52 protein-coding genes and 2 tRNA genes (1 of these 54 cut by a window edge) are annotated in these 56,149 nt (G+C 62.1%); 25 read left to right on the forward strand and 29 right to left on the reverse strand.

Annotation, left to right across the window (positions count from 1 at the left end):
- Positions 1–23: 23 nt before the first annotated feature.
- The 8 genes from ACXYL9_RS10685 to ACXYL9_RS10720 form a co-directional block, all read right to left on the reverse strand.
- Positions 24–1,052: a LacI family DNA-binding transcriptional regulator gene (locus ACXYL9_RS10685; protein WP_459039478.1), complete on the reverse strand. Its 1,029-nt coding sequence runs from the start codon at positions 1,050–1,052 to the stop codon at positions 24–26.
- 68 nt (positions 1,053–1,120) lie between these two features.
- Positions 1,121–2,620, reverse strand: coding sequence for a tryptophan halogenase family protein (locus ACXYL9_RS10690; protein WP_459039479.1), 1,500 nt, complete (start codon positions 2,618–2,620; stop codon positions 1,121–1,123).
- Positions 2,617–3,474, reverse strand: a complete 858-nt coding sequence (locus ACXYL9_RS10695) for an alpha/beta hydrolase (RefSeq protein WP_459039480.1) — start codon at positions 3,472–3,474, stop codon at positions 2,617–2,619. Before ACXYL9_RS10695 ends, ACXYL9_RS10690 begins: the two co-directional genes overlap by 4 nt.
- A gap of 53 nt (positions 3,475–3,527) precedes the next feature.
- Positions 3,528–5,564: a glycoside hydrolase family 97 protein gene (locus tag ACXYL9_RS10700; protein WP_459039481.1), complete on the reverse strand. Its 2,037-nt coding sequence runs from the start codon at positions 5,562–5,564 to the stop codon at positions 3,528–3,530.
- A gap of 4 nt (positions 5,565–5,568) precedes the next feature.
- Positions 5,569–7,194, reverse strand: a complete 1,626-nt coding sequence (locus tag ACXYL9_RS10705; protein WP_459039482.1) for an alpha-amylase family glycosyl hydrolase — start codon at positions 7,192–7,194, stop codon at positions 5,569–5,571.
- Entirely contained in the window at positions 7,187–9,019 is a 1,833-nt protein-coding gene (locus ACXYL9_RS10710) for an alpha-amylase family glycosyl hydrolase (RefSeq protein WP_459039483.1), read from the reverse strand. The genes ACXYL9_RS10705 and ACXYL9_RS10710 overlap by 8 nt, the downstream gene beginning before the upstream one ends.
- Entirely contained in the window at positions 9,019–10,566 is a 1,548-nt protein-coding gene (locus tag ACXYL9_RS10715) for a tryptophan halogenase family protein (protein WP_459039484.1), read from the reverse strand. The genes ACXYL9_RS10710 and ACXYL9_RS10715 overlap by 1 nt, the downstream gene beginning before the upstream one ends.
- A gap of 112 nt (positions 10,567–10,678) precedes the next feature.
- Positions 10,679–13,393, reverse strand: a complete 2,715-nt coding sequence (locus ACXYL9_RS10720) for a TonB-dependent receptor (protein ID WP_459039892.1) — start codon at positions 13,391–13,393, stop codon at positions 10,679–10,681.
- A 326-nt stretch (positions 13,394–13,719) separates the two neighbouring features.
- Here ACXYL9_RS10720 and ACXYL9_RS10725 point away from each other — a divergent pair, with 326 nt between their 5' ends.
- From ACXYL9_RS10725 to ACXYL9_RS10740, 4 genes are all read left to right on the forward strand, one after another.
- Positions 13,720–14,751 carry a LacI family DNA-binding transcriptional regulator gene (locus ACXYL9_RS10725; protein ID WP_459039485.1) on the forward strand — a complete coding sequence of 344 codons (1,032 nt, stop codon included), beginning with the start codon at positions 13,720–13,722 and terminating at the stop codon, positions 14,749–14,751.
- 122 nt (positions 14,752–14,873) lie between these two features.
- Positions 14,874–16,412 (forward strand): MFS transporter, encoded by a 1,539-nt coding sequence (locus ACXYL9_RS10730; protein ID WP_459039486.1) that lies wholly within the window; start codon positions 14,874–14,876, stop codon positions 16,410–16,412.
- Complete coding sequence (locus tag ACXYL9_RS10735) at positions 16,405–17,811, forward strand: alpha-amylase family glycosyl hydrolase (protein ID WP_459039487.1); 1,407 nt, start codon at positions 16,405–16,407, stop codon at positions 17,809–17,811. The genes ACXYL9_RS10730 and ACXYL9_RS10735 overlap by 8 nt, the downstream gene beginning before the upstream one ends.
- A 43-nt stretch (positions 17,812–17,854) precedes the next feature.
- On the forward strand, positions 17,855–18,751 hold the full coding sequence (locus tag ACXYL9_RS10740; protein ID WP_459039488.1) for an HpcH/HpaI aldolase/citrate lyase family protein: 897 nt from the start codon (positions 17,855–17,857) through the stop codon (positions 18,749–18,751).
- Positions 18,752–18,842: 91 nt separating this feature from the next.
- Here the strand turns inward: ACXYL9_RS10740 and ACXYL9_RS10745 are convergent, their stop codons facing one another.
- Together ACXYL9_RS10745 and ACXYL9_RS10750 are read right to left on the reverse strand one after the other, a co-directional pair.
- Positions 18,843–19,187, reverse strand: coding sequence for a hypothetical protein (locus ACXYL9_RS10745; RefSeq protein ID WP_459039489.1), 345 nt, complete (start codon positions 19,185–19,187; stop codon positions 18,843–18,845).
- Between the two features lie 83 nt (positions 19,188–19,270).
- On the reverse strand, positions 19,271–19,729 hold the full coding sequence (locus ACXYL9_RS10750) for a MaoC family dehydratase (RefSeq protein WP_459039490.1): 459 nt from the start codon (positions 19,727–19,729) through the stop codon (positions 19,271–19,273).
- 127 nt (positions 19,730–19,856) lie between these two features.
- Here ACXYL9_RS10750 and ACXYL9_RS10755 point away from each other — a divergent pair, with 127 nt between their 5' ends.
- The 4 genes from ACXYL9_RS10755 (at position 19,857) to accC (ending at position 22,746) form a co-directional block, all read left to right on the forward strand.
- Positions 19,857–20,270: a holin family protein gene (locus ACXYL9_RS10755; RefSeq protein ID WP_459039491.1), complete on the forward strand. Its 414-nt coding sequence runs from the start codon at positions 19,857–19,859 to the stop codon at positions 20,268–20,270.
- Between the two features lie 81 nt (positions 20,271–20,351).
- Positions 20,352–20,783, forward strand: a complete 432-nt coding sequence (gene aroQ, locus ACXYL9_RS10760; RefSeq protein WP_459039492.1) for a type II 3-dehydroquinate dehydratase — start codon at positions 20,352–20,354, stop codon at positions 20,781–20,783.
- 143 nt (positions 20,784–20,926) lie between these two features.
- Positions 20,927–21,382 carry an acetyl-CoA carboxylase biotin carboxyl carrier protein gene (gene accB, locus ACXYL9_RS10765; RefSeq protein ID WP_459039893.1) on the forward strand — a complete coding sequence of 152 codons (456 nt, stop codon included), beginning with the start codon at positions 20,927–20,929 and terminating at the stop codon, positions 21,380–21,382.
- 11 nt (positions 21,383–21,393) lie between these two features.
- Positions 21,394–22,746, forward strand: a complete 1,353-nt coding sequence (gene accC / locus ACXYL9_RS10770) for an acetyl-CoA carboxylase biotin carboxylase subunit (protein WP_459039493.1) — start codon at positions 21,394–21,396, stop codon at positions 22,744–22,746.
- A 2-nt stretch (positions 22,747–22,748) separates the two neighbouring features.
- Here accC and ACXYL9_RS10775 read toward each other — a convergent pair whose 3' ends face one another.
- Complete coding sequence (locus ACXYL9_RS10775; protein ID WP_459039494.1) at positions 22,749–23,135, reverse strand: c-type cytochrome; 387 nt, start codon at positions 23,133–23,135, stop codon at positions 22,749–22,751.
- Between the two features lie 5 nt (positions 23,136–23,140).
- Complete coding sequence (locus tag ACXYL9_RS10780) at positions 23,141–23,605, reverse strand: Lrp/AsnC family transcriptional regulator (protein WP_459039495.1); 465 nt, start codon at positions 23,603–23,605, stop codon at positions 23,141–23,143.
- Between the two features lie 234 nt (positions 23,606–23,839).
- Here ACXYL9_RS10780 and ACXYL9_RS10785 point away from each other — a divergent pair, with 234 nt between their 5' ends.
- From ACXYL9_RS10785 to ACXYL9_RS10800, 4 genes are all read left to right on the forward strand, one after another.
- Positions 23,840–25,678: a sensor histidine kinase gene (locus tag ACXYL9_RS10785; protein WP_459039496.1), complete on the forward strand. Its 1,839-nt coding sequence runs from the start codon at positions 23,840–23,842 to the stop codon at positions 25,676–25,678.
- 37 nt (positions 25,679–25,715) lie between these two features.
- Complete coding sequence (locus ACXYL9_RS10790; protein WP_459039497.1) at positions 25,716–26,702, forward strand: polysaccharide deacetylase family protein; 987 nt, start codon at positions 25,716–25,718, stop codon at positions 26,700–26,702.
- Between the two features lie 76 nt (positions 26,703–26,778).
- Positions 26,779–26,855: transfer RNA gene (locus ACXYL9_RS10795), tRNA-Ile, on the forward strand.
- Positions 26,856–26,880: 25 nt separating this feature from the next.
- A tRNA-Pro gene (locus ACXYL9_RS10800) sits at positions 26,881–26,957 on the forward strand.
- Between the two features lie 54 nt (positions 26,958–27,011).
- Here the strand turns inward: ACXYL9_RS10800 and ACXYL9_RS10805 are convergent.
- Positions 27,012–28,394 (reverse strand): M28 family peptidase, encoded by a 1,383-nt coding sequence (locus ACXYL9_RS10805; protein WP_459039498.1) that lies wholly within the window; start codon positions 28,392–28,394, stop codon positions 27,012–27,014.
- A gap of 72 nt (positions 28,395–28,466) precedes the next feature.
- A complete protein-coding gene (locus ACXYL9_RS10810; RefSeq protein ID WP_459039499.1) occupies positions 28,467–29,582 on the reverse strand; it encodes a L,D-transpeptidase family protein in 1,116 nt (371 codons plus the stop codon).
- A 101-nt stretch (positions 29,583–29,683) separates the two neighbouring features.
- On the opposite strand from ACXYL9_RS10810, the gene ACXYL9_RS10815 reads away from it, so the two are divergent.
- Together ACXYL9_RS10815 and ettA are read left to right on the forward strand one after the other, a co-directional pair.
- Positions 29,684–29,914, forward strand: a complete 231-nt coding sequence (locus ACXYL9_RS10815; protein ID WP_459039500.1) for a hypothetical protein — start codon at positions 29,684–29,686, stop codon at positions 29,912–29,914.
- A gap of 86 nt (positions 29,915–30,000) precedes the next feature.
- The gene (ettA, locus tag ACXYL9_RS10820; RefSeq protein WP_459039501.1) at positions 30,001–31,677 is read left to right on the forward strand and encodes an energy-dependent translational throttle protein EttA; all 1,677 of its coding nucleotides are present in this window, start codon (positions 30,001–30,003) and stop codon (positions 31,675–31,677) included.
- 56 nt (positions 31,678–31,733) lie between these two features.
- On the opposite strand, the gene ACXYL9_RS10825 is transcribed toward ettA, so the two are convergent.
- Positions 31,734–32,114, reverse strand: coding sequence for a hypothetical protein (locus tag ACXYL9_RS10825; protein ID WP_459039502.1), 381 nt, complete (start codon positions 32,112–32,114; stop codon positions 31,734–31,736).
- Positions 32,115–32,217: 103 nt separating this feature from the next.
- On the opposite strand from ACXYL9_RS10825, the gene ACXYL9_RS10830 reads away from it, so the two are divergent.
- Together ACXYL9_RS10830 and ACXYL9_RS10835 are read left to right on the forward strand one after the other, a co-directional pair.
- On the forward strand, positions 32,218–32,547 hold the full coding sequence (locus tag ACXYL9_RS10830) for an acylphosphatase (protein WP_459039503.1): 330 nt from the start codon (positions 32,218–32,220) through the stop codon (positions 32,545–32,547).
- Between the two features lie 54 nt (positions 32,548–32,601).
- Positions 32,602–33,093 (forward strand): hypothetical protein, encoded by a 492-nt coding sequence (locus ACXYL9_RS10835; RefSeq protein ID WP_459039504.1) that lies wholly within the window; start codon positions 32,602–32,604, stop codon positions 33,091–33,093.
- A gap of 243 nt (positions 33,094–33,336) precedes the next feature.
- Here ACXYL9_RS10835 and ACXYL9_RS10840 read toward each other — a convergent pair whose 3' ends face one another.
- A complete protein-coding gene (locus tag ACXYL9_RS10840) occupies positions 33,337–33,624 on the reverse strand; it encodes a hypothetical protein (RefSeq protein ID WP_459039505.1) in 288 nt (95 codons plus the stop codon).
- Positions 33,625–33,660: 36 nt separating this feature from the next.
- On the opposite strand from ACXYL9_RS10840, the gene ACXYL9_RS10845 reads away from it, so the two are divergent.
- Complete coding sequence (locus tag ACXYL9_RS10845; RefSeq protein ID WP_459039506.1) at positions 33,661–34,311, forward strand: RcnB family protein; 651 nt, start codon at positions 33,661–33,663, stop codon at positions 34,309–34,311.
- A 102-nt stretch (positions 34,312–34,413) separates the two neighbouring features.
- Here the strand turns inward: ACXYL9_RS10845 and ACXYL9_RS10850 are convergent, their stop codons facing one another.
- A complete protein-coding gene (locus ACXYL9_RS10850; RefSeq protein ID WP_459039507.1) occupies positions 34,414–34,965 on the reverse strand; it encodes a cytochrome b in 552 nt (183 codons plus the stop codon).
- Between the two features lie 67 nt (positions 34,966–35,032).
- Between ACXYL9_RS10850 and ACXYL9_RS10855 the strand changes: the two genes are divergently transcribed.
- Entirely contained in the window at positions 35,033–35,701 is a 669-nt protein-coding gene (locus ACXYL9_RS10855; protein ID WP_459039508.1) for a prolyl hydroxylase family protein, read from the forward strand.
- A 3-nt stretch (positions 35,702–35,704) separates the two neighbouring features.
- On the opposite strand, the gene ACXYL9_RS10860 is transcribed toward ACXYL9_RS10855, so the two are convergent.
- Together ACXYL9_RS10860 and ACXYL9_RS10865 are read right to left on the reverse strand one after the other, a co-directional pair.
- Positions 35,705–37,330 carry a lysine--tRNA ligase gene (locus tag ACXYL9_RS10860; RefSeq protein ID WP_459039509.1) on the reverse strand — a complete coding sequence of 542 codons (1,626 nt, stop codon included), beginning with the start codon at positions 37,328–37,330 and terminating at the stop codon, positions 35,705–35,707.
- A 64-nt stretch (positions 37,331–37,394) separates the two neighbouring features.
- A complete protein-coding gene (locus tag ACXYL9_RS10865; protein WP_459039510.1) occupies positions 37,395–37,766 on the reverse strand; it encodes a VOC family protein in 372 nt (123 codons plus the stop codon).
- A gap of 138 nt (positions 37,767–37,904) precedes the next feature.
- Between ACXYL9_RS10865 and soxR the strand changes: the two genes are divergently transcribed.
- Positions 37,905–38,345: a redox-sensitive transcriptional activator SoxR gene (gene soxR, locus ACXYL9_RS10870; protein ID WP_459039511.1), complete on the forward strand. Its 441-nt coding sequence runs from the start codon at positions 37,905–37,907 to the stop codon at positions 38,343–38,345.
- Here the strand turns inward: soxR and ACXYL9_RS10875 are convergent.
- Genes ACXYL9_RS10875 through ubiA form a run of 3 tightly spaced genes read right to left on the reverse strand, consistent with a single transcriptional unit; the run spans position 38,342 to position 42,609 of the window.
- Positions 38,342–38,872 (reverse strand): SixA phosphatase family protein, encoded by a 531-nt coding sequence (locus tag ACXYL9_RS10875; RefSeq protein WP_459039512.1) that lies wholly within the window; start codon positions 38,870–38,872, stop codon positions 38,342–38,344. The genes soxR and ACXYL9_RS10875 overlap by 4 nt on opposite strands.
- The gene (locus ACXYL9_RS10880; RefSeq protein ID WP_459039513.1) at positions 38,869–41,640 is read right to left on the reverse strand and encodes an ATP-dependent DNA helicase; all 2,772 of its coding nucleotides are present in this window, start codon (positions 41,638–41,640) and stop codon (positions 38,869–38,871) included. Before ACXYL9_RS10880 ends, ACXYL9_RS10875 begins: the two co-directional genes overlap by 4 nt.
- Before the next feature lie 54 nt (positions 41,641–41,694).
- Positions 41,695–42,609, reverse strand: a complete 915-nt coding sequence (gene ubiA / locus ACXYL9_RS10885; RefSeq protein ID WP_459039514.1) for a 4-hydroxybenzoate octaprenyltransferase — start codon at positions 42,607–42,609, stop codon at positions 41,695–41,697.
- 39 nt (positions 42,610–42,648) lie between these two features.
- Between ubiA and ACXYL9_RS10890 the strand changes: the two genes are divergently transcribed.
- The 3 genes from ACXYL9_RS10890 to ACXYL9_RS10900 all read left to right on the forward strand — a co-directional run bounded on the left by ACXYL9_RS10890 (position 42,649) and on the right by ACXYL9_RS10900 (position 45,178).
- The gene (locus ACXYL9_RS10890) at positions 42,649–43,395 is read left to right on the forward strand and encodes a 16S rRNA (uracil(1498)-N(3))-methyltransferase (RefSeq protein ID WP_459039515.1); all 747 of its coding nucleotides are present in this window, start codon (positions 42,649–42,651) and stop codon (positions 43,393–43,395) included.
- Between the two features lie 88 nt (positions 43,396–43,483).
- Positions 43,484–44,854: a glutamate--cysteine ligase gene (locus ACXYL9_RS10895; RefSeq protein ID WP_459039516.1), complete on the forward strand. Its 1,371-nt coding sequence runs from the start codon at positions 43,484–43,486 to the stop codon at positions 44,852–44,854.
- A 15-nt stretch (positions 44,855–44,869) separates the two neighbouring features.
- The gene (locus ACXYL9_RS10900; protein WP_459039517.1) at positions 44,870–45,178 is read left to right on the forward strand and encodes a putative quinol monooxygenase; all 309 of its coding nucleotides are present in this window, start codon (positions 44,870–44,872) and stop codon (positions 45,176–45,178) included.
- Between the two features lie 6 nt (positions 45,179–45,184).
- Here ACXYL9_RS10900 and ACXYL9_RS10905 read toward each other — a convergent pair whose 3' ends face one another.
- The 5 genes from ACXYL9_RS10905 to ACXYL9_RS10925 all read right to left on the reverse strand — a co-directional run bounded on the left by ACXYL9_RS10905 (position 45,185) and on the right by ACXYL9_RS10925 (position 50,986).
- Positions 45,185–46,540: a methyltransferase family protein gene (locus tag ACXYL9_RS10905; RefSeq protein ID WP_459039518.1), complete on the reverse strand. Its 1,356-nt coding sequence runs from the start codon at positions 46,538–46,540 to the stop codon at positions 45,185–45,187.
- A gap of 69 nt (positions 46,541–46,609) precedes the next feature.
- A complete protein-coding gene (locus ACXYL9_RS10910) occupies positions 46,610–47,959 on the reverse strand; it encodes an outer membrane protein assembly factor BamB family protein (protein WP_459039519.1) in 1,350 nt (449 codons plus the stop codon).
- Between the two features lie 76 nt (positions 47,960–48,035).
- Positions 48,036–48,833, reverse strand: a complete 798-nt coding sequence (locus tag ACXYL9_RS10915; RefSeq protein ID WP_459039520.1) for a tetratricopeptide repeat protein — start codon at positions 48,831–48,833, stop codon at positions 48,036–48,038.
- A 144-nt stretch (positions 48,834–48,977) separates the two neighbouring features.
- On the reverse strand, positions 48,978–50,111 hold the full coding sequence (locus tag ACXYL9_RS10920; protein ID WP_459039521.1) for a glycosyltransferase family 4 protein: 1,134 nt from the start codon (positions 50,109–50,111) through the stop codon (positions 48,978–48,980).
- A complete protein-coding gene (locus tag ACXYL9_RS10925) occupies positions 50,108–50,986 on the reverse strand; it encodes an alpha/beta fold hydrolase (protein WP_459039894.1) in 879 nt (292 codons plus the stop codon). Before ACXYL9_RS10925 ends, ACXYL9_RS10920 begins: the two co-directional genes overlap by 4 nt.
- A 73-nt stretch (positions 50,987–51,059) precedes the next feature.
- Here ACXYL9_RS10925 and ACXYL9_RS10930 point away from each other — a divergent pair, with 73 nt between their 5' ends.
- Both ACXYL9_RS10930 and astD read left to right on the forward strand, forming a co-directional pair.
- Entirely contained in the window at positions 51,060–52,490 is a 1,431-nt protein-coding gene (locus ACXYL9_RS10930) for a protein adenylyltransferase SelO family protein (RefSeq protein ID WP_459039522.1), read from the forward strand.
- An 81-nt stretch (positions 52,491–52,571) separates the two neighbouring features.
- A complete protein-coding gene (gene astD / locus ACXYL9_RS10935) occupies positions 52,572–53,987 on the forward strand; it encodes a succinylglutamate-semialdehyde dehydrogenase (RefSeq protein WP_459039523.1) in 1,416 nt (471 codons plus the stop codon).
- 21 nt (positions 53,988–54,008) lie between these two features.
- Here the strand turns inward: astD and ACXYL9_RS10940 are convergent, their stop codons facing one another.
- Both ACXYL9_RS10940 and ACXYL9_RS10945 read right to left on the reverse strand, forming a co-directional pair.
- On the reverse strand, positions 54,009–54,719 hold the full coding sequence (locus tag ACXYL9_RS10940) for a hypothetical protein (RefSeq protein WP_459039524.1): 711 nt from the start codon (positions 54,717–54,719) through the stop codon (positions 54,009–54,011).
- 159 nt (positions 54,720–54,878) lie between these two features.
- A complete protein-coding gene (locus ACXYL9_RS10945) occupies positions 54,879–55,415 on the reverse strand; it encodes a glycine zipper 2TM domain-containing protein (RefSeq protein ID WP_459039525.1) in 537 nt (178 codons plus the stop codon).
- A gap of 196 nt (positions 55,416–55,611) precedes the next feature.
- On the opposite strand from ACXYL9_RS10945, the gene rarD reads away from it, so the two are divergent.
- On the forward strand, positions 55,612–56,149 hold the 5' portion of the coding sequence (gene rarD, locus ACXYL9_RS10950) for an EamA family transporter RarD (RefSeq protein WP_459039526.1). It continues 365 nt past the right edge of the window; 538 of the gene's 903 nt are visible here — the first part of the coding sequence; the start codon lies at positions 55,612–55,614; its stop codon lies beyond the right edge, outside the window.

Here is a 56,149-nt window from a genome sequence, read left to right on the forward strand (position 1 = left end):
ATTGCACCGACGGCACATTCGGCTCACGAGTGCGCGGAGCGAGCGCTTTCGCGTTCGACCAGCCGAACCGATACGCGGCGGTCCCGGTCATCATCAGCACCGCCCAGCGCCGCTTCGACCAGGTTGAGACCGGCCTCGACGAAATCCGGTTCGATCGTGGTCAGCGGAGGCGAGGAATGTTCGCCCACTCCCAACCCGTCAAATCCGATTACACCGACCATATCGGGAACTGCCATGTCCGCTTCGCGCAGTGCCGCCAATGCCCCCAAGGCCATCGCGTCGCAGGCCGAGAACACGGCATCAAAGTCTATGTTTCCACCGCGCAATGCGGCAATGGCACCGGCGCCCTGCTCCTCGCGCGTACCGCCGGGTGCTGTGACCGCATCGAGACAAGGCAAACCCGCATCCTTCAAGGCCGTGCAATAGCCGTCGTAGCGTTCCTGAAACTGGCGCTGGGCACCATCGGTCTCGCCGATAAAGGCAATCTTGCGATAGCCTCCGGCCAGCAGGCGCTCGACGGCCAGCCGCGCGCCTTCCCTGTTGTCGCTGCGAACATATCCCCGCCCTTCGAAAGGCGCGCCCCAGAATGCCAACCGATCCTGCTGCTGGCGATAATCCTCGAAATGTTGCCACGCTTCCCGGTTGGTTGCCGTACCCAGGACCACCACCGCATCGGCCTGGCCACGCTCGACAAACTGGCCAAAAAACTGCTCGGGCTCCGACTGGATCGAGACGAGCGACTGGTAGCCCAATTGTGCTGCCGCAGTGCAGACGCTGCCGAGAAGCGAGTAGTAGAAGGGATTGACAGCGGCCGCGCCCTGCCCGGCACGTCCAATCAGGACGACAGCGATCGTCCTGCTCTTGCCGCTGCGCAACCGCGCGGCACGCTCGTCGACGACATAGCCAAGCTCGCGCGCCGCTTCCATGACACGGGTGCGCGTGGCTTCGGTAATGGTGGCGGATCCCGAGAGCGCGCGCGAAACCGTCGATTGCGAAACGCCGGCCCGAGCCGCCACGTCGAAAGAGGTCAGGCGTCGTTCGTCCTTGCTCAATTCTGATTTCCTCGTCCCATAAGCCCCGTGTGCTGCTTGGCCGAACAAGGGCGCCCGCGTCAATGCGGCTACGGCAATGGATCGTAGGGTTCGAAGTTTCGCGCGCAGGTTTGCAACATCGCCTTGACCTGCGTCAGGTCGGCAGGTCGAGCCTGTGGCGGCGGAGGCTGGAGCTTCTCTGGAGGCGGAAAGGTGCCATAGCCGGCGAACAGGCAGTGCCAGCTGGCATTGGCGTAATAGCGTTTCCCGCCATAGGCCTCGTCATTTGCCGCGAGCAGGTCGGCGTGTCGGAACCACGCCGTCATCATTTTCTTGAGATTGTCCGACAGTTCGTCGTTGGCGCCGCTCTCTCGCCAGTATTGCGTGTCGCTGCGCTGGGCGAGGCGATAGTGGCCGACGACGTAATCGCGAATACCCTCGTAACGCGCTGCGATCGAAGCATTGAAGGCATCGCGGTGCTGGGCAGAAAATCCGCCTGCTTCATAGGCTTGGGCGAATTCGAGCGCGGTAGCGATGACGATGTGCAGAGCGGTCGCCTCAAGCGGTTCGATAAATCCCTGGGCAAGCCCGGCGGCCAGGCAATTGCGGTTCCAGCTGTTCTCCAGTCTTCCGACCTTCATCTTGAGAACACGCGCCTGTTGTTCGCCATTCTCCAGCCCCAACGCAGCGCGCAACTCTGCCTCGGCCTCATCATCGCTGATATGGTTTGAGGAGTAGACATAGCCATTGCCGACCCGCGTGGTCAGGGGGATTTTCCAGCGCCATCCGGCACGCATGGCGATGGCCTCGGTCTGCGGTTTGAACTTCCCGGAATGCTCGGTCGGGAGCACCACGGCCCTGTCATTGAACAGGTTCTCGCCGAAGGGGAGGAAGGTGGCCCCGAGCTCTTCTTGCGCCAGCATCGCGCGAAAGCCCGAGCAGTCGACAAACAGCTCGCCCTCGATCCGCTCGCCGCCTTCGCACTGCAACGCGGCAATATCGCCTTCGGCCGTTCGTTCGACCGATATGACCTTGAGCGGGCGATGCACCACGCCTTGTTTCACCGCCCAGTCGCGCAGGAAGGCGCCCAACGCATGGGCATCGAAATGATATCCGTAGCTGGGGGCGAAGGGGAATGTCTCAGCCGGACGCGGTCCCTTGCCTTCTTCGCTCAACAAGCTCGCCAGGTACCAGTCGTCTGGATGCGCGGGCACATCCAGCCCATGCCTTGCGAGTGTGCAATTGTGAACGAAATGCGGTTCGGAATGCATGTCCACCGGGCCGGGAAACGGGTGGTAATAGCTTTCAAACCCTCTCCGCTCGCTCCAACCGGTGAAGCGGATGCCGAGCTTGTAGGTGGCATTGCAGGCCGGCATCCAATCGGCCTCGTCAATGCCGAGCTGGTCGAAAAAACCCTTGAGCTGCGGTGTCGAACCTTCGCCGACGCCGATGATGCCGATCTCGGGACTTTCGACCACGGTGATCGAGCCCCCCTTCGCAGCCCATTGCTGGTGCAGCAGGCAGGCGGTTATCCAGCCAGCACTACCGCCACCCAGGACCACGACATTGGGCGCTTTGGCTTCGCTCATCGCTCCGAAAGTAGCCAGGTGAGCATTTCGGGCAAGCGCTCGTTCCAGGCGATCTCATCATGTTCGGCACCGACATATTCGTGGGCAACGAAATCGCGCTCCTCTTTCCAGCCCGCCACGCGGAACGCTTGGCTGACATAATCTTGCCGCGGCGGATAATGCTGGTCGAGCTTGGCCGTGCCGTGATCCATCCAGACGCGACGATTACCGGGTTCGCCCAGCCGAACGAGGATGTAATCGCGCCAGATTGCATCGGCTTCATTGGCAAAGCTCTCATTGCCCGGCTCTGCGAGCGGCCAGTGCGAGCTGACGCAGGCCGCTCGCCCAAACACGTCGGGCCGCTCGATCGCCGCATAGCAGCTCATGATCCCGCCCATGCTCGCGCCTGCAATTGCGGAATCGGAGGGTCCGGCCAGCGTGCGGTATTCGGCATCGATGCGCGGTTTCAGCTCGTCGGCGAGCCATGCGAGGTAGCGGGCCGAGATAATCGGCTTGCCGCCGGCATGCCGATCCATTGCTTCACGCAAATCGGTGCTGGCATCGTCATAGGCGAATTGCGGAAGGTACTGCCGATAACGGTCCTCCCCTGGCGACCAGATGCCCACGATAATGACCGGTTCGATTATTCCATTAGCGGCCAGTTCCGAAACGACCTCATCGGCGTGCCACACCTTGCCGTAATGGGCGTTGGCCGGATCGAACAGGTTTTGCCCGTCATTCATGTAGAGGACGCCGTAGCGCCGGTCGCTGGTATCGTAACCGGGCGGTAGCCAGATGGTAACCCGCTGGTCCGGCAAGCCGGCGACAGCGATCTGCTCGATCTCGACAAATCGTCCTGTGTCTGATGCCGGCATTTCGGCTGTCGCGCACGCAGCCAGAAGCAGCGCAAGAATTGCCGCGAGAACCCTCACGATGCGGGCTTGAATTGCATCGCCAGCCCGCCTCCGGGCGCGAGCCTAACCGTGTAGCTGTCACCCTTGCTCACGGTCAGCGATTCGTAGGCGATGTCATGTCGCTTGTCGGTCAGATAGGTCGCTTCGGGGCCGTCTTTCCACACGCGGACGGAATAGCTCTGACCGTCTTCGAGGAAATCGAAATCCAGCGTCAGGGTCCGTTCGGTCGCGTCGTTGACGCCGCCGATATACCAGTCCTCACTGTTGCGGTCCTTGCGGGCGAAAATCGCGTAGTCGCCGACTTCGCCGGCGATCAACTTGCTCTTCGCCCAATCGGCCGGCACTTCGCGAATGAATTCAAGCTCGCGCGGATGCGCGGCAAGGCTCTCGATGAAATCCGCCGCCATCTGGATCGGCGAATAGATGGCAAGATAGAGGCCCAATTGCTTGGCCTTGGTCGAGGCAATTGGCACGCCATTGTCGCCGACCAGCCCCAGCACGCCCGGCGTGTAGTCCATCGGGCCGGACAGCATCCGGGTATAGACCAGCGTGGGATCGTGTTCGGGTCCGTTGTTGAACGCCCCCCAAGCGTTGTACTCTTGGCCGCGTGCACCTTCGCGGGCGACCCAATTGGGATAGGTCCGCCTGAGACCGGTATCCTTGACCGGCTCGTGCGGGTTGACGGCGACCTGGTTCCTTGCCGCTTCCTGCACGACCTTGAGGTGGTGCTGGACCATGCGCTGGCCATCGTGCCACTCGAAAATCTCGCCCTCGCAAGGATCGTCGATGTCTGCGTTGCAAGCGATGATCCCGCCCGCATCTGCGACGTAGCCGGTCTTGACGACATCGATGCCAAGCTCGCCATAGAGCTTCATCGCGTCTGCGAGCTGCTTCTCGTAAACATCAATATTACCACCGGTTTCATGGTGGCCAACGATGTGGACGCCTTTCTCTCGGGCATAGGCGGCTACTTCCCGCAGATCGAAATCGGGATAGCCTTGGGTGAAGCTGTAGTCGCGCCCATTGCCAAACCAGTTGCCGTCCCAGCCGACGTTCCAGCCCTCGATCAGGATACCGCGAAAGCCGTTGGCAGCGGCAAAATCGATATACTCCTTGGCCCGCTCGGTCGTCGCGCCGTGACGCGGCCCCTGCGCCCAGGTCCAACGGTTTGAAATCATGCCCCACCAGATCCCGATATACTTGGCCGGTTCGAACCAGGAAACATCGCCCAGCTTGTTGGGTTCGTTGAGATTGAGCTCGAGGTCGTTCTCGACCAATCCGGCAGCGTCGTCGGCGATGCGGATGGTTCGCCACGGCGTATTGAAAGCACCCTCTCGCACGACCTTGGCACCGCGGCTCGACGGTGAGAGCGTAGCGCGGAACGCGCGGCCATCCTTGCGCTTGAGCCACATGCCCGCATAATCGACCAGCGCAGCCTCGTGGAATGACAGGTGCGTGCCGTCCTCCAGCCGCACCGTCATCGGCGTGTGCGCTACCGAGACGCCCTCGATCGGAGTCTCGTTGTAGAGATATTCATAGCGATTGAACTCGCCCGCCGGAATCCACCATGCCGTGCCCTGGGGTGCGATCACGAACTCGGTGAGTTCCTCGGCGATGCGGGTCGCCGAGCCATCGGTAGGCGCTGCGAATTCATAGCGGAAGCCGATGCCATGATCGAACACGCGCATCCGCACCGAAAGCACGCGGGTCGAAGTTTCGCGGGTTTCCTGGAAGGTGACGAACAGCTCATTGTGGTGATCGCGCACAAACTGCCGCTCGCCCCAGGGCTGCTCCCAGGTGCTGTCAGTCCCGGTCACGTTTTCGCCCACGACCACGAAATTGCGCCGCATGGGCTCGGCGTCGGTGAAGAGGAAGCCCAGGTCGCTTTCGGCGATGATTTCCTTGCCGTCGCGCTCGACGCGATAGAAGGGCACACCATCGCCATCGACATCGAGTTCGACCGTGATCCTGCCATCGGGCGAGGAGATTTCCGCTGCCGCCAGGGGAGTGGCCAGAGCGAGCGTAGATGCGGCGGCGAGGAAAAGGCGCATGGGATCAGGTCTCCAGAATCAACGCACCAAAGGGCGGCAACAGGTCGGGGGTGGCGTCATTGGCTGCGAACAATATGCTGCCTTCCGCCTGCGATAGAGGAATTGTCTGCGGGCCGAGATTGAACAGGCAGCGGACCGTCTGGCCGTCCGCCTCGCGGACGAGATCAAGCAGGTCGCCCTGTGTGCTACAGTCGCGAACTGCCCCGTGATGCAGGGCCGCGTTGGCGTTGCGCAGCGTGATGGCAGATCGCGTGTAATCGAGCATCGAGCTATCCGAGCGCTCCTGCACATCGACGGCGCGGGTGGTGTTTTCGGCCCCGAGCGGCAGCCACGGCTGGACCGAGCCGAACCCCGCGCTGGGCTCCTCCGCATTCCACGGCATAGGCGTGCGCGCACCGTCGCGTGAGAGGGTCATCGGCCAGTTGGCGATCGCTTCGGGATCGTGCAGCTGGTCGAAGGGAATATCGACCTGGGTCAGCCCCAGTTCCTCGCCGTAATAGAGGATCGCATTGCCGCGCAAGCTCATCAGCAGTGTCATCTTGAGCCGGGCGAATGCCTCGTGGTGTTCGGGAGCGCACCAGCGTGAAAGCGCGCGCGGCGCATCGTGGTTCTCGAATGCCCAGCTTGGCCAGCCCAGCCCCTCCTCGTCCGGCCATTGCGCCAGTGCAGAGCAAACAAGGGAAGGGGTCAGGCTGTCGGCATAGAGGAAATTAAAGCCATAGGCAGAATTGAGATGCGCTTCGCCCTGGGTAAAGGCCTTCATCTCCGTCTCGGCCTCGTCTCCGCCCACCTCGGCAACGGTGAAGATCGCGTCGTAGCTGTCTGTCACTTCGCGAATGCGGGCGAGGAAGCCGGGAATGTCGGGATGCGACATGTTGCGCACCTTTCGCTGGAAATCGAACGGCCGCGTGCGCGGTCGATCGCTTGGCGGCGCAGGCGGATTGTCGCGCAATTCAGGGTCGCACATCAGGAAATTGAGCGCGTCGATCCGGAAGCCGTCGACTCCTCGGTCGAGCCAGAAGCGAGCAACATCGAGCAAGGCATCCTGCACATCCGGGTTGTGCCCGTTGACCTGTGGCTGGCTGCTGAGGAAATTGTGCAGATAATACTGGCCGCGCCGGGCATCCCAGGTCCAGGCCGGCCCCCCAAAGACACTCTGCCAATTGGATGGTGGGGACCCGTCGGGCTTGGCATCGGCCCAGACGTACCAGTCGGCCTTGGGATTGTCGCGGCTCTGACGGCTTTCGACAAACCACGGGTGCTCGTCCGAAGTGTGCGAATAGACCTGGTCGATCAGGACGCGCAGGCCGAGTCCGTGCGCCCTCGCTACCATTGCATCGAAGTCTTCGAGCGTGCCGAACATCGGGTCGACATCGCAATAATCCGCCACGTCATAGCCAAAGTCCTTCATCGGCGATGTGAAGAACGGGCTGACCCAGATGGCATCGACGCCGAGCGAGGCGACATGGTCGAGTCGCGCGGTGATGCCGGGAAGATCCCCCACCCCGTCGCCATTCGTATCCTGGAAGCTGCGCGGATATATCTGATAGATGACCGCCCCCTTCCACCATTGGCGACCGGGCACGCTCTGCGCTGAAGGGTTACCGGCAGTGGCCATGGATTCAGCCATCCTCTTCCAAGGTAAGCTCGCACGCGGCGTAGCCGAAGGGCGGCAAGGTCATGACGAGACTGCCGGGCGCGGCAATGGCGTCCGGGCACGGACCAACAAGCCTGTTCGCGCCGGTAGCAGCATGGTCGATCTCGATTCCGCGGGTGATCGGTTCGCCGCTAGTGTTGAAGGCGATGAGAACACTTTGGCCCGTCTCAGGGTCTGTCCGTGTCAGCGAGAACAGCCCCGGCTCGCGGTCGAATGTGCCCAGCGTCTGGCGCCCGGTCTGCAAGGCTGGGTTCGCCCGCCGCAGCGCCGAAAGTCCTGCAATCAACCGGTAGAGCGGGTGTTGGCGGTTGAAATTCTCGTCCGCCGTGGTCGCATCGGTGCCGAGTAGGTTATTGTCGTTGTAGAGTTCGACATGGCTTGAGAACATGTTCTCGCGGGCAAGCTGGTCGTTGCCGTCTGAGATAAAGCCCTGCTCATCGCCATAGTAGATCGTCGGCACTCCGCGCAGCGTCATCAGCATGGCATGGCCGAGCATCGTGCGTGCCAGCAGTTCGCTGTTGTCGGCATCCGGATTGGCCTGCTTCACGAACATCGAGAACCGGCCCATGTCGTGGTTGCCGAGGAATGTCGGGTTCTGCAGCGCGGTCTTCTCGCCATCGGCATAGAGGATATCGCCGCGCAGCATCTCGTAGAGGACTTCGGGGCTACGATTGTTGGCGACCACTTCCTGGACCGCAGCCTGGAAAGTGAAATCGAGCACAGCGGGCATCCCGTCGCGGATGGTGTATTGGTGCAATCCGCCCGGCTGAGGGCCACCCCAGTAAACCTCGCCGAAGATGTGGAAATTGGGGATGCCATTCGCCTTCGCGCGCTCGAGCATGGCGGGGACAAAGGCCTGCCAGAATTCTGGATTGACGTGCTTGACGGTGTCGATGCGAAAGCCGTCGATGCCAAAGCGGTCGATCCAGCTGCCGAAAATGCCGATCATTCCCTCAACGACGCGCGGATGCTCGGTGAACAGATCGTCGAGCCCAGCGAAATCGCCGTAAACCGCGCTCTCGCCCCACCACTCGCTGTTGCCGCGGTTGTGGTAATAGACCGGATCATTGAGCCAGGCGGGGACCTTGGCGTTTCTCTCGGCTTTCGGGACGACCGGGGTGTAGGCATAGGCCGGATCGGTCAGTTTCGCCCAATTCGCCGCCGAAGGGTCCGCGTCCCCGGCAAATCCTTCGTTTATACGCGCCCCGTCCGGACCGCCGCGCGTCGAATAGGGAAATGCGCCCTTGCTGCGATAGGCATATTCGCCCTCGGCGTACTGGATCACGTCGGCGGTGTGGTTGGTGATGATGTCCATATAGACCTTCATCCCGCGCGCATGGGCCGCGTCGACGAAAGCCTTGAACTCCGCATTGGTGCCGAAATGCGGATCGATGCGGGTGAAATCGGTCACCCAATAGCCGTGATAGCCCGCGCTCTCGTCACCCGCGGGTCCCTGGACCGGCTTGTTCTTGAAGATCGGCGCGAACCAGATCGCGGTAACGCCCAGACCCTCGATATAGTCGAGCTTTTCGGTCAGCCCCTTCAGGTCACCGCCATGGTAGAAACCCTTGTGGGTCGGATCGTAGCCGCTCTTCAGCCGGTCGCTTTGGTAGCCGCCGAGGTCATTGCCCTTGTCGCCATTCGCGAAGCGGTCGGGCAGGACGAAATAGATGACTTCTTCGGTCGGCGCACGATCACGTACTGAAGCGAGAACTGCACTGTCGGGGGCCTGCGCCGTGAGCGGAACGGTACTGCAACCGGCGAGCGCCACGGCAAGGGCGAAAAGGGCAATGCGCATCAGGCTGGCATCCTTTGGCTGGTGAAGCCACCGTCGTCCTGCGCCTTCGTAGCGCGAGGGTCGATATAGGCGCGAAGGAACGGGGCGTGGTCGGGCATTGAATCGACAAGCTTGCCTTGCCCTTCAGCGAGGCGGGTCAGGAAGCCGTCGAGTTCGGCTTCGGGCATGGCGTCAGCGATCGAATTATAGCCTTCGGGGATGATCCCCTGACCGATCAGCACCTGTAACCAGCCCGGTTCGGTAAACAATTCCTCGTGCTCTCGGTGGATGAAGGCTTCAGCCCGGAATGCCTCGACCTTCGCATGCAGCGTGTCCGGCACGTCCATCTCACGACAACGGTCCCAGAACGGCTCGCCATGACGACCGTTGGCCCAATAGTGCAGGATCAGAAAATCGCGGATCCGGTGCCATTCGAAAGTCGCCTGCCGGTTGAATTCGTCGCGCACGGCCGGAGCGACATCCGCGCCGGGCAGCATTTGCAGAAAGCGCGCGATCGAAGCCTGGATCAGATGGATGCTGGTCGATTCAAGCGGCTCCATGAAGCCCGCCGAAAGGCCCAGCGCCAGACAGTTGCGGTGCCATTGCACGCCCCGCATGCCGGTGCTGAAGCGCAGGACACGCGGATCGCCCGTCGGCTTGCCGTCAAGATTGTCGAGCAGGATCTTGCTCGCCTCGTCCTCGCCCATGAAGTCTGAAGCAAAGACGTGGCCATTGCCGATGCGGTGTTGCAACGGAATGCGCCATTGCCAGCCGGCCGGATGGGCGGTCGCGCGGGTATAGGGAGTGAACTCGCCCTTGGTCTCACACGGCACGGTCACGGCACGGTCACAGGGCAACCAGCGCGACCAGTCGTCAAATTCCACGCCCAGCGCATCGCCCAGCAGCATGGAGCGGAAGCCCGTGCAATCGATGAAAAATCCACCCTCGATACGCCGATCGCCATCGAGCAGAAGGGCAGTGATATTTCCGCCTTCGCCGTCACGCTCGACCAAAGCGATGGTGCCTTCGATCCGCTCGACCCCGTGTGCTTCGGCGTAGCGGCGAAGATAGGCGGCATAGAGCGAGGCGTCGAAATGGTAGGCCCACGGCATGTCCGGTGCGGCCTGTCCGGCTTGGGGGCGCCATATCTGCATTTTTCCGGCCCGGGCCGCGCGGTTGTTGAGGCAATAGTCGGCCAGCGGCCCGGCTTTGCCCGCAGCACGCGCGCGCAACCAGTAGTGCTGGAAGGGCAGCAGTCCTGCACCTTGCCCGACCTGGCCAAAGGCGTGGAGATAGCTCGTGCCCTCCCCCGCCCAGCCGGCAAATTCGATGGCCAACTTGAAGGTACCGCGCGTCTCGCGCAGGAATTCGGTTTCGTCGATGCCGAGCGCGGCGTTGAAAAGACGTATCTGCGGGATCGTCGCCTCGCCCACACCGACTGCGCCGATAGCTTCGGATTCCACCAGCACTACTTTGCGTCCGGCAAAGCGTCCCAGTGCAGCGGCCGCCATCCAGCCGGCAGTCCCGCCGCCGGCGATGATAATCGGTGGGGTTTCGGTCCGGGTCATTCGCAACAGCCGCCTTGCAATGCCGGAGGATCGCCCGGCAAGGCATTGATATCAGCTTGCGGGAATGAGCGGGAGCGGACCGGCATTTCAGTCTGCTCCCGCCCAGCCATTCTTACCGGAACCGGTAGGTGAAGCCCGCCAGGAAACGACGGCCGTAGGTCTGGTAGTCGATCACCTGCAGCGGATTGCCATTGCCGTTGATCGAGACGAACGGTTCGTCGGTCAGGTTTTGTCCCTGGACATAGACCGACAGTCCCTCGAACGCTCCGCCTTCGAAATCATAGCCGATCTGCGCATCGACGATGGTTTCCGCCAGCGCGTTGCGCCGGGTCGGCGAGCCACCGAAGCCGGTGAAATCACCGAGGAAGCCCGAACGATGCCGGACGCTGCCGCGCGCATTGAACCCGCCGCGTTCGTAGTACAACGTGCCGTTGGCGACCCACTCCGAATAGCCCGGAATTTGGTCGACATTGCCAAAGGCATCTTCGATCTTGGTTTCGGTCCAGCCGAGGCCGCCGGTGAAGCCGAAACCTTCCAGCGCCGGAGTGGCGAGATCGAACGGCAGGGTCACAGCGAGCTCGGCGCCGTAAAAATCACCGCCGCCGGTATTGGTCGGCGCGTCGAGGAAACCGATCGTGCTAGGCGGGATCGGACCGGCCGGAAGCGGCAGGCCGGCGTAATCGAACACGAACCGAGCCTGGTCGATATAGCTGACGATGTCCTTGTAGAAGAACTGCGCCGCGATCACTCCGCTGGTGCCGAAGTATTTTTCGAAGGTCAGGTCGACCGCATTGGCGCGGTAGGGCCGCAGCAGAGGGTTGCCACCGCCGCCGCTGATGAACGGTGCAGTTCCGGTCGGGCTGCCACCAACATTGAAGTCGAGCCCGTAGCCGATTGCCGCGCGCATGGCGTCGAGACGCGGACGCTGGATCTGCCGGCTGGCGCCGACACGGACCACGAAATCGCTATCGAAACGCAAGGACAGGTTGAGGCTTGGCAAGACGTCCCAGTAGTCGTCGCCCAAGGCAACTTGCGTCTGGACCCCGCCCGGGAAGGCGATGCCCGACGATTGTTGGTCGGTGTTGATCGCCTGCACGCCGACATTGCCGGTCAAGTCGGCACTGCCGAGCCGGGCATTGATGTCAGCTTGGAGATACAGCGTCATCATGTCCTCGGCGATCTGATACGCCTTGGCCGGGATGTCGTTCGAGGTGTTGCGATCGAGCACATAGGTGCCGTTCTCGATCAGCTGGCGCGGATCGTAGCTGACCATGGGTCCAAGGCCGAGATAGCTCAGGTCGGTCGGGTCGAGCAGCAGGCCAGCCGGGATCGGCAGTTCCAGCGCACCACCAGCCAAGCGAATGAAGTACTCGTCCGGAACCAGCGACTTGTCGCGGTTGGTGTAGTTCATCCCCGCCTTGACGGTGCTGATGAAGCCGCTGTCCAAAGCCTTTTCGACGTGAACACGGAACTGCTTCAGCTCGTCATCGACGATGCGGTCATTGAAATAGCCCGCTTGCGTACCGCCACCCCAGCCGAGCGGATCGGTCAGGACAATGATGTTGGGGTCGGAATAGTTCAGCGTCGAATTGAAAAACGCGCCGGTCCGGTCCTGGGTGAAGGTGATGTTGTCGGTTGCGCCATTGAGAGCGCCGACACCGGTGCCGGCATAGCTTTCAAAGCTCAGTTCGCGACGATCAGTGCGCGAGTAGCCGAAGTCGAAAAACGCGCTCCAGCCGTCTTCGCCTTCATATTCAACATTGAGGCCTCCCGAGAGCAGTTCAGCCTGCTTGTTGAATACGTCGTTACGAACCACGCCTTCGACGGTCGGGAAATTACCGGCCACGACGGTGTCGTTTTCGATCTGGAACGATGCCGGATCGGCAGTCGCGCCGAAACAATAAGCGGCATTGCGGTTGAGCGGATCGCTGGGATTGACGCAGAAGCCGAGCGGAATTTCGACGCCGCGCTTGATCTGGTCATCCTCGAAATCGGAATAGAATGCGTCGAGAGTGACCATCCAGTTCGGGGACGGCTCATACTGCACCGTACCGGTCAGGCCGAAACGCTTGAGCTGGGTCGAGGTGACGTAGCTCTTCGAACCGCCGATGAGGGCCGAGTTGTTCGGTCCGCCGGCATAGCCCCAGGCGTTGTATTCCTGCAGTTGGTAAGGCTCGTCGACATAGGAAGCCGAGAGCGCGATACCGAAGCTGTCGTCGGCGAACTTGTCGGCCCAGGCTGCGTTGACGCGATAGCCGAATTCGTTCGAGCCCGAGTTGAGAGCCCCGAGGTCAGGATAGGATCCGCGCGCACCGATGGCGAAGACCGATTCGCTGATTTCCAGCGGGCGCAGCGTGCGGATGTCGATCGTGCCGACGAGGCCCTGACCGACCAGCTCTGCGGTCGGTGTCTTGTAGACCACCACCTGCTGCACGACCTCGGAAGGATACTGGTCGAATTCCACAGCGCGCGCATCGCCCAGCGAAGTCTGCTCGCGCCCGTTGAGAAGGGTCTGCGAGAAGTCTTGGCCGAAGCCGCGGATGGCGATGACATTGGCGCGGCCCGAAAGCCGCTGCGAGGTAACGCCCGGAAGGCGTGCGATCGATTCACCGATCGAGTTGTCAGGCAGCTTGCCGATATCCTCGGCCGTTACAGATTCGAGAATCTGGTCGTTGAGCTTCTTTTCCGCGACCGCCGATTCAAGCGACTGGCGGAACCCGCTGACGACGATGACAGCATCGCCCTTGTTGTTGGTGGCGGGCGTGGTTTCTTCCTCGCCCTGCTGGTCCTGGGCAAATGCCGCCTGCGGCGCGAGCGTCAGCGCCATGGCGATCCCGCTGATGCCGGCGGTCAAAATCTTGCGGTTGGTCACGATTGTGGTCTCCCCTTCACCGCCATCCGGCGGCAGTCCTGCGATTGCGTTGTTAACTGGTCCCCGACACACGTCCCCCGCGCGCCTCGACCAGGGGTGTAGTCGTGAGTTTGGCAGGCCGCATAGTCGGCATACGTATGTTTGTGCGGTGCAGCATTGCGCGGTGTCACCGAACTGCAACAGCCCTGCGAAACCGATGCAGCACTGGGCAACGGGCGCGAACGCAGGGTTACAACCCGCAACCTAGCGACTAGTCTTCTCAACAGAGAGAGAGTGTACACATGGGCCGCGCACCGACCGGCAAACCGACCAGTTTCGACATCGCCTACCGCGCCGGTGTTTCCCAGCCGACCGTGAGCCGCGCATTGCGTGGCGACAAGTCGGTGAGCGAAGCGACCCGCCTCAAGATCGAGGCCATCGCGCGCGAGCTCAACTACACTGTCGACAAGAATGCCTCGTCGCTGAGATCCCAGCGATCGAATACCGTCGCGCTGCTTTTTTTCGAGGACCCAACCTCGGACGAGAGCATGATCAACCCGTTTTTCCTCGCCATGCTCGGCTCTATTACCCGGGCAGCCGCGGCGCGCGGGCTCGACCTGCTGATCTCCTTCCAGCAGATGGAAGACAATTGGCACACCCAATACCAGGACAGCCACCGCGCCGACGGTCTGATCCTGTTGGGTTATGGCGATTACACGCTTTACGAAGAGCGGCTCCGGCAACTTGACCGCCAGGGCACGCATTTCGTGCGCTGGGGCAGCGCGCGCAAAGACAATGTCGGTGCCACCATCGGCTCCGACAATTTCGGTGCTGGCCAGCTGGCGGGCGAGCATTTGCTGGCCGTGGGATGTCGGAAAGTCGCCTTCCTCGGCCAGGCGGACGAACACTATCCCGAATTTGCCGAGCGTCATGCCGGCCTATGTGCTGCGCTCGAAGCGGTCGGGGTTCGACCCGACCCCGCCTTGCAGGCCAATGCGCTGACTGGCGAAGAAGAGGGATATTCGGCGATGCGCTCGCTGATCGACGCCGGGCTGTCTTTTGACGGTGTGTTCGCTGCCAGCGACCTGATTGCGATGGGTGCCATGCGCGCCCTTGCCGAGGCCGGTCGCAGCGTTCCAGGCGATGTCGCGGTCGTTGGCTTCGACAATATCCCCGCGTCGGCCTTGACCTCGCCTCCGCTCACCACGGTCATGCAGGATGTGCGCGGCGCCGGAGAAGCGCTGATCGCCGCGCTGACAGAGCAGATCGAAGGGAAGGACGCGCAATCGCGCACCCTACCCGCAACGCTCGTCGAACGCGGCAGCACGAAGTAGCTTCGCCGACCAAACGGGCACACACATTCGTATGCGTGTTGCGATGTGTGTCGCCGCGTGCCAGCCACGTCCGCGATAAACAGTACGAGCGCCCATTAGAGGTGCCGTGCAGGGGAGAGAACATGGCGACATCAGCGGCCAAACCGCGCCAAGGCTTTTGGGGCCTGTGGAATATCAGCTTCGGCTTTTTTGGCATCCAGATCGGCTTTGCGCTGCAGAATTCGAACATGAGCCGGGTGTTCCAGACACTGGGCGCCAGCATGGATGACCTGCCCGCACTGTGGGTCGCCGCACCGCTGACGGGGCTTGTTGTCCAGCCAATCATCGGGCACCTTTCCGACAAGACCTGGAACCGGCTTGGCCGCCGTCGACCCTATTTCCTGACCGGGGCCATCTTTGCCGCGCTGTCACTGTTCGTTATGCCGTTGAGCCCGGCTTTCGGCGCTCCGCTGCTGTTCGCCGCAGCAATGCTGTGGGTGCTCGATGCCTCGCTCAATGTCTCGATGGAGCCGTTCCGCGCATTCGTGGGCGATATGCTCGGCACCGACCAGCACAGCGCTGGCTATGCTGTGCAGACGGCCTTTATCGGCGCTGGCGCTGTGGTCGGCTCGATCTTCCCCTGGCTGCTCGAACAATGGGGCGTGGCCAATGTCGCGCCCGATGGCGGCCTTCCCGATACGGTAAAATGGAGCTTCTGGTTCGGCGCCATCGCGCTGTTCGTAGCGGTACTGTGGACGGTGGTTACGACGCGCGAATACAGCCCCGAAGAGATGGCAGCTTTCGACGGAGCACCAGTCGAAGAAAGCGACCAGCCTATCCGCGCGCTCGCGGCCAAGTCTTACCTTTCCAGCGCAGTCTGGATCGCGGCAGGCCTCGTGGTCATCGTGTCGGTCGATGCGCTGGCGCTGGAGAAGGAAGTCCTGCTGCTGGGTGCGCTGCTGGCGATCTATGGCCTGCTCAGCGCCATCGCCATCAGCATGGCCAAGGGCGGCCAGCGCGCCAACATGCTGTCCAGCATCGTCGGCGATTTTGCCGGCATGCCGGAGGTAATGAAGCGGCTCGCGCTGGTCCAGTTCTTCAGCTGGTCAGCGCTGTTCATCATGTGGATCAACACGACCCCCGTTGTCACGCAATACGTCTTTGGCAGCACGGACACCACCAGCGTGGCCTATAACGATGGCGCCAACTGGGTGAACGTGCTCTTCACCGTCTATAACGGGGTCGCCGCGATTGCTGCTCTGGCTCTTCTGCCCTGGCTGAGCCGGACCGTCGGGCAGGTGAAGACCCATTCGATCTGCCTCTCGCTCGGCGCGCTCGGCTTCCTGATGTTCTTCCTCGTTCGCGATGCGCAGACGCTGTTGCTGGCCGAAATCGGGATCGGCATTGCCTGGGCCAGCATCCTTGCCATGCCCTATGCCATCCTCGCATCGAACCTGCCGCAACAGAAACTTGGCATCTACATGGGCCTGTTCAACGTTTTCATCGTGGTGCCGCAACTGCTGGTGGCAACGGCGATGGGGTCAATCATGCAGGCATTCTTTCCGGGCGAGCCGATCTGGACGATGCTGTTTGCCGCTGCGTCATGGCTAATAGCGGCGTTCGCCATGTTGCGGGTGCAGGCGGCCCTGCCGCTGGCCAAACAGGAGACTGTGGTTGCGTAAGATCATCCTCGGCGCAGCGGCCGCCGCGTTGGTTACCGGCGGTGCGTTCGCCATGAAGTCCCCGCCCGAACTGGTCGCAGGCGAAGACCCGTGGACGCCGCGGGCTTACGTCGAACTGACCAATGCCGATTGGACGCGCGATGCCGTGCTCTACCAGATCAACACCCGCCACTTCACCCCCGAGGGGACATTTGCCTCCGCGCAGGAGCAATTGCCCCGGCTGAAGGAGCTGGGCGTCGACATCCTGTGGCTGATGCCGATCCACCCGATCGGTGAGAAGAACCGCAAGGGAACGCTCGGCAGCCCGTACTCGGTGCGAGACTATTACGCGGTAAATCCGGAGTTTGGCACGGAAGAAGAATTCCGGGCCTTCGTCGATGAAGCGCATGCGCAGGGCTTCAAGGTCATCCTCGACCTGGTGGCCAACCACACGGCGTGGGACCACCCGCTCGCCGAGGAACATCCTGACTGGTACGAGAAGACCTGGGACGGGAAATTCCGTCCGACCCCGTGGTGGGACTGGTCCGACATCATCGATCTCGACTGGTCGCAGCCGGGCGTGCGCGAACATATCGGCGGGGCGATGGAACATTGGGTCCGCGATTTCGGGATCGACGGCTACCGCGCCGATGTCGCCGGCTATGTCCCGGTCGATTTCTGGGAAGTCATGCGCACCCGGCTGACCGCGATCCGGCCGGTCTTCATGCTAGGCGAGGTGCAGCAGAGCGCGTGGCACCGCGCAGCCTTCGACGCGACCTATGCTTGGGACTGGCACAATACGTCGAAAAGCGTGGCCCAGGGCAAGGGCAATGCCACCAGCTTCTATGGCTATTACGCCGAGAACGAGAGCCTGTGGCCGCGCGAGGCCATGCGCCTGACCTATATCGAGAACCACGACAGCAATGCGTGGGAAGGCACCATGGCCGAAAATTACGGTCCCGCGCTCGAAGCTATGACCGCGCTTTCCTTCACCGGCGAGGGCCTGCCGCTGATCCATAACGGGATGGAAGCCTGCAACGCCAAGCGGCTCGAATTCTTCGAACGCGATCCCATCAACTGGGACCAGGGCAAGGACTGCCATTATGGTGAGCTGCTGAAAGACCTGATCGCCTTTCGCGATGCCAATCCGGCGCTGCATAACGGCAAATGGGGCGCGCGGATGCACAAGGTCGGCAACAGCGCGCCGGAACAGCTGTTCGGCTGGGTGCGGCAGCAGGGCGGCAACACGGTCGTCGGCCTGTTCAACATGAGCGCCAAGCCGGTGACAGCCACGCTGTCGGACGGCATCGCGGCGGGGCGCTATACGGCGTTTCGCGAGGATGCTCCGGTAACGCTCGCCGCCGGCGATACCGTCGAACTTCCGGCCTGGGGCTTCCGCTTGCTGTCGGCAAAGGAATAACGCCCGTTTGCAAGCCGTGCGCAGGCCGCTAACGCTGGTCGGCATGAGTGAAACCAACCACCACGTCACGACCGCGCGCAGCTGGCTGTTCGCTCCGGGCGACAGCGCGAAGAAGATGGGCAAGGCCGCTGCGAGCGAGGCCGATATCGCCATTTTCGACCTTGAAGATGCCGTTGCGCCCGAGGCCAAGCCCGAAGCGCGCCGAATGGTGCATGACCGGATCGCAGGCGAGAGCGAGGCCGCGCGCAAGCGGCTATGGGTACGGATCAACCCGCTCGAAACCGATATGGCGGTGCAAGACCTGGCGGCGATCATGCCGGCGAAACCGGGCGGGCTGCTGCTGCCCAAGTCGCGCGGACGCAGCGATGTCGAGCGGCTCGACCATTTCCTGACCGCACTGGAAGCTGCCAACGGTATCGCCCTGGGCCAGACCCCCGTGCTGGTGCTCGCGACCGAGACGGCGGGGGCGATGTTCCACTGCGGCGATTACGCTGGCGCGCCGCGGCTGGCCGGGCTGACCTGGGGCGCGGAGGACCTGTCCGATGCGCTTGGCGCGAGCGACAACCGCGGGCCCGACGGCACCTATGACCATCCCTATCTGCTGGCCCGCAGCCTGTGCCTGCTCGGCGCCGCCCATGCCGGGGTGCAGCCGGTCGAAACCATCCACGCCGACTTCCGCGATCTCGACGGGCTGGAGGCGCGCGCCCGCGACGTGAAGCGGCAGGGCTATACCGGGATGCTGGCGATCCACCCGGCGCAGGTCGAGGTGATCAACCGCGTCTTCACGCCGAGCGAAGAAGACCTCGCCGCCGCGCAGGCCATTGTCGATATCTTTGCCGCTAATCCGGGCGCCGGTACGATCGGCCACGAGGGCAAGATGCTCGACCGTCCGCATCTCGACCGGGCGAAGGGATTGCTACGGGCGGCGGGGAGGATGTGAAGCTTCTCGGATCAATAGCTTCGGAATGCCACGGCTGCGAGTAGACCGGTTGGCTTAATGTCTGATTGTGGGTGGAAAGCGGACGCCGCCGCTACCGGGAACCGTTGCGGTTCCCAATAAAGACCCGAACCAGATCGCCGCTCTCGCGGAATGTCAGATAAAGGAGGTAGGGTAAGAGGAACCCTGCCCCACCAAAGAAAGCGAAGATAGCAAGAAGAAGCCCGACGCCTGAGAACGCATTCCGCCATGCTGTCCACAGGGCGGACAAGACGAGGAAACACAGAAAATCGAGGTTAAATTGACCCGGCCACGCAAGCGCAGCGATGTCCCCGAAAAAAATGGGGAGCAACCCTAAGCCATAATTCGCGACAACAATCGCCGTGTATCCGGCGAGCACGATCCATAGGGCGATTAAAACGAGGCGTAGTGCAATCATGACGTTCTAGGTGCCATGCCGTGCGAACGTCTGCAATCGGGTCGTTAGCCGCCGATGATCTTCTTGACCAAGCAAACCAGTCCCTAGCCTTCCACCGGCCGCTTCATCTGCAAGCCTGACCGCTTGCAGCTACCCACCAGTTCGTCCTTCTGGTTGTAGGCGCGGTGTTCGAAGGTCACGATCCCGGCGTTGGGGCGCGACTTGCTTTCGCGCAGGGCGACGATTTCGGTCTCGATACGGATGGTGTCGCCGTGGAACAGCGGGTTGGGGAAGCGCACTTCGTCCCAGCCGAGATTGGCGACGGCGGTGCCGAGCGTAGTGTCACCCACCGAAATGCCCACCATCAAGGACAGGGTGAGGCACGAGTTGACGATCCTGGTGCCGTAATCGGTGCCCTTCATATATTCTTCGTCGAGATGCAGTTGCGCCGGATTGTGCGTCATGCAGGTGAAGAAGACATTGTCGCTTTCGGTGATCGTGCGGCGGATCGGGTGCTGGATTACCTGCCCCACTTCCATCTCGTCAAACCAGATACCGGCCATGCGTCGTCTCCCGTGAAAAGCTGTTGCACCGGGCGATAGACGCGAGGGGGCCAGTGGCACAATCGTTTTCCTACAGGAACCCTTTTGGTTAGTTCGATCCGTTTCTTCCAACCATAAAGGACAACCCATGGCCCTGCTCGACACCATCATCGGCCCCCTCGCCTCCATCATCGACAAGATCATCCCCGACAAGGAGGCGCGCGCACGGGCCAAGCTCGAATTGCTCGCCCTCGAAGGCTCTCACGAATTGAAGGCGATCGAGGCGCGGCTCGCGGCCATTGTTGCCGAGGCCCAATCGCCCGACCCGTGGACCAGCCGCGCCCGGCCGAGCTTTCTCTACGTCATGTATGTGATGCTGCTGTTCGCGCTGCCGATGGGCGTGGTGGCAGCGATTTCCCCCAGCTCCGCGACCGCGGTGGCCAATGGAATCAACGCCTATCTGGGTGGCCTGCCCGAACCGCTCTACGCGCTCTTTGGGACCGGCTATCTCGGCTACACCGCGGCGCGCCAGTGGGGCAAGGTCAGGGGTGTCGAGAAATAGACCCTGGACCGTGTTCCATGTGTTCCATCCTGTAGGATTTCACCCTTCCCGCTCCCGCTTTGACCCGATAGAGCAGAACACATGGACACGGTCTTCATCCTCAATGGCCCCAACCTCAACCTACTCGGGACACGCGAACCTGAAATCTATGGGCGCCAGACCCTCGCCGATATCGAGGCCATGTGTGCAGAGAAAGCCGGCGCGCTGGGGCTGCGGGTCGTCTTTCGGCAGACCAACCACGAGGGCCAGCTTGTCGACTGGTTGCACGAGGCGCACGAAACCGGCGCGCGCGCGGTGCTGCTCAACGCCGCGGCCTATACCCATACTTCGATTGCCCTTCTCGATGCCATCAAGGCGATCGCCGTGCCGGTTATCGAAGTCCACCTTTCAGACCCGCACGAGCGCGAGGATTTCCGCCACCGGTCCTATGTCGGCATGGCCGCCGACGCTACGGTTCAGGGACTCGGCGCGCAATCCTACATCGTCGCGCTGGATAAGGCCGCAGCTTTCTAGAAGCGGGTTTTGACCCCTTGCCAGAGCGCGCTCAGCCGCGCATAGGCCGTGGCTTCGGGATGATAACAGGGACGAATATGGCCGATAGCAAGCGCACCCCCCAAGCAAAGACGAACCAGTCCAAGCCAGGCGCCAAAAACGGAATGAATGTCGATGTCGACCTGGTCCGCGAACTCGCCGAAATGCTCGGCGATACCGGACTGACCGAAATCGAGGTCGAGGACGGCGAACGCAAGATCCGGGTCTCTCGCGGTGGCGGCATGGTCGCCGCACCCGCCGCTTATGTCGCACCCGCGGCGCCGGCAGCTTCAGCAGCGCCCGCCGCGGCACCGGCAGCCGATGCCGCCAGCGACGCGCCGGCCCATGCCGATGCGCTGAAATCTCCGATGGTGGGCACCTGCTACCTCGCCGCCGAACCGGGCGCTGACAATTTCATCAAGGTCGGCGACAAGGTCGAGCCCGGCGACACCTTGCTGATCGTCGAAGCGATGAAAGTGATGAACCCGATCACCGCCGACAAGGGCGGCACGGTCAAGGCAATCCTGGTCGAGAATGCGCAGCCGGTCGAATTCGACCAGCCGCTCGTCGTGATCTCCTGAGGGCGCGCGCCATGGGCATCAAGCGTATCCTCATCGCCAACCGCGGCGAAATCGCCCTGCGCATCCACCGCGCAGCGCATGAAATGGGCATCGAAACCGTGGCGGTCCACTCGACCGCCGATGCGGACGCCATGCATGTGCGGCTGGCCGATCATGCCGTCTGCATCGGGCCGCCGCCTGCCACCGACAGTTACCTCAACCACGCCGCGATCATTTCTGCAGCCGAAGTAACCGGTGCCGACGCGATCCATCCCGGCTATGGCTTCTTGTCCGAGAACGCCAAGTTCGCCGACATCGTCGAAGCTCACGACCTCAAGTGGATCGGCCCCAAGCCCGAACATATCCGCACGATGGGCGACAAGGTCGCGGCCAAGCAGACCGCAGGCGAACTCGGCTTGCCGCTGGTGCCCGGCAGCGCCGGTGCGGTGTCGGATTACGACGAGGCGCGCCAGATCGCTGCCGAGATCGGATACCCCGTCATCATCAAGGCGGCCAGTGGCGGCGGCGGCCGCGGGATGAAGGTGTGCGATAGCGAAGACAAGCTCGAAGGTCTGATGAAACAGGCCGGCAGCGAGGCCAAGGCCGCTTTCGGCGATGCCACCGTCTATATCGAGAAGTATCTCGGCAACCCGCGCCATATCGAGTTCCAGGTCTTCGGCGACGGCAATGGCAGCGCAATTCACCTGGGCGAACGCGATTGTTCGCTTCAGCGGCGACACCAGAAAGTGCTCGAGGAAGCGCCCTCGCCCGTGCTCGGTGCCGAAGACCGGCACCGCATGGGGGAAATCTGCGCCGACGCCATGCGCAAGATGGCCTATCGCGGCGCAGGAACGATCGAATTCCTTTGGGAAAACGGTGAATTCTACTTCATCGAGATGAACACCCGCCTGCAGGTCGAACACCCCGTGACCGAAGCGATTACCGGCGTCGATCTGGTACGGGAACAGATCCGGGTGGCAGATGGCAAGCCGCTGTCATTCCGGCAGGAGGAGATCTCATTCGCCGGCCATGCGATCGAATGTCGTATCAATGCCGAGGACCCGTTCAACTTCACGCCTTCGCCGGGTAAGGTAACCTACTACCACCCGGCTGGCGGGATGCATGTGCGCGTCGATTCAGGCCTGTACGCGGGTTATTCGATCCCGCCCTATTATGACTCCATGATCGCGAAGCTGATCGTCTATGGCCGCAACCGCGAAGGCTGCATCATGCGCCTGCGCCGCGCGCTGGAAGAAATGGTCATCGAAGGGGTGAAGACCTCGATCCCGCTGCACCAGGAACTGCTCAAGCAGGACGACGTGCTCAACGGCGACTATTCGATCAAGTGGCTGGAAGAATGGCTGGAGAAGCGCGAGGCTGACTGAGCCTACTGGATGGGCGGTTCGTAATCATCGCTGCGAAGCGTGATCATGTAAGCCGCCAGCGCTTCGCTATCTTCCGGCACAACCTCGAAGTTCATTCGTTCGGGAAAATTGTGCGAATCCCGCAGGTAATCGTCCAGGGTATCTTCCGTCAGCCCTTCGCTGTTGGCGATCAACATGAAACTGGGTGCTTGCGGATTCGGCGAAATCTGTCCTGGCGTGACGGCATGGCAGCCAGAGCACAGTGCCTCGGCCAGATTGGCACCTTCCTGAGCTTGCGGCGAGAGCGCTATCTCAGCAGCCGACACCTCTTGCGCCTGCTTGCCTGTCTGGCAGGCAGACACCGCAAGACCCACAGCCAGGGTCAGGAGCAAGGACGGTTTCACGATCATGGCGGCTATCCCAGCGGAACGCCGGGTTCGTGCTTGGCGGTACGGATTGTCAGGCTGGTCTTGACGCTCGCTACGTTCGGAGCCGGCGTCAGCTTGCTGGTCAGGAATTCCTGGAAGCTCTGCAGGTCGCGGCTGACGATCTTGAGGATGAAGTCAATCTCGCCATTAAGCATGTGCACTTCGCGCACTTCAGGCAAATCGCGCATATGATCCTCGAACTCGCGCAGCGAATCCTCGGCCTGGCTTTTCAGGCTGACCATCGCGAAGACCGTGATGGCAAACCCCAGCTTGGAAGGTTCGAGCTCTGCGTGATAGCCGCGGATGACGCCTTCGTCCTCGAGCGCGCGCACGCGGCGAAGGCATGGCGGAGCCGTAAGTCCGACGCGCTGGGCCAGCTCGACATTGGTAATACGGCCTTCCCGCTGCAATTCGGCCAGCAATCGCCTGTCGATTTCATCCAGATTTGCCATGCCGTGCCCCCTCTTCGCGGTTCTGGTCGCGGTCGGATTGTCAGTTCGATTGCGAAACTTATCGCGCAATGAAGCACCTGTCTCGCTAATATTATTGTTCATGACAGCAATTGTCCCGCTTTGCAACGCGTGACGCAGCTGTGGTTCTTAACCTTTCGGAAACTGTTAGGAAGCCGTGAGATGCCGCACTTTGCGGCCCAAATTCCGAATCTAACGGAGCCCGAGCCGCAACCCATGCACTTCGATGACCGCCTTGCCACTGTGCTGCGCCACCGCGCAACCGGCGAACGTGCGGCGCGGACGCAGTATCGACAATTGCTCGACCTGCTTGGCGAGGCCCGCGATGACGGCGATCGCAGCTTGCTGGTATCCGCCTGGCTGCGACTGGGGGCGCTGGGCGAGAAGATCCCCGCTGCTGAAAGAGCCGAAATCGTTCGCGAACACGGCAACCGCATTCGTAACCCCCAGCTCGCCGCGCACCTTGCCGAAGACGAACCCGCGGTTGCGGCCGCCGCATTGGGAACAGCACGGATGCCGGAAAGCGACTGGACTGCCCTGATCCCGCGATTGCCGGTGCGTGCCCGGGGTTTCCTGCGTTTTAGGAACGACCTGCCCGGGGGCGCAGTTCAACTGCTTGATCGTCTCGGGGTGAGCGACCGGGCCCTGCCTTTGCCGCAAGTGGATGAGCCGCTCGTCCTGACCGAGGAAATCACGCCTGAACCCGAGAAGATCGGGCGGCACGGCGATGCGGTGGTTATGCCGTTTCCTGCCAATGATTCGGCTGATGCTCCACCGAACGAGGACATCGCAGGCGATGCGGTCGATACGCCGGCTGAAACGGAAGCCGTGTCCGCACGGGCGCGGGACAATGAGCCTCGGCCTGCCAGCGAGCCGGGCACTATCGCGGCGCTGGTCGAGCGGATTGAAGCCTTCAAACGCTCTCGCAACGAAACTCGCGATGCCGACCCCGGTGACAATGGATCCGCGCCACCGCTGCCATTTGTCGAATTGCAGGATGCCCAGCGTCCGGAGGGCGAAGACGGCCTGATCTTCACCACCGATGGCGAAGGGCGGATCGACTGGACCGAGGATCGCGTCGCCCCGATGCTGCGCTATCTCAGGCTGTCTGATTGTCTTGACCGGGTACAGCAGCTGCGGTTGCAACAACACCTGCCATTGTCGGCCGTACCGGTCACGCTGGAAGGAGCCGCGCAAATTGCCGGGGATTGGTATTGCGATGCCGCGCCGAGATTCGATCCGATTGGCGGAAGGTTTGTCGGCTATGCAGGTCGCTTGCGGCGTGCAGCGGAGGATGACGGCGCCCTGGACGATCCGGCTAGCGACCGCATTCGCCAGCTTTTGCATGAGTTGCGCACCCCGGTAAACGCCATCCAGGGGTTTGCCGAAGTCATCCAGCAGCAGCTATTCGGCCCTGTTCCGCACGAATATCGCGCCCTTGCCGCTGGAATTGCCGGAGACAGTGCGCGGATGCTGGCCGGCTTCGATGAACTCGACCGGCTCGCCAAGCTCGAAAGCGGCCTGCGCGAAATGCACACCGGCGAGGCGGATATGTCAGCCATCGTTACCGGGCAGCTCGGGCAGCTCGCCGCCATCCTCAAGTCGCGCAATGCAGGCTTTGCCGTCAAACTCGCAGAGGGTTGCACAATCGCGCTGGCGCAAGCCGAAGCCGAGACCTTGAGCTGGCGCATACTAGCGGCACTGGCCGGCGCTATCGCCCCCAGCGAGACCGTTCGCGTCAAGCTTTCGATGTATCCAGACAAAGGGCACGACGCGATGCGACTCGAATGCGAATTGCCCGCCAGTCTGGCGGAACGCGACGATATCTTTGCTGCCGAAAACCAGAAGGCCGGCAGCGCAGGTATGCTGACCCCGGGTTCATTTGGCACCGGCTTTGCGCTGCGCCTTGCCCGGGCCGAGGCCCGCTCGATCGGTGGCGAGATGGAGCGGATCGAAGACAAGCTCGTGCTATCGCTCCCGCTATTGACCGAGTCCGAGGCCGCAGATAGCGCGGCAATGGGAGCGGAGGATACGGCACGGCCCGGCGTTTCCTGACGCGTTCTAAGCGGGCGAACAGGGAAAAAGCAGAGACATGCAGCGCCTGCCGCCGCCAGAAAGTTTCGCTCGTTTCCGAGATGGCTTCACCCCGCGCTCGCTGCTTACGGTCGACGCGGAGGAGGAGTTTGACTGGGACGGCGAATTTAGCGCCACCGAGCACGGGCTCGAACACGTCCGCGAACTGGGGCGTTTCCAGCAGTTCTGCGAGGGATTGGGCGTTTCGCCGGTTTATCTTGTCGATTGGCCCATCACGAATTCGCCGCTAGCGCGGGAAATTCTCGGCGATGCCTGCGCGCGCGGCAAGGCCGAGATCGGCATCCAGCTCCATCCCTGGGTCAACCCGCCGTTCGAGGAAGAGGTCGGCGCATACAACAGCTACGCGGGAAACCTGCCGCCAGCGCTCGAACGCGAAAAACTGACTCGCCTGCGCGATGCGATTGCCGCGAATTTTAACACCACACCACTGATTTATCGCGCCGGGCGTTACGGCACGGGTCCGGCTACCGCGCAGGTGCTGCGTGATCTCAGCGTGCCGGTCGACACCTCGGTTCGTTCCAAGTTCGACTATCGGCGCGGTCATGGCCCTGACTACGCCGTGCACCCACTCGAGCCATGGTGGATAGGTGATGATCGCAAACTGCTCGAATTGCCCGTCACCTCGGTGTTCTGGGGCCTGCTGCGCAAACAGGGTGACCTGCTTTATCCCCGGCTGTTCAAGCACCAGGCTGCGGTCGGAATCCTCTCGAAACTCGGCCTGCTCGAACGCATCGCCCTGACCCCCGAAGGCGTGACCGCAGAAGAAGCGCTGCGTGGTATCGACATAGCCTTGGACGACCAGTTGCCAATCCTGGTCCTGTCCTTCCACAGCCCCTCTCTTGCCGCCGGCTTCACGCCCTATGTCAAGACGGAGGCCGACGTCGAACGCTTGTACGACTGGTTCACGCAGGTTTACGCCTATCTCGATCAGCGAGGAGTGCGCCCAACAAGTGTCGAGGAAATCATGGCCCAGGTCGAACGATAGGGGACTGCGAATGCGAAGCGGCTTGCCCTTTGCGTCCAGCCAAGCTAGCGGCGCTCTGCGCTGATGCCCTTGATGGGGGCCTGTAGCTCAGTTGGTTAGAGCTGGCCGCTCATAACGGCTAGGTCGCGGGTTCGAGTCCTGCCGGGCCCACCATCCGGGATCAGCGCGAAAACAAGGTCGGGGAGTGGCGCAGCCTGGTAGCGCACCTGTTTTGGGTACAGGGGGTCGCTGGTTCGAATCCAGTCTCCCCGACCAGTTTTCACAGCAATCATATCTTAGCGAGAGCAGGCAGGGCCGCCGCCCTGCCTCCTATTTCCCGGTCTGGATGTTGCGCGTTTCGTTGGCGAGGATGCCGACAACCTGCGTCCACACCGCCACGTTCTGACGCAGTTGCACCGGATCGATCTTGTCGAGGGTATCATCTGGCGTGTGGTGGAAATCGAAATAGCGCGTGCCGTCCTGTTGCAAGTCGATGATCGCCGTTTTCTGGTCGCGGGCGATGTCAATATCCGCACCGCCCGTGGCAACATTGGTCGAATTGGCGACGCCGTATCGCGCTACCGCCGCGGCGATACGGGTGTGCAGATCGGGATTGCTCTCGCGAAAATTGCTTTCGAAGCGCCAGATCCGGTCGGCCCCGAAATCGCTCTCCAGCCCGACGGCAATCGGCTCGCCGAGATGCGCGGCGCTATAGGCTTTGCTGCCCCACAGGCCGACCTCCTCGGCCCCGGCCATAAGTACCCGAATGGTTCGCAGCGGCTGTCCCGAACTTCGCACGTTAAGGGCCGCCGCCGCCACGATCCCGCAACCCGCACCATCGTCGAAAGCACCCGGCGCGTTCCACCAGCTGTCGATATGGCAGGCAACCAGCACCGGCGGCAGCGACGGGTCACGTCCGGTAATTTGCCCTACAACATTGCCACTGTAGGTGGTTCCAAGCCATCGCGGCGTCAGCGTCAGCCTCATCGTAATGGGGCGCCCTTTGGCACGGTCAAACATGCGTTCCAGATTAGCGGCGTCGGGCAGCGTCAGCGCGCCTGCCGGAATTGGAGTGACGCCTTCGGGAAACCGCATCACGCCGGTATGCGGGTTGCGATGGTTGTCGGTCCCGATCGACTTGATGACGATCGCCGCAGCACCCTTTTGCGCCGCGATGCCCGGCCCGACGAAGCGCGCCCCTCCGAAATAGCCATATTGCGAGCCATCCTGGGTCGGCGTCATGGCGTGGGAGACATAGGCAATCTTGCCCGCGAGGGTGCCATCGGGAGCGGCAACAAGGTCCGCGAGCGTAGCGAATTCGACAACTTCGCCGGTCAGACCATCCACGCCTGTCGACGCACTGCCACCCAGCGGCTGGACCACCAAGGGCTGCGGAAACGGGCTGGTGATTTCGGCGCGGTGGAGTTCGCCCGGCACCCACGTTTCCATCTCGAACGCCTCATCGGCGACATTCCTGAAGCCATTCTGTCGCAGCCATTGCATGGCCCAAGCGCGGCCACGCGCCTCCGCCTCGGTCCCGGCCTGGCGGGGCCCCACTTCGGTGGTGATCCCCTCCACGAAGTCCCACGCCCACTGGTCACTTTCAAGCGCACGGTCAGCCTGTTCTTCCAATGTCGGAAGCGGCGGGGTCTTGGCATAGGCGGATGGGGTGGCGAGCGTAGCGGCGACAAACGCAATCAGGGCATGTTTCATGGCGCCCTCGCTAGTCAGCGATGGCCGCCTTGTCGAGTACGTGCGTCGAGTGGTGTCAGCCGCTCGTCCAGGTCAGACGAACACGACCGGTATGCCCGTGTTCACTGCCTTGGCCAGTTCGGCAACATCCCAGTTGGTCAAGCGGACGCAGCCGTGGCTGGCATTCTTGGCAACCAGTTGCGGATCTGGCGAGCCGTGAATGCCATAACCATTCTTGCCAAGATCGATCCATGTCCCGCCAACCGGGTTATTGGGCCCGGGCGGGAGGATGAACTTCTTGTCCGGACCCCACTCCTGGCTGTCCGGATCAAAGGTGTAATTGGGTTCCATCGCCAACGCCGTCACCTTCATCGACCCGCTGGGGCTGGGAAATTGCGAACTACCGATAGTGGCCGGATAGCTCACCAGCACCTTGCCTGAATCGTCGAGCCCGACGACGGTAGCCTCGCCCTTGCGGACCTCGACCTTGGCGATTTCGCTGTCGAAGGTACGGTTTCCATGACTGACAATCACCAGCTTGGTACCGGCCTTGGCGAAATCGGCATTGGGATTGAGCGCGGCCAGGAAATCCTGGTCCATGTGAAACCGCTCGGCCAGCATTTCCTGCGCGCTTTCATAACCCAGCTTGTCGACCTTGGACATCGCTTCGAAATCTGCGGGGACCTTCTTGAACGGCCCAGCAACGTCTTTTTCGGTCAATGTATAGGTGCGGAAGATATCTCCGCCGATGTCGGAATAGAGTGCGCGCAGCAATTCGGCATCGACCTGCGTGCCCTTCTTCAGCCCCTTTGCTTCGCGGTAATAGCGGATGGCGCGGTCAGTGTTACCGCCACCCAATCCATCGATCACGCCCGGCGAATGGCGGCTGCGATCGAGCATAACCTGGACCGCGATCATCTGCGTGGTGCGTTCGCCGAGCATCTTCTTCGTGACACCCTCAGGCAGGGTCACCTCAAGCTTGCCGTCCTTCTCCGTCGCTTCGGGTTGGCTGGCGGTGTCGGGATCGTCATAGCCATCGCTGCCCGAAAAATTACTGCCGATTTCCTCGCTGTCGCTGGATGCTTTTGCAGCTGCGGTCTCCGCCGCAGCGTCAGTTTCGGCCGCTGCATTGGCGTTACCGGATTCGGAGGTACAGGCGGCCAGGGCGAGGCTGGACGCGGCGAGCGGGAGAAGGATTTTAATGTTCATGGCAACCGAACCGGCCGTGGCCATCGATGTTCCGAAAATCCGAGAAGGGAACCTTTTTTCAAAGACTTGGTTGAACGGCCGGACGGGGAAAAAGGCACACGATGACGCTCTACACCCTCGTACTTCCGGCCGATGAAACCGGGACCGCGCACAGTTTCGACGTCGATGCCCCAACCCCTTGGTTGGCGGTTGAGCGCTCGATGCATCGCATCGGCCCGCATGGCGCGGAAATCTGGCAGAATTCCAAGCTGCTCGGTCGCCTGCGCAAGTGCAATTCGGGCCGCAAGACCGCCTGGGCGCTCAACCAGCCGGTGGACGAACCGCTCGACTGAGCCGCGAAGCTTGCCCCGCGCGGTCCTTGCCCCTATCTGCGCAGCGAAATCCAGCCCCAGATTCCCTGCCTTCGAAGGATCCGCCGATGTCCGCGCAATATGCCTATGTCATGAAGAACATGACCAAGAGCTTCCCCGGTGCCGCCAAGCCCGTTCTCAGCAATATCAATCTGCAGTTCTACCAGGGTTCGAAGATCGGCATTGTCGGCCCCAATGGCGCGGGCAAGTCGACCCTGATGAAGATCATGGCCGGCATCGATACCGAGTTCCAGGGCGAAGCCTGGCCGGGCGAAAACATCACCGTCGGCTATTTGCCGCAGGAACCTCATCTCGACGAGAGCAAGACCGTGCTCGAGAACGTCAAGGACGGTGCCCGCGACATCGCCGACAAGGTCGATCGTTTTAACGAGATTACCGGCCTGATGGGCGATCCGGATCGCGAAGATTTCGACGATCTGATGATGGAAATGGGCACGCTGCAGGAAGAGATCGACGCGGTCGATGGCTGGACGCTCGACAACCAGCTCGAAATCGCCATGGAGGCGCTGCGCTGCCCGCCGGGGGACTGGCCCGTCAACGACCTGTCAGGGGGCGAGAAGCGCCGTGTCGCGCTGACCCGCCTGCTGATCCAGAAGCCGTCAATCCTGCTGCTGGACGAGCCGACCAACCACCTCGATGCCGAAAGCGTCGAATGGCTCGAGAACCACCTCAAGGAATATGCCGGCGCGGTGCTTATGATCACCCATGACCGCTACTTCCTCGACAACGTCGTGGGCTGGATCCTCGAGCTCGATCGTGGTTCATACTATCCCTACGAAGGCAATTACTCGACCTATCTCGAGAAGAAGGCCAAGCGACTGGAGCAGGAAAGCCGCGAGGAATCGGGCCGCCAGAAGCAGCTCAGCCGCGAGCTGGAATGGATACGCCAGACCCCGGCCGCGCGCCAGACCAAGTCCAAGGCGCGTATCCGCAAGTTCGACCAGTTGCAGGAAGCGCAGAACGACCGCAAGCCGGGCAAGGCGCAGATCGTGATCCAGGTGCCCGAACGGCTGGGCGGCAAGGTGATCGAGGCCAAGAACATCTCCAAGGCCTATGGCGACAAGCTGTTGTTCGAAAACCTGTCCTTCATGCTGCCCCCGGGTGGCATTGTCGGTGTGATCGGGCCCAACGGTGCAGGTAAATCCACCCTTTTCCGCCTGATCACCGGGCAGGAAGAGCCCGATAGCGGCACCATCGAAATTGGCGACACCGTGCGCCTCGGCTATGTCGACCAGAGCCGCGACGACCTGACGGGCTCGAACAATGTCTGGCAGGAAATCTCCGACGGGCACGATTACATGAAGGTCAACGGCCACGACATGAGCACGCGGGCCTATGTCGGCGCGTTCAACTTTAAGGGCCAGGACCAGCAGAAGAACGTCGGCAAGCTGTCAGGCGGTGAACGCAACCGCGTGCACATGGCGAAGATGCTCAAGACCGGTGGCAACGTCCTCCTGCTCGACGAGCCGACCAACGATCTCGACGTCGAAACGCTGGGTGCACTTGAAGAAGCCATTGAGAACTTTGCCGGCTGCGCCGTGGTCATCAGCCATGACCGCTTCTTCCTCGACCGCCTCGCCACCCACATCCTCGCCTTCGAAGGCAACAGCCACGTCGAATGGTTCGAAGGCAATTTCGAATCCTACGAAGAAGACAAGCGCCGCCGCATGGGCGATGCAGCGGATCGGCCGACGAGGTTGGCGTATAAGAAGCTGACGCGGTGATTGATCTGACTGTGAACCAAAAGCGGACTTTCCGCTAACGACCCACTAGCGGACGTTCAGGTCACGATCTGGCAATTGATGGTGATGCGGCTGTGGCCGCCTTTCGGCCCCGGCGGCAAGCGAGGGATGGACCAGTGGTCGTTAGGGCCAGAGCGGCGAAAGTCGGCCGTGCATGCCAGCCTGTCTGGCGTGGACTCGCCAAGGTAGGTTGCAACACCGCCGTCCCGAAGCAGTCCGAAACGACAACGAAGGAGCGTCGCGGAGCCGCTACAAAGAAGGTCTTGGATGTGCAGCTGAGGAGGATCGTCCCGCTCGCTTCCTGCATTTGCCCAGCGTGCGGCGAGCCAGTTGCCGTTTCCGATCATGGCGTTCGACCGGAGATCGTCCCAGATTGCCGCGTAAAGTTGCCCCGCAACTTTCTTTTCAGGAGGAGCCATTCCGGTCTGTGGTGCTGGCGAGAGAGCGCATCCCGAAGCAAGGGCAGAAGCGCAAGCGATGAGGTTTAAGTTGCGGAACATTGCATGGGTTCATAGCTGACCAGTGACTGCTTTCCACCCAACTTCGGACATCAAGCACCGCGTATCGCGCATCACAAAGCAGCCGCATATAGCCACCCACCTCATCATCCACGGACGCGTCCAAGGTGTCTTATTCCGTGAGTGGACGGTCGAGACCGCGGCGTCGCTTAGAGTGTTCGGCTGGATACGCAACATGCCCGATGGCACGGTCGAGGCGCATCTCGAAGGTGAGCCGCGCAATGTCGACCGCATGATCGCGGCGCTGCATGACGGGCCGTCGCAGGCGCGGGTGGAGCGGATCGAGCAGCGCGAAGTGGTGGCCGAGGGCGCATCCGGGTTTCGCCGCCGCTAGCAATTCGGACCCATTGCCCGCCTCGCCCGTTCGATGGGCCAAGGGGCAATAGTCATGAAGAAATACACCTGGCCGATCCTGACTTTCCTTGCAGTATGCCTTGCCGGTTGGGGTGGGCGACAGGCGATCGGGACGGTCTATGGCGAGGCCGAGGCCTCTGCCCTGCTCGAAGCGCTGGCGCGCGCCGGGCTCTATCTCGGCTCGGCCATTGCCACGGCCTCCACCACTACGCTGGCACTGATGCTGACGTTGATCGGGATGATCCGGCGGATGGACGAGGATTTCGACGATGGGGTCTATGGCAGGGTCAATCTCATCGCCCGCCTGGCCACCGCTTCGCTGATGCTCAGCCTGATCGTGCTGATGGCCTATACATTGCCCGTGGGCGAGTTCGATGAGCTGCCGGGCAACTGGTACGGCACCTTGTATGAAGTGCTGTACGCCTCGACCATAATCATGGTCGCGCTGCTCGCGGCAACGGTGGCCGTGCTCTACCAAACGGTACACATGGTGATCGCCAGCATCACCCCCGGTGACGAAGTCTAGCTCCCAGACGGGACGACCACTTCGACCACTGATTGGCACCCCGTTTGCGCAATTACGGGTTGTTTAAGCTCGTCAATCCTTGGTTCATTCAGGTTTCTCTATAAGAACCTTAACAAAAGCCGTACAGGCCGGTTCAGTTCCCGGTCACTTCGCCTCGCTTAACACTTGATTCATCGTCAAGGGCCGCCGGGGTGGGCAGCGCGGCATCAGGAAGGGAATACTAGGACCATGACGTTCGCAAAATTACTTAATGCCAGTGGTCTTGGTGCGCTTGCTGCCATGATTGCGATGGGTGCATCCGCCCCAGCGCAGGCAGCCGCCGCCGAGACCGAAGATACCCAACGTGCCGAGCGCGACCGCGGTGACAAGCCCAAGGCGCGTCAGAACCGTGGTCAGCGTAAGGAGGCTCGCCAACAGCGTCGCCAGCGCCAGCAGGTCCGTCGCAATGACGGCAATCGCCAGCAGGCCCGTCAGCAGCGCCAGGCCCAACGCCCGGCTGCTCGCCAGCGTCCCGCTCGCCAGGCTGAACAACGCCAGCAGGTTCGCCGCGAGGTTGCCCGTGAACAGATGCGTCGCGGCGTAGCGCAGCGTGGCTCTGCCACTCGCCAGCGTGCCCAACGTGTCGAGCAGCAGAACCAGCAGCGCGTCCAGCGGCAGCGCGCCGTACAACAGGATCGCAATGCCTATCGCCAGGGCCGTCAGGACCAGCGCCGGGTAGAACGTCGGCAGGACCGGCGGGAAGCGCGACGGGATGGCGGCTTTGGCAGCCAGACCTATGACCGGGCCTACCGCGCCAACGACCGCGATTTCCGCCAGGAACGGCGCGAGTACCGCCGCGAGGAAGCGCGCCGTGAGGCTCGTCGCGATTATCGCCGCGACCAGCGCCGCGAAGCCCGCCGCGAGCACCGGCAGTGGGATCGCCGCTGGCGCAATTCGCACCGCTACAACTGGCGCGACTATCGCTACCAGAACCACAGCAGGTATCGTCCGGGCCGCTATTACGCACCCTATCGCCATCACCGGTACAACCGGATCAGCATCGGCTTCTTCCTGGACAACGTGTTCTTCGGCAATCGGTACTGGATCAACGATCCTTGGGATTATCGCCTGCCGGAAGTCTACGGCCCGTATCGCTGGGTCCGGTATTACGACGACGTGCTGCTGGTGAATATCTACACTGGCCAGGTGGTCGACGTGATCCACGACTTCTTCTGGTAAGCCAATCGAATAGCACTGCCGGGCCGATGGGGGTCAGCCAGGCACTGCAAACCCCCGCCCCGGCGCAATGCCAGGGCGGGGGTTTTCGCGTCTGGCGAAGGCCTAGCTTCGCCCGAAAGGCAGCATCCGCACGATGCCGCCGCCCTTGCCCGGCAGCGAGTGCCAGATAGCCGCCAGCACATGCAGGGCGATGAGGTAGAGCATGACGGTCCCCCCGGTCTTGTGCAGACCGAAGATCGCCTTGCCAACATCAGGGTTCTCACCCACCGGCAGCGCCGGGATACTGAAGACCCCGAACCAGTCGATGACATTGCCGAAATAGGAATTGGCCAACCACCCGCCGAGCGGGAGGCCAACTAGCAATACGTAGAACGTGATGTGCAGGGTGCGGGCTGCCACGCGTTCCCACCCGGGGATCGATTGCGGCAGCGGCGGCACTTTGTGCATGAGGCGCCACGCCAACCGGCCCAGTGTCAACGCAAGGATGGTGATCCCCAGCGCCTTGTGATCGACCATGATCGCGCTCGCTTCTTCGCGGCTGGCGGCGTGTTCGGCCGCTTCGGCAATGCGCCAGTTCCAGATTACGGCAATGGCAATCACCCAGTGAAACGCCATCGCCACCACCGAATATCGGCTGCGGCCTTCCTCATGCATTTTTGCTCTCCCCAATAGCACGGCTTGCATCTAGCAGCGGCGATGGCGCGCTGCTAGCAATGGCTGCATGGCTACCAAGACAATTATTCCCGACAAGGACGCATTGGCCCGCGTGGGCCGGATGGTCCGCAAGCATCTCGACGCCAATCCCAAGGCTGAGAAGATCGCCACCGACAAGGCCGAGATCTACGCGCTGCGCGAATTCGTCTCGGCCGAGGAATGCAAGAAGCTGATGATGATGATCGACGTAGTCGCTCAGCCAAGCGAGCTTTATGCCGGGACCGAGCGTGAGGGCTTTCGCACCTCCTATTCGGGCAATTTCAATGCACACGACCCGTTCGTGAAGACGATTTCCGACCGGATCGACAAGGCGCTCGGCCTGCCCAGCAAGATCGGCGAAACGATTCAGGGGCAGCGCTACATGGCCGGCCAGCAGTTCAAGCCGCACCACGACTTTTTTCATATCAGCGAAGAATACTGGCAGCAGGAACGCAAGCGCGGTGGCCAGCGCAGCTGGACCGCCATGCTGTTCATGAACAGGGTGGAGGCTGGCGGCGCGACACGCTTCGTCAATGTCGGCATCGATGTCGAGCCCAAGCCCGGCGTATTGCTGATCTGGAACAACGCCACGCCTGAAGGCCTGCCCAATGAAGACACGCTGCATGCCGGAACCCCTGTCCAGCGCGGGGTCAAATACGTCCTGACCAAGTGGTACCGGACGCGGAAGTTTACCTGAACATCAGCGCGCGAGCGCTTCGGCGATCAACTTGCGGGTGTTCTGCACGCCGTAGAGCGCGATAAAGCTGCCCATGCGCGGCCCCTGGTCACTGCCCAACAGCGTCTGGTAGAGCGCCTTGAACCAGTCGCGCAGCGAGGCGAAGCCAAACTCCTCGCGCTTGCCGATCTCATAGACCTGCGTCTGCAAATCCTCAGCGCTGGTGTCCGGATCGGCCTCGGCGAGAAACGCATCGAGCGCCTCCAGCGCCTGCGCCTCGTTGGGCTCGGGCGCCCGCTTGCTCAGCGTCGGCACGATATAGTCGCGGGTATAGGCCACGGCCGATGCGATCAGCGTGTCCAGATCCGGCCCGCGCTCCACACCGTGAAGATAGGTATCGAGGTAATCCGCCAGATTTTCCTCGGTCGCTTCGGAACCCAGTACGCTGGCAAGATTGAGTAGAAGGCCAAAGCTCACCGGCAAGCTTTCCCCTGCCCCTGGAGCTTCCTCGGCTTCCCATCCGCCATTGGCGCGCAGCAGGTTCCACACTGGATTGCCCAGTTGCTTGTCGAGCGGCTGCGAGGGGATCGACGCACGGAACTGCCAGTAATCGTCGACCGCGCGCGGGATCACGCCGACATGCAATTGCTTGGCGCTTTTGGGATTGGGGAAGATATAGAAACCGAGGCTCTCCTCGGTTCCGTAGGTGAGCCATTCTTCAATCGTCAGGCCATTGCCCTTTGACTTGGAAATCTTTTCGCCATTTTCATCGAGGAACAGTTCGTAGATCAAACCCTCGGGCTTGCGGCCGCCCAGCACCTTGACGATCCGGCCCGATTGCACGCCGCTGTCGGTAAGATCCTTGCCATACATTTCGTAATCGACGCCGAGCGCGTACCAGCGCATCGCCCAGTCGACTTTCCATTGCAGCTTGGCCTGTCCGCCCAGCGCCGACTGCTCGACAACCGAGCCGTCCTCGTCAGTGAAGCGGATCGTGCCTGCTTCGGCATCGACTATTTCGACCGGCACCTGCAATACTCGGCCGGTAGTGGGGCTGACCGGCAGGACCGGCGAATAGGTCTGTCGCCGCTCCTCGCGCAGAGTCGGCAGCATGATGTCGAGGATGTCCTGATTGCGGCGCAATACCTGCCGCAGCGCATCGTCAAACGCTCCTGAATTATACTGGTCGCTGCCTGCGACGTACTCGTAGTCGAATCCGAAACGGTCGAGAAATTCGCGGAGTTTCGAATTGTTGTGATGAGCAAAGCTCTGGTGCCCGGAATCGAACGGGTCCGGGATGCGACTAAGCGGCTTGTGCAGGTGCTTCTCCAGCATATCCCTATTTGGGACATTGTCGGGCACCTTGCGCAGGCCGTCCATATCATCGCTGAAGGCCACCAGCCGCGTCTTGCCGTCTTCGGGCCGTGCGCCGATCAATGCCTCGAAGGCACGGCGCACCAGGGTCGTGCGCAGCACCTCCTGAAAAGTACCGATATGGGGTAGTCCGCTCGGCCCATAGCCGGTTTCGAACAGCACCGGAGACCCGTCGGGCTTGGTCCCTTCGGGATAGCGTTTGAGCAGGCGCTGTGCTTCCTGAAATGGCCAGGACTTGGACACACGGGCGGCGGCGACAAGATCTTGCATGCTCATGGGAGCAGCCTTTGCGGGAGCGCCGGGATTGTTGCAAGTGCGAAGGCACGCCGCCCTACCGAACTCAGGCGTAACTCACGACTTCGAATTCGATCCCGTTCCAGTCGAAGAAATAGAACCGCTGGCCGGGATCGTATACATCGCGCTGCCCGGGTTCCAGGCCCGCCGCCTTCGCGACTTTCTCTGCCGCATCGAGATCGTCGACAACGAATGCGAGATGGTTGAGCGGCTTGCTCTTGGCATAGCGTTCACCAACCGGGCCGCCGGTATAAAGCGCAATGTAATGCGCATCGTCGCCGACATGGATAGTCTTGCCGCCAAGTCGCGACGGCCCCCTCCAGCGCTCGTGCCAGCCGCACAGGCTTTGCAGCAATTGGGACGAGCGGTCGGGATCGCTGACGGTGATGTTGGCATGTTCAAGATAGCCCTTGGGCATGATGCACTCCTTCGTGAAATGTCGCGGCCCGATGACTGAAATCCGGAAGCGAGGGTTCTGAAACGAATCTTCACGCAACAACCATGCAACCTCAAGCTAACTTGAGGTCAAAGGTTTCTTCGCGTAAGTATCAGAGCCATGCGCAGCACAGATCTATTGCCCATCGGCGAGCTCGCCAGGCGTACGGGCCTATCGGTCTCGGCAATCCGCTATTACGAAGAACAAGGCTTGGTCCAGGCGCTGCGCACCTCTGGCAACCAGCGCCGTTTCCTGCGCGGGGATATCCGCCGGCTCAGCTTCGTTTTGATCGCGCAGCGGCTGGGACTGTCCCTGCGAGAGATCGAGGCGCAGCTGGCGCGCCTGCCTCAAGGTCGCAACCCGACCGCACGCGACTGGAAGACGATCAGCACCGCTATCCGCAGCCAACTCGATTCGCGCATTGCAGAACTGGAACGCGCCCGTGACCGGCTCGATGGCTGTATCGGCTGCGGATGCCTCAGTCTGAAAACATGTGCGCTGTATAATCCCGACGATCGTCTGGGCCGCGATGGGCCAGGGCCGCGACAAGTGCTGGGCTAGCGAGTTTCTGGGCCAAGCTCGGCGTCGAGATCGCGCGGCCGCTTGAAATGGATCAACTTGCCATTCTCGCCGCCCAATTCGCTCCAGTCGTCAATATCCAGTTCGATCACGGCGAAGGAAGCGGTAGGGAATTTGGTGCTAGCTTCATCGAAAGCGATGTTCTCATTGCCGGGCGGGATCAGCTTGAGCAGCATTTCCTGCATGCCCGGATTATGCCCGCTGATGAGCACTGCGTCAGCATCACCAGCCTTTTCATGAATCACATCGACAATGGTGTCGGCACCAGAAAGATAGAGCCGCTGATCCCAGCGCGGAGCCAAGCCCAGTTGCGCTGCCTCAAGCGTGCGCTTGACCCGCTCCGCCGGACTGGCGAGCAACAGGTCCCAATGGATCCCTTCGGCGCAGATATGCTCGCCCATAAGGGCAGCGCCGCGCCGTCCGCGGGCGTTGAGGCCGCGATCGAAATCCCGGGTCGACATGTCGTCCCAGTCCGACTTGGCGTGTCTGAACAGGCCCAGCAGTTTCATTGACCTTGCGACTCCCGTGCCGTGATGCCGTCAACCTCATCATCTCTATCGACGCTAGGCGGCCCGGCGGCAACCCGCTGCAATGCCTCATCCAACGTCAATCTCCTGACAGGCGTGCCGGGCGGGAAGGCGCTGAGCAGGCGGCTCGGAAAGGCGGATGACAGGACGATGAAATGCCCCGCATCCTCGCGGCTGCGGATCAGGCGCCCAAAGGCCTGCGCCAAACGCGCACGGATGATACGGTCATCATAGGCACCGCCGCCGCCAGCTGCGCGGCGCGCGCGGTGCAGGATTGTCGGGCGCGGCCATGGCACGGCCTCGAGCACGACGCAGCGCAGACTTTCGCCCGGCACGTCGACTCCGTCGCGCAGCGCATCGGTGCCGAGCAGGCTAGCTTTGCGGTCATCCCGGAAAATGTCGGTCAGCGTGCCGGTGTCGATCGGGTCGACATGCTGGGCATAAAGCGGCAGTCCGACCCGCGCCAGCCTGTCGGCGATGCGGCCATAAACCGCGCGCAGCCGCTTGATCGCAGTGAACAGTCCCAGCACGCCGCCACCCGCCGCTTCGATCAACCGTGCATAGCCCCCGGCAAGGGCGGAAAGGTCGCCGCGTCTGATATCGGTCACGATCAGCACTTCGGCCCGTCCGGCATAGTCGAATGGGCTGTGCGCGCTGCTGGTACGCGGTTGCAATTCGATATGCGGCGCACCGCTGGCAGCGATGGCCCCCGCCCAGTCCTCAGCCGGAACCGCTTCCACCTCGCCGCTATCCGGCAGACGGTCAGTCAGCGTGGCGCTGGTCAGCATCACGCCATGGGCGGGCTCCAGCACGACATTGGCGAAGGGCTTCATCGGGTCGAGCCAGTGACGATGGATGCCGATGTCGAACTCGCGAGTGTCGTTGCGATCAACTGCAAACCAGTCGACAAAATCAGGGTCGGCCGGACCGCCCAACCGGGCCAGCAGCGATTCCCACGCGGCCAGCAAGTCGATCCGCCAGCGCAGCGAGTGACGCGCGCCCTCAATACGCGCCCGCCCCTGCCCGTCGAGCCAGTCAGGCGCATCTTCCAGCACCGCTTCCAGTCGCCCGCCCAGCTTCATCAGCGGTGCACGTATGGCGGCGAGCGCTGCCTGCGCAGCCTGCGCTGCCTCGATCAAAGAACCGGGCAAGGACGCGATTTCGGTTTCAATACCATAGCCCGCATCCTGCGCGCCGCTTTCGTCGCGGGCATAGGTCAGGTTGCGCACCTGCCCCAGCAAAGCTTCGACCGGGCCGAAGGGAGAAGCTTCCACCAATCGGGCGATCCAGCCGTCGGCCGGAAGCGCCTGTGATGCCTCAACAGCGGCCTCCACCGCTTCGCCGCCGGCATCGTCATAACTGGCAACGTCGGCCAATCGTGCCGCAAGTCCGCGCCGACGACCGCGATTGCCCTTCTCCGGCCCGACGATCCAACGCCTCAGCTCGATCGCTTCCATGCCAGTCAGAGCGGCGGAAAAGGTGCTGTCCGCGGCATCAAAGACATGATGGCCCTCGTCGAACACGATGCGCGTGGGCGGCTGCCCCTGATGGCGACCACGCGCCGCGTTGATCATCACCAGGGCGTGGTTGGCGATGACCAGGTCGGCCTGTGCGCTCGCCCGCGTGGCGCGTTCGATGAAGCATTTGCGGTAGTGTGGACAGCCGGCATAGATGCACTCACCGCGTTGGTCGGTCAGCGCAGAAATCGCGCGTTTGCGGAAGAGCGTGCCGAGCCAGCCAGGCAAATCGCCGCCGATCATGTCGCCATCGGCGCTGTAGGCTGCCCAGCGCGCAACCAGTTGTGCCAGAACTGCCGGTCGGCCGGCAAAGCCGCCCTGCAGTGCATCTTCCAGATTGAGCAGGCAGAGATAGTTTTCGCGCCCCTTGCGCACCACCACCGGTTGCGAGCCGTCGCCGCGCTGCGTTGGCCATGCCCGGCGGCTTTCGCGCCGCAACTGTCGTTGGAGGTTCTTGGTGTAGGTGCTGACCCAGACCGTCCCTTGCGCCTTCTCTACCCAGAGCGAGGCCGGCGCGAGATAGCCCAGCGTCTTGCCGATGCCGGTACCCGCCTGCGCCAACAATAAGTGGGGCCGCTTCTGCTTGTCGCGCGGTGCGAATACACCGCCCGCATCGCGGGCATAGGCGCGTTGGCCATCGCGTCGCTCGGCACCTTCGCCAGTCAACCTTTCGAGCTGCGCCTCGACCTCGAACTGGTCGATATTGACTTGTGCCGGTTGCGGACGCTCGGGTGCTTCTTCCCACTCGGGGAGCCGCGAGAACAACCACTTTTCTGCTCGCTCGGGTTTGCGGACATGAGGTGCCAGAACGCCAGCCCACGGCCAGCGCAGTCGGGCCAGCGACTGCAAGGTGCTCCACGCTCCCTCGCGCTCGGCCCAGTCGGGACTCTCACAGGTTTGCAATAACTTGCCAGCCGCTCTTTGCAGCAATTCGGGCACGTCCTGGTCGCCCTTCGCCTCGTCCAGGTCGAGAGCATGGGCCAGCCCCTTTGGCGTCGGGACGCAGAATTTTGCCGGATGAATGAAGGCGAAGAGTTCGAGCAGGTCGAGTCCCGAGAGGTCGGGATAACCCAACCGCGAGGCGACCAGCGGCGCATTGAGCAGCAGCACCGGCGTATCGGCAGCGGCGTTGATCGCCTCACCCTTGGAACAGCCGCGGGTACCGGAATTGGCTTCGCGCAGCCAGGTGCCGGCATGGCTGGCATGGAGCGCTGGAAGGGGGATCGCGGGCATTGCGATGTTCATCGCGTCAGGAGAACGAAAAGTAAACAGTCGCGCAGGAGCCCCTCATGCGTTGCCCACCAGGAAACACGCCGCCGCCATCAAGGCACCAGCCCAGCGGTTGGAGCGGAACCGCGCCAAAGGGTTGGCAGGATCGGATGGATCAAGCGTGGCGGCCTGCCATGCAAGGTGCAGCGCCACCGGCAACAGTGTCAGCAGCGCGAAGGGATCCGGACGCAGCAACCAGAAACCCAAGGCCCAAAGGCCAATGGCTCCCGCGTAGAACAGTCCGACGCCGGACCGAACATTTGCTCCTAGTCGCAGGGCGCTCGAGCGAATGCCGACCATCGCATCATCCTCGCGGTCCTGCAGGGCGTAGATCGTGTCGTAACCAATCACGTGCAGCGCCGCGCCGAGATAAAGCACTGCCAGTACAACGAGGTAATCGATGCGAAACTGCGTCCAGCCGACCAACAGCCCCCAAGTAAAGACCAGTCCGAGCCATGCCTGCGGCCACCAGGTGATCCGCTTCATGAAAGGATAGGCCGCCACCAACGCCAGGCTCGCCAGAGCGACAATCTGCGCTTCGAGACGCAACTGGAGCAGGACCACGAGCCCCAGCCCGCACAGCGCCAGTAACCAGGCCCAGGCGACCCGTTTCGAAATTCGCCCGCTCGCCACCGGACGGCTAGCGGTACGGGTCACTTTCCGGTCCAGATCGGCATCGACGATATCATTGTACACGCAGCCCGCCCCGCGCATGGCGATACTTCCGAGAAGGAGCCAGCCAAGCAGCGCCAACTGCCAACCGCTTCCGGTCAGCCACACCCCCCACGCGCAGGGCCAGAACAGCAGCCACCAGCCGATCGGCCGATCGAAGCGAGCCAGCTGTGCCAGATCGCGCGGCAGTTGCGGCAGGCGTGCAACGAGCCCGCGATGCTCACTGTCGGGGACGATTTCGGGCGGGGCCTGTTCGCTCATCTCTTGCCCCCTAACGGCCTACGTGCCACGTGCCTAGCCATGCCCGCCACGCCCGCCTGGCCCCCGCGCAGCGCACCGCGCCTGTTTGTGCCGCAACCCATTGTCGAGTGCTGGCCCGTCATGGTGGAAGGCAACGCCGCCCACTACCTCGGCAAGGTCATGCGTATCTCAGAAGGTGACGCGGTGATCCTGTGTGACGATGTGACCGGCGAATGGGCATGCACCGTAAGCAGCGTCGCCAAGCGGGTCGTCACGCTCGAACCGGTGGAAATGCTGCGCGCGCGCGAGCAGGTGCCAGATTTCTGGCTGTGCCCGGCCCTGCTCAAGAAAGATCGTTTCGACCTGGTGCTGGAAAAGGCCACCGAGCTCGGGGTGCGAGCTATCCATCCGATAATCACCCGCCGTTGCGTTGCCGACAAGCTCAACGCCGAGCGCGCACGCACCATCATCACCGAGGCCGCTGAGCAGTGTGCAAGGACCGCCCTGCCGGATCTTGCCGAGCCGATAAAGCTCGACGCCTTGCTGCGCGACTGGCCGCATGGCCGCGCCCTGTTCTTCGCCGACGAATTGGGCGGAGAGCCAGCGGAAGGGGCCTTCTCCGCCCACTCCGGACCCGCCGGTCTCCTGATCGGCCCCGAAGGAGGTTTCGACGACGCCGAGCGCGATGCCATCGGCGCCCATGCGATGGCCCGGGCAATCACCCTTGGCCCGCGTATCCTGCGCGGAGAAACCGCTGCCATTGCCGCCACCGCGCTCTGGATGGGCACGACCGGGGACTGGCAATAGTGACGCGAACGGCGCGAAAGTTCGCCCGCGCACACGGCAAGCGGATTTTCCTTTCCCTTCGCCAGATCGCATCCTAACGCCGGACACCATGAGCACGCGCGAGGAAAGCGGGGCGGAAGACCCCACCATCGAATCGCGCGACCAATTGGTCGCGCCGATGCAGGCTGGCGAAAAAGCCAAAGCTGATTGGCGAATTGGCACCGAGCACGAGAAACTGGTCTACAAGCGCGACGATCATCGCGCACCGTCCTATGATGAGGATGGAGGTATTCGCGATATCCTGCTGAATATGCAGGAATTCGGCTGGAAGCCCGTCGAAGAAAATGGCTACGTCATAGCCCTTAAGGGCGACGATGGCGCGGTCAGCCTGGAACCGGCCGGTCAGCTTGAACTGTCCGGTGCACCGCTCGAAAACCTGCACCAGACCTGCAACGAGACCGGCCGCCACCTGACCCAGGTCAAGCACGTCGGCGAGAAATGCGATGTGGGCTTTCTCGGTCTTGGCATGTGGCCTGACAAGACGCGCGCCGAGCTGCCCGTAATGCCGAAGGGGCGCTACGAGATCATGATGCGGCACATGCCAAGGGTCGGCAAACTCGGCCTCGACATGATGCTGCGGACCTGCACCATCCAGGTCAATCTCGACTATGCGTCGGAAGCCGACATGGCCAAGAAGTTTCGCGTCGGACTGGCGCTGCAGCCGCTGGCGACAGCGCTGTTTGCAAATTCGCCCTTTACCGAAGGCAAGCCCAACGGCTTCCTGTCCTACCGCAGCCATATCTGGTCGGACACCGATCCACATCGCACCGGCATGCTGCCCTTCGTGTTCGAGGACGGCTTCGGCTACGAGCGCTGGGTCGACTACATGCTCGATGTGCCGATGTACTTTGTCTACCGCGACGGGAAATATATCGACGCGGCCGGCCTATCATTCCGCGACTTCCTCGATGGAAACCTGTCGGTCCTGCCCGGCGAGAAACCCCGCGCGAGCGATTGGTGGGACCATCTCTCGACTGCCTTCCCCGAAGTCCGTCTCAAGAGCTTTCTCGAAATGCGCGGTGCCGATGGGGGGCCGTGGAGTCGGATCTGCGCGCTGCCAGCCTTCTGGGTCGGCTTGCTCTATGACGACGCGGCGCTGGATGCGGCGTGGGAACTGGTCAAGGACTGGTCGATGGAAGAGCGCGAAGATCTTCGCAATTCGGTGCCACGCCTGGCACTCGACGCGGGAATTCCCGGCGGCCACCGTTTGCATGACCTGGCCAAGGACGTCCTCGCCATCGCCCGGCAGGGTCTGACGGCGCGCGCGCGGCTGGGCGAGAGCGGCGACAACGAAACCGGTTTCCTCTCCACGCTCGATGAAATCGTTGAGAGCGGCAAAGTCCCGGCCCAGCGCTTGCTCGACATGTATAACGGCGAATGGAACGGCGATATCAGCAGGGTTTACAAATACAGCTTCTGACGCGGAGACGGATGGATGATACAGATCAACGGCACGATTACGCTTCCCCCGGGCACGGTTGCCGACAATCCGGAAACTGTCGAAGCTATCAAGACAATGGTTGCGGCCAGCCGTGCCGAAGACGGGTGCATCGACTATACTTTCGCGCAGGACCTGACCGATCCCGATACGCTGATAATCTACGAACGCTGGCACGACCAGTCGGCGGTGGCGGCGCATGGAACCTCGTCGCACATGGCCGAGTTCCAGAAAGTCATGGCTGCCAATCCGCCGATCGGGCGGGACTTGCGTATCTACGAAACTGATGACGGCAAACCGCTTTAGGCGGATCTACTCCGCAGGCGCCTGAAGCACAGGGCCACGAGGCCGCAGCTTGCGCCCCAGCCGAGTCAGCGGCGCTGTAATGAGGCCGTGCTCGCTCATCCAGTCGTAATAGGCGCGGTATTTGGGGTCTTCGCCAAGGAGGTGCGCCTCTTCGGTGCGAGCGCGCCAATAGTAGATTGCACTGACCACACCGAGGAAAAATGTGTTGCGGACAACGTCGATGGCCGAACCGTCGGCATTGACCAGGAATGGCAAGGTCGCGCACCACCAGAAGGCGTTCTTGGCCAGATATGCTGGGTGACGTGTGAAGCGATAAGGCCCGTTGGTCAGCACACCACGATAGGTGAGGTTAGAAAAGCGCAGGCCGAAGGCCACTGTTGCCCAAGCATAAACTGCGGTCAGAAAGGTCAACCACGCACCCCACAGGCCGACCAGCAAGGCATTGCCAGAGAACCAGTGAACCCAGCCCGGCGTATGGACCTCATAGGCGATGATCCCCTCGCCCCCCATGAAGCCGAAGACGAAGGGCGGGTAGCACAGCAACGCTGCAACCCAGCCGCTCAGGAACGGATTGCCGCTGCGGATATGGGCATCGAGTGGACGGAATGTGACGAGGTAGCCGACCGTACCCAGTTGCACGTCAACAACAAACAACAGGGTGATCAGGAAGAATGCGAAGCCCGCCGGGTTTGTCGCAAGCTGGGCTAGGTCGGCCTCGACCACCTCGCGAAAACCACCCGGCAGGATCGAGATCATGAAGGCGCCAAAAAAGCCCTTGATGATCCAGGCCCGCCAATGCTTCTTTACCTCGCTGGGATCATAGGCTTCGCGCCCCTGCAACATGGCACCGAAATGCCAGGCATGGTCGCGCGGCTCCTCCATCCGCCGGTCAAGCCAGAGGACATAGGGCACCGAGAACACCAGCATCGGCGCCAGCGCGACGCCCAGAACCTTCATGGCAAACAGATATTGACCGTCCCAGTACCACCGGCCGAGGCAATAAAGCCCGGCGATAATCGCCCAGGTCGCCCACAGGCCGGCGATCTTGACGGTCGAAACTTGCACGATTTCGGAAACGGGCCGCGGATCGTGCCACCTGATCCCGGTCGAGGGGCGCAGGTGAACCTTATCGACCAACAGCGACCACACCACCATCGGCAGTGCGGTAAACAGCATCGCTGCGAGTGCAGCATAGGGTCCAGACAGCGGGCCGCGCGGTCCCGGCAGCCCCAGCGATTCAGCGATCGGGGCGTAGTTGCGGCACAGCAGTATCCACAAGGCCAGCCCGAGCAGGCCGGCAACTCCGACGCCCGAGGAGACATCGCTCTTCGGCAGCGTGGGTGAAGGATTGTCCTCGCGCATGCCTGCGCCTTACCCGCAAAGGGTTAAGCGCAAGGTAAGATGTGGTCTTGGCGAGCAGCCCGTTAAACCTCAGCGGAAGGCGTGAATCCGGCCACTATCGTCGAGAACGTAGAGCATCTGGTTGGCGACGATCGGCGGGACGCTGACGGACTGGTCTATGTCCTGGAACAGCTGCGCGCTGCCTTCGCCGGTGCTGACGCGCCAGATTTCACCTTCCGAACTCGCCACGTAGAGCGTGTTTCCGGCCAGTACGGGACCGGTCCAGAAGATTGGCCCTTCCTTGTCCTTCTCGGCACGATAGCGGGGGAGCTGGCTAACCCAGCGAACCTTGCCAGTCGAACGGGCGATGGCGAGCAGGCGGGCATCGTCGGTGAGCGTGAAAATCCATTCGCCGGCAACAGCAGGGGTGGAAATCCCGGCCAGGTTCAGTTCCCAGATCCGCTGGCCGGTGACCAGTTCGTAAGCTGCCATCCGGCCACCCTGGCCCAACGCATAGACGCGGCCCGAATCGATGATCGGATCGGCATCGATATCGGTCAGCGAGCCGACCGAGGTCGAGATCGAGGTCCGCGCCAATGCGTCGGACCACAAGGTGCGGCCGTTCTCGTAGCGATAGGCCGTCAGCTCGCCCGAGCTGTATCCGGCGATAATCGACCCCTGCCCAGCGGCCGGAGAAGCAACACCGAACACTCCTGCCTGCGACTGCGAACCGGATTCCTGCCACGCAACCGAACCGTCATTGGCATTGAGTGCGAAGATCTGGTTGTCCTGCGTCATCACGATGACGAGATTGAAAGCCAGTGTCGGCGCATCGCGCAACGGACCGCCTGGTTTGACCTTCCACAGTGGCTGTCCGGTCTCAGCATTGAGAGCAACGACTTCGCCGACGCCATTGGTGGCATAAACGCGACCGGCATCATAGCTCGCGCCGCCACCGAATGCGGACTTGCGAACGCCCTTGTCGATTTCCATCCGGTGCGACCAGGCGCGTGCGCCAGTAGCGGCGTCAAAGGCGTGGACAACACTTTCAGTATCGACCGAATACAGTTTGCCGTTGGCAACAATCGGGGAAGCGCCCAACCGGACGCGGTTGCTGCCGCCAGTAATCTGCGCCGTCCACACCCGCGAAGGCGTATCACCCAGGGCAAGGTGCCCGTAACTCTTGCTCGGCGTGCCACCAGCCATCGCCCAGGTGCTGTTGACCTGCGCGGGAGGCAGCACAACTGCGGTGCCAGCGAGCGATGGATCGACCTCGGCCCCGGTTTCGATCTTGGACAGGACCGGCACCCGGTTGCCGATAGTAGGGGTCTTGTTCTTCTCGCCGCCCCCGCCGAACAATCCGCCGCTGCAGCCGGCCAGGGCCAGCGCCAAAAGGCTAGCCACGGCAATGTTTCCGGCCTTTTTCATACGTTTCGACATCAAAGGTTTCATCCCGTCAGATCTTTCGAGTGCGGACCGCGTCGACGATCCGAGAAATTCGTTTTGCCACCAAGGCTCAGCTTGCCGGAGCGGGAGCGCCGGTGGCTGTATTGCCGCCGGTGTTTGCGCCTGCTTCTTTCAGTACCTTGTCGACATCCTCGATCGCGTCGACGCCGAGAACGCCGGCCATCTGGCGCGCCCGCGAACGGATCGATTGCGGCACGTCATCTTCCTTGGCGATCTGGCTGAACAGCGCGCCAGCTTCCTTGCGCTTGCCCTGCTCGAGATAGGCCATGCCTACCAGCTCGCCGGCGCTGCCGAAATAGGCGTTGCCCGGTACCGCGATGGGCTTGAGCCGGGAAATGACTTCGGCAGGATCCATCGTATCGAACTGGACATGGACCTGCCGGATAAGCGCAAGATCGCGATAGGCGGAAGGTGCGGAGGTGTCTGTCGCCAGACGCCCGAAAACGCGTGCTGCGCCCTCGGCGTCGCCCTGTTGCGAAAGCACGCCGCCCTGTAGCAGCAAGGCCGCCGAACGGGCCCCAACATTGTCGTCGTCGACAATCGCGCCAAGCGCCTCGTTGGCAGTCTTGAGATTGCCGGCCTCGATCTGGTCCATGGCCGAAATCAACGCTTCGCCATCTTTCTCCAGCGCGCCCTCGCGCTGGCCATCCCACCAAAGATAACCGCCGAACGCCGCAAGCCCCAGAACGAGCACTGCGAGGAGGCTCACACCGTATCGGCGGCCAAATTCGCTATACTGGTCCTGTCGGACGGCATCATCGACCTCCCGCAGCAGGGCGTCATCCGCCGCAACTTTCTGGTTGGCTTTCTTGTCACTGGAAGGAGTGTTGGAAGGTGTCAGCGCCACGGGGGCTCGTCTTTCTTGAAATGGCAGTCGGGTGTGCGGGTCTTTACGGTCGGGGGCAGGTCAAATCAACCACGGCGGAACATGGACTGGGTCAATGCCCAATTCCTAGCCGTTTAAGGGGTGAACGCAGGGTGAAGCGCGGGGTCAATCCGGCAGCTCTTGCCCGACGGCATCGCCATAAAGTTGGCGGTAGGTGGCGATCATCGATTCCTGGTCATACTCCGCCCGGGCCCGCGCCAAATTGGCGGCGCCAATGGCCGCACGCCGTGCGCCGTTCGAAGCGAGATCCGTCAATGCATCGCCGAGAGCTTTTTCATCGCCTGGCGCGACGATGTGCCGGGCATTTTCGGCCGCGACCATCTCGGAAATATCGCCCACTGCAGGCGCAACAACCGGCAGCCCCGCCGCCATGGCCTCGACCACCGAGATGGGAAATTGTTCGGAATTGCTCGACAAGGCAAAGATATCGAACAGGCCAACATAGCGCGCCGGACTGGCGGCAAAACCAGGCAGCATGACCCTGTCAGCAAGGCCAAGCCGGTCAATCTCGGCACGGATGGTGCGCTCCTCAGGCCCTTCGCCAACAATAACCAGCTTCCACGGCTCGGGCAGTGCTGCAAATGCCCGCACCAATCGGGGCAGGTTCTTGACCGGCCGCAGCCCTGCCAGGGTGCCGACCCACAGTTCTCCTGTTTGTTTGAGAATTCCGCCTAGCGCATCGTGCTGCGGCGCCTGACCAAATGCTGCCGTGTCGATGCCGTTGGCAATCGTGACGACTCGAGACCTCGGCTGGGCCCAGGCCTGCAACGCAATTTTCTCCAGTGTCTGTGAGGGTACCACGAGCCGGCGCGCACGGGCCAGGGCAAGCCGGCGATAGATATTGCGGCTCAGCCTCAGGCGATGCTGCTCGTCCTCGTTGAAACCGTCCTCGTGATGGATCAGCGGCGGTAACTTCAACACGCCACTGAACAATGTGTGCGCCATCACCGCATCCATTGCCCCCCAATTGTAGCTCAGGATCAGGTCGTAACCCTGCATGGCCTTTGCCATGGTCATGAGCCGACCGGGCCAGGGGCGGCCTCGCAAGGCGGGGAAATCGCGCGGATAAGAAACGCTGGCGGTGCTCGATACGTGATGCGACGCTCCGATGGCTTCCGGCTCGCCGGATACGATCGTGTGATCGACCGCCGGGCCGAAAGCATTGATGAGTTGGACGCAGCGCAATTCCTTCCCCCCGGCCGCGAAGGTCGAGTGCAAGTGAAGGATGCGCGTACTCACGGGACCCTTGCCAACAGCCGATCGATTGCGTCCACTGCTTCGGGTTCGGTCAGCAGCGGAGCATGGCCCGTATCTCCGATAGTGACGATTTCGACCTTTGGACTGCGGGCCTGCATCTGTTGCGCGGTTCGCTCGCCGAGGATGTTGGAATGCGCCCCGCGCACGAGCAGAACCGGCTCCCGCGCCAACAATTCGAAGGCTGGCCAGAGATCGGGAGGCGCGGCATTTTCACCGCCTGCGGCAAAGGGTTCGGCCAGCCCCATGTCATAGTCGAAGGCTATCCGCCCGCCCTGCCCCAGGACCATCACCCGCTTTGCCATGTCCAGCCAGTCCTCGATGGTAAAGGTTGGATGCGCGTTGCCATGCACCTCGCGCAAGGCTCGCGCTGCGTGCATCCAAGTTTCGAAACTGCGCCCCTGCCCGACATAGCCACGAATAGCCTCCAGCCCGGCGTGCTCGACCTCGGGGCCGATATCGTTGAGAACCGCCCCCGCAATCCGCCCCGGCGTCGTCGCCGCCATCAGCATCGTCATCAATCCGCCCAGCGAGGTGCCGATGGCAACAAACCGTTCGATGCCTTCCTGAACGAGCAGCCGCTCCACATCGGCGACATACTGGGCCGGATTATAGCTTTCGTGATCACGGGCATAATCGCTCATACCGCGACCGCGCATTTCGGGCACGATGACCCTGCGCCCAGGCGCGATATGTGCGGCGAGTTCGGCGAAATCACGCGCGTTGCGGGTGAGGCCGTGCAGGCACAAGACCGGCAGGGAACTCGCATCCCCTGAATAATCGCGGAAATGCAGCGTCAGGCCGTCTTCGCTCTTCCAGTGGCGGTCGGCCGGGGCCGGTGCGGGATCAGTGGGTTCGATCAAGAAGGTTAGGCCCGGTTAAGTTTGCTGCCCCGCGCTTGCGCTGGCAAGCTCTCGTCCCCACTATCGCTGGATGCGCCCAGAACCGCAAGCCGCCAACTATCGTCCGCAGCGTGCTATCGACAGTGTCGCGAGCTGGCTTGCCGATGCCGTAACCCCGGCCGATTTCCCGCAGGCGATCTTGCGCTTTCGCAATGACCGCGCCGCTGCCGATATTGGCATCGGCACTCTTTCGGACGAGGACTGGCTCCGCCATTTCGCCCGGTTCGAACCCCTGCCCGGCTCGCTGCCCCAGCCGCTGGCGCTGCGCTATCACGGACACCAATTCCGGGTGTATAATCCCGAGATCGGCGATGGCCGCGGATTCCTGTTTGCTCAATTGCGCGATGAAGACGGCCGATTGCTTGACCTCGGCACCAAGGGTTCGGGGACCACCCCCTATAGCCGTACCGCCGACGGGCGTCTGACGCTCAAAGGCGCGGTGCGCGAGATCCTTGCCACTGAATTTCTCGAAGCTCTTGGCGTTAACACCTCGCGGACCTTATCCGTAGTCGAGACTGGTGAAGAACTGGAGCGCGGCGACGAGCCTTCACCGGCGCGCTCTGCTGTGATGGTCCGTCTCAGCCATTCGCACATCCGCATCGGCAGTTTCCAGCGGCTTTTGGTGCTGGAAGAGGCCGATCACATGGCGCAACTGGTCGACTATTGTCTCGAGCAGTTTCCCGGCCCGCCGCCGCCGTCAGACGCTCCCGGTCGCGACGAACCGGCGGTGCAACTGATGCACCAAGTCGTCGAACGGCTGGCCGACCTTGCCGCCAGCTATATGGTGGCCGGATTCGTTCACGGCGTTCTCAACACCGACAATATGAACGTGTCCGGCGAAAGCTTCGATTATGGGCCATGGCGCTGGCTGCCGGCATGGGATCCCGGCTTTACCGCCGCTTATTTCGACCAGCAGGGGCTCTATGCCTTCGGTCGCCAGCCCGAAGCACTGCACTGGAACTGCGGACAGTTGGCAGTGGCTCTGCGCGCGTTGGTTGAAGCTGAGCCCTTGATCGCAGCAATGAATCGCTTCGGCCCGCTCTATGCCGAAGCCATCGGACGCAGGTGGTGTTGGCGGCTTGGACTGGAATCGAGAGGCGTCGAGGCCGACGCCGCACTGGTCGCTGCCTGCGAGCGGAGCCTGCGCGAAGAGAAAGTCCAGCCCGACGAGTTTTTCTACCGTCACCGAGGAAGCCGCAAAGCCGACGGCGCACTGGCTGACGTCATGGCGGCATTCGAACCATCAAGCAGCGCGCTTGATCATCCCTACTGGGACGAATCCCAACCCGAATCCATGTTGATAGAAGAGGTCGAGACCCTGTGGTCGGCAATAGCTGATCGCGACGACTGGCAACCGCTCCACAACAAGATTGCGCGTCTTCGCATTGTAGCCGAAGCGCACGGGCAGCCGCCGACACCGCAGGGCCATCGGGACGATAGCTCCATTAACGCACTGAATTGACCCAGTGTGCTATTACGCTAGAACCCACCCACAGCATGAGCCGGGCGACGCCCGGCGCCGATCCAGATAGAACCGAGTCGCGTGAGCCAGAACGAAATCATCTCCCTCGATCCGGCCACGGGTGAAGAACTGTGGCGCGGGAAGGTTGGCGACGTTGAGCACGCAGTCGACCGAGCCCGCCGCGCTTGGCCCGATTGGGCTGCCAAACCGCTTGCCACCCGAATCGAGCTGTGCCGCCGCTTCGCCAATGAAGTGCGTGCCAAAAGTGACGAATTGGCGGAACTGATCTCGAAAGAGACGGGCAAACCCTTGTGGGAATCCCGGACTGAGGTCGAAGCCGTCATCAACAAGGTCGATATCTCGGTTTCCGCCTATGCCGAGCGGACCGGACAGCGCAAACTCGACAGCGCTCTAGGTGGTACGGCAGCGGTGCGGCACAAGCCGCATGGCGTGATGGCGGTGCTGGGGCCCTATAATTTCCCCGCCCATCTGCCCAACGGACACATCGTGCCTGCTCTGATCGCCGGCAACGTCGTGATTTTCAAACCTAGCGAGAAAACCCCGGCAGTTGGCGAATTGTTGATGAAGTGCTTCAACAAAGCCGGCATTTCGGCGGCGGTTGCGCAATTCCTGCCCGGTGGCCCCGCAGAGGGGCAAGCACTGGTCGCGCATCGCGGTATCGATGGAGTGCTGTTCACCGGGTCTGCCCAGGCCGGCATCGCCATCAACAAGAAGCTGGCGACCAATCCGGGCAAGATCCTGGCGCTGGAAATGGGCGGCAACAATCCGATCGTCGTCGCCGACACGCCTCTGGTGACCGATGCGGCAATCTTGATCGTGCGGTCGGCCTTCACTAGCGCCGGCCAGCGCTGCACTGCGGCGCGTCGGCTCATCGTAGTCGAAAGCATGTTCGATGCAATCGTCGAAGAAGTGAAGCGGCTGTCCGACCGATTGATAGTGGGCGAACCTTTTGCCGAACCTCAGCCCTTCATGGGTTGCGTGATCGACAACCATGCCGCCGACCAACTGGTCGAAAGCTTCCTCTATTTTCTTTCCAACGGCGGCAAGGCGATCAAGCACATGACCCGTGCCGATGACAATCTGCCGTTTCTCAGCCCGGCCATCATCGACACCACCAAGATTGAGAACCGGCCCGACGTGGAACTGTTCGGCCCCCTGTTGCAGGTTATCAAGGTCAAGAATCTCGCCGAAGGCATCGCCGAAGCCAACAATACGCGCTTCGGCCTCAGCGCATCGCTCATCGGGGGCACGCCTCAGGATTACAGTAAGTTCTGGGCCAGCATTCGTGCCGGCATAGTCAACTGGAACCAGCCGACCAATGGCGCATCGTCAAAGGCGCCCTTCGGAGGCATTGGCCTGTCCGGCAATCATCGCCCGGCTGCCTATTACGCCGCCGATTACTGCGCTTATCCGGTAGCGAGCAGCGAGCTCGACCAGCCCCGCGCAAGCGTAGGTGTCGGTTTCCGGGACGCGTGAGGATCCAGCGCTGGTTGTGCGTTACATTTCGCTAGTCACCAGCCCGACTTCGCTCAGCCCCGATGGGCGCTGACTTACGTGTACAGCGAATTGGCGCTTGCCAGCACGGCCGCGAAGTATCTCGGTATCACCTTGCAGGACATGGCTCCGGGGCAGACCGGCCTTCCTTGCCTTGGCGGCGTAGAAAGTGAGCACGGCGCGGCCATCGACCGGCGTCAGGAACCTTACGGCGCGCAAGGCACACCGAGAGTTATCGATTCCGGCGGCCTCAATAGCGTTGCCGCGAGGATAAATCGGAAACACCTCGGACATTCGCCCCGCCCACTGCGCGGTATAACTGGCAGCCTCGACACAGGCCGAAGGGGCGCCAGTGAACTTGGCGAGTTCGAGAACCGAATACCTTACATTTGCGGGTATTGGTGCCTTAACCACTCGGGGTTTGCCGAGGGGAATAAGATTACGGCTTCCACCGGCCAGGTCGGCCGCCTCTAGCTGCGCATCAGCAATCGCCTCGCGGGTCTCGACCACGGGGGGAATCGAATGATCGAATCCACCCGTAAGCGCAGCATTGGCCTCGTTCTGCCGGGCGAGGTCCGGGTCGACCATGATCTGGTCCCCCAACGCCTGGATAGTGGCGGGGTCGCGCTCGGGCACGATTTCCGGAGCCTCCGCATGTTCGGCGCAGGAAGCCGTGAAAGTAAAACAAGCAAGAACAACCGAGATACGCATCATTCGCCCATAGGCCAACGAGTGTAAAAACCACGTCAATGGCCGGCCGTGATCATTCGTATCCGGAATCGAAAACGCCCCGCCCCGGAAAATCCGTGGGCGAGGCGTCTTCCGCGGCTTGGTGGGGTGCCGCGCTCTGACCCCGAAGGGTCGAAGTCGGATTTAGCGGCAGCGCGAGTTTCCGCGGTCGATTTCGCGGCCGAGCAAAGCGCCCGCTGCACCGCCAAGGATCGCGCCGAGCGTCCGGTCACGAGCAATTTCGCGACCAGCAAGGGCGCCCACGGCACCGCCGATCAGGAGACCGGTCGTGCCATCACTCTTGCGGCAATAGTAGCTGCCGTCCTGGCCGCGCCATACGCGGGTGTCGCGGCGAACCGGCTCGCCATAATAATTCTGCGATTGATAACGACGATCATCATAACGACGATCATCATAGCGACGGTCATCATAGCGGCGGTCATCATAGCGGCGGTCGTCATAGTCGCGGTAACCGTGCTTCGCCTTCTTGCCCTTCTTGTGCCAACGACGGTGGTGCTCGGCGGTCTCGGTTTCCCAAGCCGAGTTGGCATAACCCGGTGCAGCATAGGTCGACTGGGTGACCGGGGCAGAGTGGTTGATAGGTGCCGCCGCGACCGGGGTCGCAACGACCATACCCGAAGCGGCGATAGCGAGTGCGGTGCCTGAGAACGTCTTGAACATCTTTGTAAATCCTTCTTCGAACCTGTTTCCGGTCGGGCGGCGGTAACCACGAGTCGTCCGATGCGTTCAGATTTACGCCCTGCTTTCTGAACAGAGTGCAACATCACAGTCAGAATCGAAGAATTCGATGAAGCGAATGAAATTGATGGTTGAAGCGTGGCTTGCAGGGCTTTGAGCCAGCCCCTACGGCGCGGCGATGAGCGCTGAAACCGAACACCAGCCGTCGGGCCTTCCCCCAGCGCTGGGGGCTTACGTCCTCTGGGGCTTCATGCCGCTCTACCTGATCGTGGTCGCCAGCGTTCCACCCTTTGAATTCGTCGCCTGGCGGATCGTGTGGACGCTGCCCGTTTGTCTCCTGATCGTGCTTGTGCGGCGACAGTGGCGCGACGTGCGTTCTGCCCTGTTTGATCGCCGCGCGATGACGATACTGGCTGCCAGCGCGACGCTGATCGCAATCAACTGGTTCGTCTATGTCTGGGCTATCCAGACCGGCGAGGTCTATGCCGCCAGTCTCGGATACTACATCAACCCCTTGCTCAATGTCGTGCTCGGAACATTGCTCTTGTCGGAGAAACTGAGCAGGCTGCAATGGATTGCCGTGGGCATTGCAGCAGCCGGCGTGGCGGTGCTGGCGAGTGGTGCGCTGACGACCTTGTGGATCAGCCTGACGCTGGCTTTCAGCTTCGGCACCTACGGCCTTCTGCGCAAGCGCGTGTCTGTCGGCTCACTGCCGG

The sequence above is a fragment of the Qipengyuania sp. CAU 1752 genome (assembly GCF_054482615.1).

Bases quoted from the DNA above. Each gene is read 5' to 3' on its own strand.
- ACXYL9_RS10865 (WP_459039510.1), bottom strand. From the start codon at position 37,766: ATGCCCAAGGGCTATCTTGAACATGCCAACATCACCGTCAGCGATCCC.
- ACXYL9_RS10845 (WP_459039506.1), top strand. From the start codon at position 33,661: ATGCGTCGCGGCGTAGCGCAGCGTGGCTCTGCCACTCGCCAGCGTGCC.
- ACXYL9_RS10700 (WP_459039481.1), bottom strand. From the start codon at position 5,564: ATGCGCCTTTTCCTCGCCGCCGCATCTACGCTCGCTCTGGCCACTCCC.
- ACXYL9_RS10690 (WP_459039479.1), bottom strand. From the start codon at position 2,620: ATGAGCGAAGCCAAAGCGCCCAATGTCGTGGTCCTGGGTGGCGGTAGT.
- ACXYL9_RS10860 (WP_459039509.1), bottom strand. From the start codon at position 37,330: ATGAGCATGCAAGATCTTGTCGCCGCCGCCCGTGTGTCCAAGTCCTGG.
- ACXYL9_RS10720 (WP_459039892.1), bottom strand. From the start codon at position 13,393: ATGGCGCTGACGCTCGCGCCGCAGGCGGCATTTGCCCAGGACCAGCAG.
- ACXYL9_RS10900 (WP_459039517.1), top strand. From the start codon at position 44,870: ATGATACAGATCAACGGCACGATTACGCTTCCCCCGGGCACGGTTGCC.
- ACXYL9_RS10740 (WP_459039488.1), top strand. From the start codon at position 17,855: ATGAGTGAAACCAACCACCACGTCACGACCGCGCGCAGCTGGCTGTTC.
- accC (WP_459039493.1), top strand. From the start codon at position 21,394: ATGGGCATCAAGCGTATCCTCATCGCCAACCGCGGCGAAATCGCCCTG.
- ACXYL9_RS10940 (WP_459039524.1), bottom strand. From the start codon at position 54,719: ATGATGCGTATCTCGGTTGTTCTTGCTTGTTTTACTTTCACGGCTTCC.
- ACXYL9_RS10810 (WP_459039499.1), bottom strand. From the start codon at position 29,582: ATGAACATTAAAATCCTTCTCCCGCTCGCCGCGTCCAGCCTCGCCCTG.
- ACXYL9_RS10945 (WP_459039525.1), bottom strand. From the start codon at position 55,415: ATGTTCAAGACGTTCTCAGGCACCGCACTCGCTATCGCCGCTTCGGGT.
- ACXYL9_RS10855 (WP_459039508.1), top strand. From the start codon at position 35,033: ATGGCTACCAAGACAATTATTCCCGACAAGGACGCATTGGCCCGCGTG.
- ACXYL9_RS10705 (WP_459039482.1), bottom strand. From the start codon at position 7,194: ATGGCTGAATCCATGGCCACTGCCGGTAACCCTTCAGCGCAGAGCGTG.
- ACXYL9_RS10725 (WP_459039485.1), top strand. From the start codon at position 13,720: ATGGGCCGCGCACCGACCGGCAAACCGACCAGTTTCGACATCGCCTAC.
- ACXYL9_RS10790 (WP_459039497.1), top strand. From the start codon at position 25,716: ATGCAGCGCCTGCCGCCGCCAGAAAGTTTCGCTCGTTTCCGAGATGGC.
- ettA (WP_459039501.1), top strand. From the start codon at position 30,001: ATGTCCGCGCAATATGCCTATGTCATGAAGAACATGACCAAGAGCTTC.
- ACXYL9_RS10785 (WP_459039496.1), top strand. From the start codon at position 23,840: ATGCACTTCGATGACCGCCTTGCCACTGTGCTGCGCCACCGCGCAACC.
- soxR (WP_459039511.1), top strand. From the start codon at position 37,905: ATGCGCAGCACAGATCTATTGCCCATCGGCGAGCTCGCCAGGCGTACG.
- ACXYL9_RS10815 (WP_459039500.1), top strand. From the start codon at position 29,684: ATGACGCTCTACACCCTCGTACTTCCGGCCGATGAAACCGGGACCGCG.
- ACXYL9_RS10930 (WP_459039522.1), top strand. From the start codon at position 51,060: ATGCGCCCAGAACCGCAAGCCGCCAACTATCGTCCGCAGCGTGCTATC.
- ACXYL9_RS10695 (WP_459039480.1), bottom strand. From the start codon at position 3,474: ATGCCGGCATCAGACACAGGACGATTTGTCGAGATCGAGCAGATCGCT.
- ACXYL9_RS10755 (WP_459039491.1), top strand. From the start codon at position 19,857: ATGGCCCTGCTCGACACCATCATCGGCCCCCTCGCCTCCATCATCGAC.
- ACXYL9_RS10745 (WP_459039489.1), bottom strand. From the start codon at position 19,187: ATGATTGCACTACGCCTCGTTTTAATCGCCCTATGGATCGTGCTCGCC.
- ACXYL9_RS10710 (WP_459039483.1), bottom strand. From the start codon at position 9,019: ATGCGCATTGCCCTTTTCGCCCTTGCCGTGGCGCTCGCCGGTTGCAGT.
- ACXYL9_RS10875 (WP_459039512.1), bottom strand. From the start codon at position 38,872: ATGAAACTGCTGGGCCTGTTCAGACACGCCAAGTCGGACTGGGACGAC.
- ubiA (WP_459039514.1), bottom strand. From the start codon at position 42,609: ATGAGCGAACAGGCCCCGCCCGAAATCGTCCCCGACAGTGAGCATCGC.
- ACXYL9_RS10805 (WP_459039498.1), bottom strand. From the start codon at position 28,394: ATGAAACATGCCCTGATTGCGTTTGTCGCCGCTACGCTCGCCACCCCA.
- ACXYL9_RS10775 (WP_459039494.1), bottom strand. From the start codon at position 23,135: ATGATCGTGAAACCGTCCTTGCTCCTGACCCTGGCTGTGGGTCTTGCG.
- ACXYL9_RS10890 (WP_459039515.1), top strand. From the start codon at position 42,649: ATGCCCGCCACGCCCGCCTGGCCCCCGCGCAGCGCACCGCGCCTGTTT.
- ACXYL9_RS10880 (WP_459039513.1), bottom strand. From the start codon at position 41,640: ATGCCCGCGATCCCCCTTCCAGCGCTCCATGCCAGCCATGCCGGCACC.
- ACXYL9_RS10835 (WP_459039504.1), top strand. From the start codon at position 32,602: ATGAAGAAATACACCTGGCCGATCCTGACTTTCCTTGCAGTATGCCTT.
- ACXYL9_RS10825 (WP_459039502.1), bottom strand. From the start codon at position 32,114: ATGGCTCCTCCTGAAAAGAAAGTTGCGGGGCAACTTTACGCGGCAATC.
- ACXYL9_RS10730 (WP_459039486.1), top strand. From the start codon at position 14,874: ATGGCGACATCAGCGGCCAAACCGCGCCAAGGCTTTTGGGGCCTGTGG.
- ACXYL9_RS10715 (WP_459039484.1), bottom strand. From the start codon at position 10,566: ATGACCCGGACCGAAACCCCACCGATTATCATCGCCGGCGGCGGGACT.
- ACXYL9_RS10750 (WP_459039490.1), bottom strand. From the start codon at position 19,729: ATGGCCGGTATCTGGTTTGACGAGATGGAAGTGGGGCAGGTAATCCAG.
- aroQ (WP_459039492.1), top strand. From the start codon at position 20,352: ATGGACACGGTCTTCATCCTCAATGGCCCCAACCTCAACCTACTCGGG.
- accB (WP_459039893.1), top strand. From the start codon at position 20,927: ATGAATGTCGATGTCGACCTGGTCCGCGAACTCGCCGAAATGCTCGGC.
- ACXYL9_RS10780 (WP_459039495.1), bottom strand. From the start codon at position 23,605: ATGGCAAATCTGGATGAAATCGACAGGCGATTGCTGGCCGAATTGCAG.
- ACXYL9_RS10910 (WP_459039519.1), bottom strand. From the start codon at position 47,959: ATGTCGAAACGTATGAAAAAGGCCGGAAACATTGCCGTGGCTAGCCTT.
- ACXYL9_RS10850 (WP_459039507.1), bottom strand. From the start codon at position 34,965: ATGCATGAGGAAGGCCGCAGCCGATATTCGGTGGTGGCGATGGCGTTT.
- ACXYL9_RS10905 (WP_459039518.1), bottom strand. From the start codon at position 46,540: ATGCGCGAGGACAATCCTTCACCCACGCTGCCGAAGAGCGATGTCTCC.
- ACXYL9_RS10895 (WP_459039516.1), top strand. From the start codon at position 43,484: ATGAGCACGCGCGAGGAAAGCGGGGCGGAAGACCCCACCATCGAATCG.